The organism is Gordonia hydrophobica NBRC 16057 (assembly GCF_001592365.1).
Taxonomy (GTDB): Bacteria; Actinomycetota; Actinomycetes; order Mycobacteriales; family Mycobacteriaceae; genus Gordonia; species Gordonia hydrophobica.
In genome coordinates this window covers 1-57,671 of the sequence record NZ_BCWU01000010.1, presented here as the reverse complement: position 1 = coordinate 57,671, position 57,671 = coordinate 1, and the positions used below count along the sequence as shown (strand labels likewise).

Annotated in this window: 46 protein-coding genes and 2 riboswitches (1 of these 48 running past the window's edge); of the genes, 23 read left to right on the top strand and 23 right to left on the bottom strand. The window is 67.9% G+C overall.

Annotated features, from left to right (window positions below):
* The 5 genes from sfnG to GH2_RS22030 all read left to right on the top strand — a co-directional run.
* Positions 1-534, top strand: the 3' portion of a protein-coding gene (sfnG, locus tag GH2_RS16270) for a dimethylsulfone monooxygenase SfnG (protein WP_066170323.1). The gene continues 639 nt to the left of window position 1, outside the view; only the last 534 of its 1,173 coding nucleotides appear in the window; the start codon falls outside the window, past its left edge; its stop codon occupies positions 532-534.
* A gap of 47 nt (positions 535-581) precedes the next feature.
* Positions 582-1,820 (top strand): acyl-CoA dehydrogenase family protein, encoded by a 1,239-nt coding sequence (locus GH2_RS16265; protein ID WP_066170321.1) that lies wholly within the window; start codon positions 582-584, stop codon positions 1,818-1,820.
* A 59-nt stretch (positions 1,821-1,879) separates the two neighbouring features.
* Positions 1,880-3,091: an acyl-CoA dehydrogenase family protein gene (locus GH2_RS16260; protein ID WP_066170318.1), complete on the top strand. Its 1,212-nt coding sequence runs from the start codon at positions 1,880-1,882 to the stop codon at positions 3,089-3,091.
* A gap of 23 nt (positions 3,092-3,114) precedes the next feature.
* Positions 3,115-4,320 carry an LLM class flavin-dependent oxidoreductase gene (locus GH2_RS16255; RefSeq protein WP_066170315.1) on the top strand — a complete coding sequence of 402 codons (1,206 nt, stop codon included), beginning with the start codon at positions 3,115-3,117 and terminating at the stop codon, positions 4,318-4,320.
* Positions 4,321-4,410: 90 nt separating this feature from the next.
* Positions 4,411-5,121 (top strand): DUF3592 domain-containing protein, encoded by a 711-nt coding sequence (locus GH2_RS22030; protein ID WP_239589078.1) that lies wholly within the window; start codon positions 4,411-4,413, stop codon positions 5,119-5,121.
* 81 nt (positions 5,122-5,202) lie between these two features.
* On the opposite strand, the gene GH2_RS16245 is transcribed toward GH2_RS22030, so the two are convergent.
* Complete coding sequence (locus GH2_RS16245) at positions 5,203-5,928, bottom strand: VOC family protein (protein WP_066170313.1); 726 nt, start codon at positions 5,926-5,928, stop codon at positions 5,203-5,205.
* A 96-nt stretch (positions 5,929-6,024) separates the two neighbouring features.
* Between GH2_RS16245 and GH2_RS16240 the strand changes: the two genes are divergently transcribed.
* Together GH2_RS16240 and GH2_RS16235 are read left to right on the top strand one after the other, a co-directional pair.
* Entirely contained in the window at positions 6,025-7,719 is a 1,695-nt protein-coding gene (locus tag GH2_RS16240) for an alpha/beta hydrolase (RefSeq protein WP_066170310.1), read from the top strand.
* 72 nt (positions 7,720-7,791) lie between these two features.
* Positions 7,792-8,670: a crotonase/enoyl-CoA hydratase family protein gene (locus tag GH2_RS16235; protein WP_084247560.1), complete on the top strand. Its 879-nt coding sequence runs from the start codon at positions 7,792-7,794 to the stop codon at positions 8,668-8,670.
* A gap of 351 nt (positions 8,671-9,021) precedes the next feature.
* Here GH2_RS16235 and GH2_RS16230 read toward each other — a convergent pair whose 3' ends face one another.
* Together GH2_RS16230 and htpG are read right to left on the bottom strand one after the other, a co-directional pair.
* Positions 9,022-9,498, bottom strand: coding sequence for a nitroreductase/quinone reductase family protein (locus tag GH2_RS16230; protein ID WP_066170307.1), 477 nt, complete (start codon positions 9,496-9,498; stop codon positions 9,022-9,024).
* Between the two features lie 4 nt (positions 9,499-9,502).
* On the bottom strand, positions 9,503-11,455 hold the full coding sequence (gene htpG / locus GH2_RS16225) for a molecular chaperone HtpG (RefSeq protein ID WP_066170304.1): 1,953 nt from the start codon (positions 11,453-11,455) through the stop codon (positions 9,503-9,505).
* Between the two features lie 64 nt (positions 11,456-11,519).
* Between htpG and GH2_RS16220 the strand changes: the two genes are divergently transcribed.
* Positions 11,520-12,284, top strand: a complete 765-nt coding sequence (locus tag GH2_RS16220; RefSeq protein ID WP_157086123.1) for a PIG-L family deacetylase — start codon at positions 11,520-11,522, stop codon at positions 12,282-12,284.
* Between the two features lie 39 nt (positions 12,285-12,323).
* Here the strand turns inward: GH2_RS16220 and recD are convergent, their stop codons facing one another.
* From recD to GH2_RS16200, 4 genes are all read right to left on the bottom strand, one after another.
* A complete protein-coding gene (recD, locus tag GH2_RS16215; protein ID WP_066170301.1) occupies positions 12,324-14,198 on the bottom strand; it encodes an exodeoxyribonuclease V subunit alpha in 1,875 nt (624 codons plus the stop codon).
* A complete protein-coding gene (locus GH2_RS16210) occupies positions 14,195-17,584 on the bottom strand; it encodes a UvrD-helicase domain-containing protein (protein ID WP_066170298.1) in 3,390 nt (1,129 codons plus the stop codon). The genes recD and GH2_RS16210 overlap by 4 nt, the downstream gene beginning before the upstream one ends.
* Entirely contained in the window at positions 17,581-20,952 is a 3,372-nt protein-coding gene (gene recC, locus GH2_RS16205; RefSeq protein WP_066170295.1) for an exodeoxyribonuclease V subunit gamma, read from the bottom strand. Before recC ends, GH2_RS16210 begins: the two co-directional genes overlap by 4 nt.
* 69 nt (positions 20,953-21,021) lie before the next feature.
* Positions 21,022-21,453: an acyl-CoA thioesterase gene (locus GH2_RS16200; RefSeq protein ID WP_066170292.1), complete on the bottom strand. Its 432-nt coding sequence runs from the start codon at positions 21,451-21,453 to the stop codon at positions 21,022-21,024.
* Here GH2_RS16200 and GH2_RS16195 point away from each other — a divergent pair.
* Together GH2_RS16195 and GH2_RS16190 are read left to right on the top strand one after the other, a co-directional pair.
* On the top strand, positions 21,452-22,180 hold the full coding sequence (locus GH2_RS16195) for a GNAT family N-acetyltransferase (RefSeq protein ID WP_239589079.1): 729 nt from the start codon (positions 21,452-21,454) through the stop codon (positions 22,178-22,180). The two genes, GH2_RS16200 and GH2_RS16195, sit on opposite strands and share 2 nt — an antisense overlap.
* 146 nt (positions 22,181-22,326) lie before the next feature.
* Positions 22,327-23,754, top strand: coding sequence for an NAD(P)/FAD-dependent oxidoreductase (locus tag GH2_RS16190; protein WP_066170286.1), 1,428 nt, complete (start codon positions 22,327-22,329; stop codon positions 23,752-23,754).
* 61 nt (positions 23,755-23,815) lie between these two features.
* Here GH2_RS16190 and GH2_RS16185 read toward each other — a convergent pair whose 3' ends face one another.
* A complete protein-coding gene (locus tag GH2_RS16185) occupies positions 23,816-24,247 on the bottom strand; it encodes a PaaI family thioesterase (RefSeq protein WP_066170283.1) in 432 nt (143 codons plus the stop codon).
* A 320-nt stretch (positions 24,248-24,567) separates the two neighbouring features.
* Between GH2_RS16185 and GH2_RS16180 the strand changes: the two genes are divergently transcribed.
* From GH2_RS16180 to GH2_RS16145, 8 genes are all read left to right on the top strand, one after another.
* On the top strand, positions 24,568-24,960 hold the full coding sequence (locus GH2_RS16180) for a BlaI/MecI/CopY family transcriptional regulator (RefSeq protein WP_066170280.1): 393 nt from the start codon (positions 24,568-24,570) through the stop codon (positions 24,958-24,960).
* Positions 24,961-25,005: 45 nt separating this feature from the next.
* On the top strand, positions 25,006-25,944 hold the full coding sequence (locus GH2_RS16175) for a M56 family metallopeptidase (protein ID WP_066170278.1): 939 nt from the start codon (positions 25,006-25,008) through the stop codon (positions 25,942-25,944).
* A 44-nt stretch (positions 25,945-25,988) separates the two neighbouring features.
* Positions 25,989-27,425, top strand: a complete 1,437-nt coding sequence (gene guaB1, locus GH2_RS16170; RefSeq protein ID WP_066170275.1) for a GMP reductase — start codon at positions 25,989-25,991, stop codon at positions 27,423-27,425.
* A gap of 9 nt (positions 27,426-27,434) precedes the next feature.
* Positions 27,435-28,820, top strand: coding sequence for a hemolysin family protein (locus GH2_RS16165; protein ID WP_066170271.1), 1,386 nt, complete (start codon positions 27,435-27,437; stop codon positions 28,818-28,820).
* Positions 28,817-29,893: a hemolysin family protein gene (locus GH2_RS16160; protein WP_066170268.1), complete on the top strand. Its 1,077-nt coding sequence runs from the start codon at positions 28,817-28,819 to the stop codon at positions 29,891-29,893. Before GH2_RS16165 ends, GH2_RS16160 begins: the two co-directional genes overlap by 4 nt.
* On the top strand, positions 29,893-30,777 hold the full coding sequence (locus GH2_RS16155; RefSeq protein WP_066170262.1) for a 3-methyladenine DNA glycosylase: 885 nt from the start codon (positions 29,893-29,895) through the stop codon (positions 30,775-30,777). Before GH2_RS16160 ends, GH2_RS16155 begins: the two co-directional genes overlap by 1 nt.
* A 114-nt stretch (positions 30,778-30,891) precedes the next feature.
* Entirely contained in the window at positions 30,892-33,084 is a 2,193-nt protein-coding gene (locus GH2_RS16150) for a malate synthase G (RefSeq protein ID WP_066170258.1), read from the top strand.
* A gap of 100 nt (positions 33,085-33,184) precedes the next feature.
* A complete protein-coding gene (locus GH2_RS16145; RefSeq protein WP_066170256.1) occupies positions 33,185-34,360 on the top strand; it encodes a substrate-binding domain-containing protein in 1,176 nt (391 codons plus the stop codon).
* A gap of 43 nt (positions 34,361-34,403) precedes the next feature.
* Here the strand turns inward: GH2_RS16145 and GH2_RS16140 are convergent, their stop codons facing one another.
* Both GH2_RS16140 and GH2_RS16135 read right to left on the bottom strand, forming a co-directional pair.
* Positions 34,404-35,138 carry a lytic transglycosylase domain-containing protein gene (locus GH2_RS16140; protein WP_066170251.1) on the bottom strand — a complete coding sequence of 245 codons (735 nt, stop codon included), beginning with the start codon at positions 35,136-35,138 and terminating at the stop codon, positions 34,404-34,406.
* A 307-nt stretch (positions 35,139-35,445) separates the two neighbouring features.
* Positions 35,446-36,345, bottom strand: a complete 900-nt coding sequence (locus GH2_RS16135) for a LysR family transcriptional regulator (protein WP_066170248.1) — start codon at positions 36,343-36,345, stop codon at positions 35,446-35,448.
* A gap of 101 nt (positions 36,346-36,446) precedes the next feature.
* Between GH2_RS16135 and GH2_RS16130 the strand changes: the two genes are divergently transcribed.
* Positions 36,447-37,964 carry a malate:quinone oxidoreductase gene (locus GH2_RS16130; RefSeq protein ID WP_066170246.1) on the top strand — a complete coding sequence of 506 codons (1,518 nt, stop codon included), beginning with the start codon at positions 36,447-36,449 and terminating at the stop codon, positions 37,962-37,964.
* Positions 37,965-38,386: 422 nt separating this feature from the next.
* On the opposite strand, the gene gcvP is transcribed toward GH2_RS16130, so the two are convergent.
* The 8 genes from gcvP to secA2 all read right to left on the bottom strand — a co-directional run bounded on the left by gcvP (position 38,387) and on the right by secA2 (position 47,965).
* On the bottom strand, positions 38,387-41,260 hold the full coding sequence (gene gcvP / locus GH2_RS16125; protein ID WP_066170243.1) for an aminomethyl-transferring glycine dehydrogenase: 2,874 nt from the start codon (positions 41,258-41,260) through the stop codon (positions 38,387-38,389).
* Between the two features lie 44 nt (positions 41,261-41,304).
* Positions 41,305-41,421, bottom strand: a riboswitch (glycine riboswitch).
* Positions 41,422-41,522: riboswitch (glycine riboswitch) on the bottom strand. It abuts the riboswitch before it with no gap.
* A gap of 30 nt (positions 41,523-41,552) precedes the next feature.
* On the bottom strand, positions 41,553-42,185 hold the full coding sequence (locus GH2_RS16120; RefSeq protein WP_157086122.1) for a MerR family transcriptional regulator: 633 nt from the start codon (positions 42,183-42,185) through the stop codon (positions 41,553-41,555).
* Between the two features lie 249 nt (positions 42,186-42,434).
* Positions 42,435-42,938, bottom strand: a complete 504-nt coding sequence (locus GH2_RS16115) for a bifunctional nuclease family protein (RefSeq protein WP_066170240.1) — start codon at positions 42,936-42,938, stop codon at positions 42,435-42,437.
* Positions 42,939-42,988: 50 nt separating this feature from the next.
* Positions 42,989-43,717, bottom strand: a complete 729-nt coding sequence (ftsR, locus tag GH2_RS16110; RefSeq protein WP_439951463.1) for a transcriptional regulator FtsR — start codon at positions 43,715-43,717, stop codon at positions 42,989-42,991.
* On the bottom strand, positions 43,714-44,175 hold the full coding sequence (gene garA, locus GH2_RS16105; RefSeq protein ID WP_341264522.1) for a glycogen accumulation regulator GarA: 462 nt from the start codon (positions 44,173-44,175) through the stop codon (positions 43,714-43,716). The genes ftsR and garA overlap by 4 nt, the downstream gene beginning before the upstream one ends.
* A gap of 323 nt (positions 44,176-44,498) precedes the next feature.
* Complete coding sequence (gcvH, locus tag GH2_RS16100; RefSeq protein ID WP_066170237.1) at positions 44,499-44,903, bottom strand: glycine cleavage system protein GcvH; 405 nt, start codon at positions 44,901-44,903, stop codon at positions 44,499-44,501.
* A 138-nt stretch (positions 44,904-45,041) separates the two neighbouring features.
* Complete coding sequence (locus GH2_RS16095; protein WP_066170236.1) at positions 45,042-45,674, bottom strand: CDP-alcohol phosphatidyltransferase family protein; 633 nt, start codon at positions 45,672-45,674, stop codon at positions 45,042-45,044.
* A complete protein-coding gene (secA2, locus tag GH2_RS16090) occupies positions 45,671-47,965 on the bottom strand; it encodes an accessory Sec system translocase SecA2 (protein ID WP_066170231.1) in 2,295 nt (764 codons plus the stop codon). Before secA2 ends, GH2_RS16095 begins: the two co-directional genes overlap by 4 nt.
* 109 nt (positions 47,966-48,074) lie before the next feature.
* On the opposite strand from secA2, the gene GH2_RS16085 reads away from it, so the two are divergent.
* Positions 48,075-48,911 carry an META domain-containing protein gene (locus GH2_RS16085; protein WP_244885409.1) on the top strand — a complete coding sequence of 279 codons (837 nt, stop codon included), beginning with the start codon at positions 48,075-48,077 and terminating at the stop codon, positions 48,909-48,911.
* Positions 48,912-48,939: 28 nt separating this feature from the next.
* Here the strand turns inward: GH2_RS16085 and GH2_RS16080 are convergent, their stop codons facing one another.
* The 4 genes from GH2_RS16080 to GH2_RS16065 all read right to left on the bottom strand — a co-directional run bounded on the left by GH2_RS16080 (position 48,940) and on the right by GH2_RS16065 (position 52,578).
* The gene (locus tag GH2_RS16080; protein WP_066170226.1) at positions 48,940-49,518 is read right to left on the bottom strand and encodes an RBBP9/YdeN family alpha/beta hydrolase; all 579 of its coding nucleotides are present in this window, start codon (positions 49,516-49,518) and stop codon (positions 48,940-48,942) included.
* 17 nt (positions 49,519-49,535) lie between these two features.
* Positions 49,536-50,588: a beta-keto acid cleavage family enzyme gene (locus GH2_RS16075; RefSeq protein WP_066170223.1), complete on the bottom strand. Its 1,053-nt coding sequence runs from the start codon at positions 50,586-50,588 to the stop codon at positions 49,536-49,538.
* A 50-nt stretch (positions 50,589-50,638) separates the two neighbouring features.
* On the bottom strand, positions 50,639-51,529 hold the full coding sequence (locus tag GH2_RS16070; RefSeq protein WP_066170561.1) for a TauD/TfdA dioxygenase family protein: 891 nt from the start codon (positions 51,527-51,529) through the stop codon (positions 50,639-50,641).
* Positions 51,530-51,600: 71 nt separating this feature from the next.
* Positions 51,601-52,578 (bottom strand): quinone oxidoreductase family protein, encoded by a 978-nt coding sequence (locus tag GH2_RS16065; protein WP_066170219.1) that lies wholly within the window; start codon positions 52,576-52,578, stop codon positions 51,601-51,603.
* A gap of 172 nt (positions 52,579-52,750) precedes the next feature.
* On the opposite strand from GH2_RS16065, the gene GH2_RS16060 reads away from it, so the two are divergent.
* A complete protein-coding gene (locus tag GH2_RS16060; protein WP_066170216.1) occupies positions 52,751-53,788 on the top strand; it encodes an AraC family transcriptional regulator in 1,038 nt (345 codons plus the stop codon).
* Between the two features lie 12 nt (positions 53,789-53,800).
* Here the strand turns inward: GH2_RS16060 and GH2_RS16055 are convergent, their stop codons facing one another.
* Positions 53,801-55,099, bottom strand: coding sequence for an MFS transporter (locus GH2_RS16055; RefSeq protein WP_084247558.1), 1,299 nt, complete (start codon positions 55,097-55,099; stop codon positions 53,801-53,803).
* A gap of 310 nt (positions 55,100-55,409) precedes the next feature.
* Here GH2_RS16055 and ppk2 point away from each other — a divergent pair, with 310 nt between their 5' ends.
* Entirely contained in the window at positions 55,410-56,240 is an 831-nt protein-coding gene (gene ppk2, locus GH2_RS16050; protein WP_066170212.1) for a polyphosphate kinase 2, read from the top strand.
* 13 nt (positions 56,241-56,253) lie between these two features.
* Entirely contained in the window at positions 56,254-57,510 is a 1,257-nt protein-coding gene (locus GH2_RS16045; RefSeq protein ID WP_084247557.1) for a polysaccharide pyruvyl transferase family protein, read from the top strand.
* Positions 57,511-57,671: the final 161 nt, after the last annotated feature.

The window sequence follows — 57,671 nt, the reverse complement described above, 5'->3', positions numbered from 1 at the left end:
CGCGTCTCCGACTGGTATTTCAGCAACGGCAAGGACTTCGACGGCATCACCGAGCAGGTCAGCGATGTGCTGACCGAAGCCGCGCTGCACGACCGCACGGTGCGGTTCGGACTCAACGGATTCCTCATCGCCCGCGACACCGAGCACGAGGCGCGCGACGTGCTCCGCGAGGTGGTCGAGAAGGCCGACCGCGACGCCGTCGCAGGCTTCGGCTCCGCCGTCAAGCAGGCGGGGTCGTCGACCGCCGACGGCAAGGGCATGTGGCAGGACTCGGAGTTCGCCGACCTCGTCCAGTACAACGACGGCTTCCGCACCGGCCTCATCGGCACACCCGAGCAGATCGCCGAGCGGATCGTCGCCTACAAGACACGCGGGGTGAACCTGCTGCTCCTGGGCTTTCTGCACTACCACGAGGACGTCGCCTACTTCGGCGAGAAGATTCTGCCGATCGTCCGCGACCTGGAGAACGACCTCGCCGTCAGCGGCCGGTTGGAGTCCGAACTCGCCCGACACGGCGTTCTGACCGCCAACTGACGCATCGCACGCACCGACCCACCCACCACCTCACGAACGGACCTGACATGACCACCACCGACTCCCCGACCACTGCCTCCCCGATCACCGATACGTCCGGCACCGATGCGGACACCCAGTTCGACGCCGCGCTCCGCCGCGCCGACATCGTCGCGGCACAGTTGCGTGCGACGGCCGCCGAGCGCGACCGCGCCAACAAGGCGCCCCTGGCCGAGGTGGCGTTGCTGCGCGAGGCCGACCTCCTCCAGGTCGGCGAACCGGTCGCGTACGGCGGTTCCGGTTTGGACTACGCGCAGTCGCAACAGATCACCCGCCGCATCGCGCGCGGCGACACCTCGATCGCGCATCTGCTGGGATATCACTACGCACAGCAGCGGATCCCGCATCTGTTCGGCACCCCCGAGCAGGCCGACCAACTGTCGCGGCGGAACGCGGAGTTCAGGCCCTTCTGGGGCGGCGTGCAGAACCCGCGCGGCGCGGCGGGCCTGACGCTGACCCGCGACGGCGCGGGGTTCCGGCTGAACGGCGCGCGAACCTTCGCCTCCGGTGCCAGCATCTCCGATCAGCTGTCCGTCACCGCAGCACTCGACGGAGACCTCGTCTTCCTGTCGATCCCGACTCGCCGGGACGGCTTCACACCGCAGGGCGACTGGGACAACATCGGGCAACGCCTCACCGACTCCGGCGGCGTGGTCTTCGACAACACACCCGTCGAACGCAGCGAGGTCCTCGGCGACGATCCCCTGACCGGTCGTATTCCGAGCGCCTACCAGACGCTAGTGACTCCGCACTGGCAGTTGGCGTTCGTCAACTTCTACATCGGTACCGCCGAAGGAGCATTGGAGGAGGCCCTCGACTGGACCCGACTGAACGCCTCGCCGTGGGAGACCTCGGGGCTGGATCAGGCCACCGACGACCCGTACATCCTGGAGCTGGTCGGCCAACTGCGGTCCGAGATCAGTGCGGCGGCTCTCCTCGCCGATCGGGCGGGCGACGCCTTGCAACACGCTCTGAACATCGGTCCGGAGCTGACCGCCCACCAGCGTGCCGAAGCCGCCATCGCGATCGCCGAGGCCAAGTACGTGACCACCAAGGTCTCACTCGAGGTGACCTCGCGGCTCTTCGAGATCCAGGGGGCTCGCGCCACCACCAGCGCCTACGGCTTCGATCGGCACTGGCGGAACCTGCGCACGCACACCGTGCACGACCCGGTGGCGTACAAGGCCCGCGAGGTCGGCGATTGGACGCTGAACCGTCGTGCGCCACAGTTCTCCCTCTACAGCTGACCTCGGACGGCTAACGCACCCGCATCCCGTCCGCTCACGCTGAAAGCGATTGCCCCGCCATGACTTCCGTCCTCGATACCTCAGTCAGCGATCCAGCAGCTGGCATAGGCACGCTCACCGATCCGGCGGCCTCCGCACTGCGCGACCTGCTGCCCGTCATCGCCGCGTCGGCGTCCGACCGGGACCGCGACCGCACGCTGCCCCGCGCGGAGGTGGATGCCCTGTCGGAGGCGGGACTGCTCGCCGTCACCGTCCCCGTCGAGTACGGAGGTCGCGGCCTCGGCATCGGATCGGCGGTGGAGCTCACCGCGGCGCTCGCCACCGTCGATCCGAGCCTCGCGCAGATTCCGCAGAGCCACTTCGTCTTCCTCGACGCATTGCGTCGCGGCGGGTCTTCCGAACTCGCCGCTGAGGTATTCGGCCGAGTGCTGGGTGGGGAGCGACTGGCCAACGCGCAGACCGAGCGCGGCGGAGCCACTGTCCTCGACGACGCGACCGTGCTCGTCGATCACAGTGACGGCCTCCGACTGACCGGCCGCAAGTACTACTGCACCGGGTCGGTCCTCGCCGACTGGCTCGCCGTTCGCGCAGGCGGACCGACCGGACGGGTGCTGGTGTACGTGCAGGCAACCACCCCGGGCGTCACGATCGACGACGACTGGGACGCCGTCGGGCAGCGGACCACGGCCTCGGGCACGGTGGCATTCGACGAGGTCGTCGTCGATCCGCACCGGATCGTCGACTTCGATGCACTGTTCGCCCGGCCCAGCACCTACGGTGCGCGCGCACAGATCCTGCATGCGGCGATCGACGTCGGCATCGCGGTCGGCGCCTCGACGGTCGGGGCCGAGTTCGCGCACCATGCCCGACCGTGGTTCGAGGCGGATGTCGAACGAGGGGTCGACGATCCGCTGCTGATCTCGGCGGCCGGCGAACTGGAACTGACCGTGCGCGGCGCCCGGGCACTGCTCGACGTCGCGGTCGCCGCCATCGAGTCCGCCGAGGCCGCAGGCGAACCCGCCGACCTCGTCGCCGAGGCGTCATTGGCCACGGCGGCGGCCAAGGTCGCGGGCGGCCGTGCCGCCCGCCGGGCGGGCGAGGTCCTGTTCGATCTGGGCGGGACCCGCGCAGCGGCCGCACCGTCGAACCTGTCTCGGTACTGGCGGGATGCGCGGACGCATTCGCTGCACGACCCCGAGCGCTGGAAACTCACGCACCTGGGTCGGTGGGCGCTGACTCGGACGCCACCGCCGATCCACGGAAACATCTGACACTCACGTTCTCTAGGAGACCCATGTCCCTGCACACCACGTCGACCTCCAGCGTGGCGGCGCCGCTGGCACTGCACTGGTTCCTGCCCACGTACGGCGACTCGCGATTCATCGTCGGCGGCGGTCACGGCATCCCGGCAGGCAGTGCCCACGGTGATCGACGCGCCTCGATCGGTTACCTCTCGTCCATCGCGCGGGCAGCAGAGGAGTTCGGATTCACCGCCGCCCTGACACCCGCGGGCGCCTGGTGTGAAGACGCCTGGCTGACCACCGCGATGGTGGCGCAGGAGAGTGACCGCCTCGGCTTTCTCATCGCACTGCGTCCCGGACTCGTGAGCCCCACACTCGCCGCGCAGATGGCGTCCACGTTCAGTCGCCACGCACCAGGGCGACTCCTGCTCAACGTGGTCACCGGGGGCGAGTCGCACGAGCAGCGGGCGTACGGCGACTTCCTCGACAAGCCCGCCCGCTATGCGCGCGCCGACGAGTTCCTGTCGGTGGTGCGCGGACTGTGGCGCGGAGAGCACGTCACACTCGACGGCGAGCACATCCGGGTCGACGACGCCTCGCTGGCGACGCTGCCCTCGCCGGAGATCCCCATCTATTTCGGCGGTTCGTCACCCGAAGCGGGACCGGTCGCCGCACGGCACTCGGACGTGTACCTCACGTGGGGCGAACCACCCGCAGCCGTCGCCGCGAAGATCGCCTGGATCCGCCGGCTCGCCGATCGCGAGGGACGAACGGTCCGGTTCGGGATCCGGCTGCACGTCATCTCCCGCGACAGCGCCGACGAGGCGTGGATCGCGGCGTCCAAGCTCCTGGACGCCCTCGATGAGAGGACCGTCCGTGCCGCACAGGAAGGTCTGTCGCGCAGCGAGTCCACCGGTCAGGCCGGCATGCGTGATCTGCACGCCGAGCACCGGCGCACCGGATCCTGGCGCGATCCGCGCGCGCTGGAGGTGGCTCCGAATCTGTGGGCAGGCGTCGGCCTGGTCCGCGGCGGTGCGGGGACCGCACTGGTCGGCAGCCATCGCGAGGTCGCCGATCGCATCGCCGAGTACGCGGAGTTGGGGATCGACGAGTTCGTCTTGTCCGGCTATCCACATCTGGAGGAGCTGTACTGGTTCGGCGAGGGGGTGATCCCGCAGTTGGTGGATCGCGGTCTGTTCGCGCCGCCGAACCCCGATGGCGCCGTCGCTGGGACGCCGTTCCTGACGGCAGCGCGGTAGTCGCCTCTCGACGGGGTCGTCGTGCGCCGAACGACGGAGATGGGCGAGGATGGGCGGTGAACCTGGATCCCAAACGATGGAGTCTGTGAGATGAGCACGATCGACCCGCGGCATCGCCTGCACCGGCGACCATGGTTCCTCCCGGTGGTGCGCGGAGTCCTCTGGACACTCGCCGGCATCGGCGTCTTCGCGATCGCATTCGCCCTGACCGCGTTTCCGTTCAACGACAGTGGCATGGCACTGGGACTGGCACCCCTTCCGCTTCTGTGCGTCATCTACGCGGGCTTCACGGATGCCTACACCGAGGTGCCCGAGCGTGCCGCACGGTACTTGCTCCCCTACCTGGCGTGGATGATCGGCATCGGCGCCGCCGCGAGCGGTGCGGGAGTTCTGCTCGGCCGCGCCTGGCCCAGCCTCCGAGGCTCGACCGACGGCTACGCGATTCATCACGGTTCGCTGTTCAACGTCCTCGGTGCGGCACTGCTGCTCGGCGGGCTCGGACTGCTCGTCGTCAGTACCTGGTTGCGCACTCGTCAAGCAGCGTTGGCCGTCCGGGCTCGGAGTGTTCGGCTCACCGGCCCTCGAGTGCCCGCAGTGGTGACCGAGGTGTCCCGCTGGCACCAGAGCAACGTCGTCGAGATGTGGGACACCACCCTGCGATTCACCGACTCCCAGGGCACCGACCGGTGGCACACGGCTGTGCACCACGTCAGACTCCAGCCCGGCAGTCGCCAGTGGATCCGTTACGATCCCGAAGCACCGGGCCGGAAGTCGTCGATCTTCGTCGAGTGGACGCGATGACGGTGACGGACGCCGTCTCCGGTGTCCGACCGAGTCTTCGCTGAATCAGTCAACACTGCATCGGGCAACGGTGAATCTGCGTCACTGCTGAATCAGCAGCGTCGCGGTGCCGAGGGCTGGTTCACGGACCGTGCAGACTTCAGTCCCGGCCTTGCGACCGGTGCGGACTTCGCTCACGTTCAGGCCTGCGTCGACGAGTCGACGCTGTTCGGCGACGATGTCGCTGCAGCGCCACGCGACGCCCATCAGCCCGATGCCCTCGTCGGTGTCGGGTGCCCCGGCCACCACCTCGAGGACAGTGGAGCGGGTGCGGAAGAACAACTGCGACACGCCCTTGCCGAGGTCGCGCACCAGACGGAGGTTGACGCCCAGCCGACCGCCGAACAGGGCGATCGCGGCGTCCGCCTCGGCGACGGTGAAGACCACGTGGTCGATCATCCCGCTCGACGTCGCCCCGGGTGCTCCGCCGCCGGTCATCTCGTACCCGGTGACGCGCAGCGGCGCGTACTCGGTCAGGGCCAGGCTCTTGCCCATGCCGTCGCTCTCGCCCCTGTCGTCGAGCGCGACGCCGCGCCGACGCAGCAGGGTCGCCGCACCCGCGAGGTCCGCGACGTGCAGATCCACGGTCAACCGGCGGTCGGAGTCGGCGAGTCCGATCGACCCGTTGGACACGGCCCATCGCTCTGCCGCACGGGTGCCGAGCAGGATGTCGTACAGGCGCGCCGACGCCGCCCGGTCTGCCGTCGGCAGCGTGAGGTGGACGTCGTCGACCGACAGCGCATCAGCGATCGCATTCACGATTCCCATCCTGACACAGCATGATCGGGGCATCGTTGTGGCTGTCGCCGCTGCACTCGGGACCCACTACAGTGAGAGTTCCGTCGTCGACTGAAGGACCACGCAATGACTGTGGAGCGCAACGGCATGGACGACGACGGTGCTGGGGGCCGGCTCCGACGTGCCTGGCAGTCGTACACGGCGCAGCTTTCGTACGCGGGGTTGGTCGCCGGCACGGTGATGTTGTGGCTGTCGGCCACGCCGTCACTCCTCCCGCGCGGTCCGCTGTTTCAGGGACTGGTGAGCGCAGGGGCTGCCGCACTCGGGTATGCGCTCGGCGCGTTCGCCACGTGGTTGGCGCGCTTCCTCGTCTCCCGCCGGGATCGGTGGCGTCGCCCGCCCCGCATCTGGTGGATCGGCCTGGGAATCGTGTTCATCATCGGCACCCTCGTCATGCTGTACTGGTACCAGCGGTGGCAGAGCGAACTCCGCGATCTGATGGGCGTCGCCCATCTGCAATGGTCTGCCTACCCGACCATCGTCGTGGTGGCGGTGATCGTCTTCGCGATCCTCGTCGGTGCGGGGCAGGCGTGGGGCGCCCTGGTCCGAATCCTCGCGCGGCGGCTCAGTCGACGGGTTCCGCCGCGGATCTCCGGCCTCGCCGCGGCCACCGTCATGGTGATCGTCAGCATCCTCATCTTCAACGGCGTCGTCGCCGATTACGGGATGAACGCGCTGAACTCGTCGTTCGCCGCGATCAACGACGAGACCAATCCCGACTCCGAACCGACGACGTCGACCCTGCGGTCCGGCGGCCCCGAGTCGCTCGTCAGTTGGGCGAGCCTGGGTCGGCTCGGCCGCACGTTCGTCTCGGTGGGCCCTTCGGCCGCCGACATCAGCGAGTTCAACAGACGCCCCGCCAAGGAGCCGATCCGCGTCTACGCCGGACTGCAATCCGCGGACTCGATCCAGCAGAGCGCGGATCTCGCTGCGCGCGAACTGGTCCGCACCGGCGGCCTGCAGCGGAAGCTGATCGGGATCGCCGGATCCACCGGCACCGGCTGGGTCAATCAGGCCAACCTCGACACTCTCGAGTACATGTACAACGGCGACACCGCGATGGTGTCGATGCAGTACTCGATGCTGCCGAGTTGGTTGTCGTTCCTGGTGGACCAGGAACGAGCACGCACCGCCGGGCGTGCACTGTTCGAGGCCGTCGATCGCTTGGTCCGGAAGATCCCCGAAGCGGAGCGCCCCATGATCGTCGTGTTCGGTGAGAGTCTCGGATCGTTCAGTGTCGAGGCTCCGTTCGGGTCGGTCGCGACCATGAGTGCCCGGACCGACGGCGCCCTGCTGACCGGCCCCACCTTCAGCAATCAGATGTGGGCCGACGCCACCGGCGAGCGCGATGCGGGCTCGCCCGAAGTGCTGCCGATCGTCGACGACGGCAACCAGGTCCGGTTCATCAACACCGCCGCCGACCTCGACCGGCCGAGCCGCCAACCGTGGGACCGCGGCCGCATCGTGTACCTGCAACACGCGTCGGATCCGATCTCCTGGTGGAATCCGGAGCTGATTCTCAACAAGCCGGACTGGTTGCGGGAGAAGCGTGGGTCCGACGTCCTCGACACCGTCTCGTGGATTCCGTTCGTGACCTTTCTCCAGGTCGCCGCGGACATGGCGGTGGCCGCCGACGTGCCAGACGGCCACGGTCACCACTACCTCCGCGAGATACCGCAGGCGTGGGCGAAGATCCTGACACCGGAGGGCTGGACCGACGCGAAGACGCAGTCGCTGCTCCCCCGGTTGCGCCGCGACTGATCCCCATCACATGATCGCGCTGACTCACAAAGGGGTTACTCGTGGGTAACACCATCCGGTAGCATCGTCGCCGTGACCCAGGACAACACCGACGCCGCTTCGACCGGCGCAGACGCTCCCGCCTACCGTTCGCACCCGTACAAGGCGTTCACCGTGACCGTGGCCGACCACATCGCCGAGGTGACGCTCATCGGCCCCAGCAAAGGCAACGCGCAGGGACCCGACTTCTGGACCGAGGCGGCGCCGTTGTTCGCCGCCCTCGACACCGACCCGGACGTCCGCGCGATCGTCTTGACCGGCTCCGGCACACACTTCTCCTTCGGTCTCGATCTCCCTGCGATGATGGGCGACTTCGGCAAGGTGCTGGCCTCCGACGCCAAGGCCGGCCCGCGTACCGACTTCCACAACCTGGTCAAGAGCATGCAGGGCGCCATCAACGCCGTCGCCGACTGCCGCAAACCCGTCATCGCCGCCGTCGCCGGCTGGTGCATCGGCGGTGGCGTGGACCTGATCAGTGCTGCCGACATCCGCGTCGCCAGCGCCGACGCCAAGTTCAGCGTCCGGGAGGTCAAGGTCGCGATCGTCGCCGACATGGGTTCCCTCGCCCGCCTCCCGCTGATCATCGGCGACGGCCACACCCGCGAACTCGCGCTGACCGGTAAAGACATCGACGCCGCCCGCGCCGAGAAGATCGGTCTGGTCAGCGATGTCTACGCCGACAAGGATGCGACGCTCGAAGCGGCCCACGCGATCGCCGCCGAGATCGCGGGCAACGCGCCCCTCGTCGTGCAGGGATTCATGGACGTTCTCGACCACAGTCGCAGCGCCCGCGTCGACGACAGTCTGCGCTACGTCGCCGCCTGGAACGCCGCCTTCCTTCCCAGCAACGATCTCACCGAAGCGGTCACGGCCGTCTTCGAGAAGCGAACGCCGCAGTTCAAGGGCGAATAGATGATTGATTCCCGGTGACGGTCGCCCCCACGTGGGTCGAGTGCTGCGGCCGCCTCCATGTGGCGGGAAGCGATGGTCGTCGGCGAGGACTCGTCCGAGGCGATCCCAGCTGAGAACTGCCCGCTCAGGCGCTTCCGACGGAACATTGCCGTCGGAGGGTGCTGTGCAAGCAGTTCTCAGCAGCATGTGACAGTAGGCGGCGCGCGGCGCGGCGATATCAGATCGAACGCAGGCCTCGCGCGACGCTGCGCCAGTTCGTTTATTCACAGTCTCGATATACTGCGTGCTCGCTCCGCTCGCAGGCAGCACTCGACCAGCTTGGGACGACCGTGTTCAACGATGCACGCGACCTCAGTCGCCACGACTCGGGGTCAACCGGAACACCGGGATGGTGCGTGAGGTGCGACGCTCATAGACGGTGAAGTTCGGCCACACCCCGAGCAGCGTCCGCCACCCGGCCGCCCGGTCGGCGTCGAACAACTCGGTGGGACGCATGGTCTGCTCCACACCGTGGACCGTCACCGTCATGGTCTCCGCGGCACGGAGGTTGAAGACCCATGCAGGCATCGTCGGACCGCCGAAGAAGGAGCCTGCGACGATCCAGTCGTCACCGTCCGGTGCGGCCAGCAGGTGCGTGCTGTGCAGTTTTCCGCTCTTGCGCCCCGGGATCGTCATCGTGATGCCGGGCAGCCCCGCGATCCGCAGCAGCCCGAACCGGCCGCCGGTGAGGAAGTGCAGCAGCACGTCGATCTTCACGATGTAGGGCAGGTATCGGGGCAACCATTCGATCGCCCCGATACGCACCGCGACCGGAGTCAGCAGCCCCACGAACTCAGCCGAGGTTCTTGGCGAGCGTCTCGGCGAGCAGCTGCGCCACCTCGGCGGGATCGTCGAGATCGCCGCCCTCGGCGAGAACCGCCGACGCATAGACCAGTTTCGCCGTCGACGCCAAGTCGGCGTGATCGTCGCCCTGTCCCTCGAACGCGCCCTGCAGCGCGACGACGAGCGCGTTGTCCGGGTTCAGCTCCAGGATGCGCTTGGACTTCGGCACCGGCTGACCCGACGCGCGGTAGAGCTTCTCCAACTGCGGCGTCATCGAGAAGTCGTCGCCGACCAGGCAGGCGGCCGACTCGGTCAGTCGCGAGCTCAGCCGAACCTGCGACACCTCGTCGGTGAGGGTCTCCCCCAACCAGGTGAGCAGCGGCGCGAACTGCTCCTGCTGCTTGGTCTTGTCCTCGTCGGTCGATTCGGCGTCGTCGCCGTCCAGGTCCACGACGCCCTTCGCCACCGAGACCAGCTGCTTGTCCTCGAAGTCCAGCCCGGACGAGACCCATACCTCGTCGACCGGATCCGACAACAGGAGCACCTCGATGCCCTTGGCGCGGAATGCCTCCAGGTGCGGCGACCGCTCGATCTGGGTCCGCGACTCGCCGGTCATGTAGTAGATGACGTCCTGCTCGGGCTTGCAGCGCGAGAGGTAGTCGGTCAGCGTGGTCGGCTCGGTCTCGCTGTTGGTCGAGGCGAAGACCGACGCCTTCAGGATGGCCTTGGCGTTGTCCTGATCGTTGATCAGGCCTTCCTTGAACACGCGACCGAAGTTGCTCCAGAAGGTCTGGTAGTCCTCGGGCCGCCGATCCTGCAGCTCCTGGACCGACGAGATGACCTTCTTGACCAGGCGACGACGGATCGCGCGGATCTGCCGGTCCTGCTGCAGGATCTCCCGCGAGACGTTGAGCGAGAGGTCAGCGGCGTCGACGACGCCCTGGACGAAGCGCAGGTACTCGGGCATCAGCTCAGCGGCGTCGTCCATGATGAACACCCGCTTCACGTACAGGTGGATGCCGCTGCTGCGTTCGCGCATGAACAGATCGAACGGCGCCTGCGTCGGAATGAACAGCAGGGCCTGGTACTCGAAGGTGCCCTCGGCGTGCAGCGTGATGGTCTCCAGCGGCTCGTCCCACGCGTGCGAGACGTGTCGGTAGAACTCTGCGTACTCCTCCTTGGAGACCTCCGACGACGACTTGGCCCACAGCGCCTTCTGCGAGTTGAGGACCTCGTCGACCTCTTCGACGGTCGGCTCGGGCGTCTCGCCGTCCTCGCCCGGCTCACCCGGAACCTGCTTGACCACCAGCATGCGGATCGGCCACGAGATGAAGTCGGAGTACTTCTTCACCAGGCGACGCAGCACGGTCTGGTCGGCGTAGTCGTTGACGGCGTTGTCCTCGTCGACGGGCTTGAGGGTCAACGTGATCGCGGTGCCCTGCGGCGCGTCGGCGATCTCGTCGAGGGTGTAGGTGCCGTCGCCGGTCGACTCCCAGCGCGTGCCGACGGTCTCGCCGGCCTTCCGCGTGACGAGCTCCACCTTGTCGGCGACCATGAACACCGAATAGAAGCCGATGCCGAACTGCCCGATCAGATCGCCGGCGTCCTTCGCGTCGTTCTCGGCGAGCTTCTGCCGCAATTCGTCGGTTCCCGATTTGGCAACGGTGCCGATGAGGTCGATGACCTCGTCGCGGGTCATGCCGATGCCGTTGTCGGCGACGGTCAGGGTGCGCGCCGTCGAATCGGGGGTCAGCCGGATGTGCAGATCGGAGATGTCCGCGTCGAGATCCTTATCGCGCAGCCCTTCCAGACGCAATTTGTCCACCGCGTCGGACGCATTCGAGACCAGCTCACGCAAGAAGCTGTCCTTGTTGGAATAGATGGAGTGGACCATCAGATCCAGTAGCTGGCGGGCCTGTGCCTGGAACTCAAATACCTGCGAGGTCAACGCATGACTCCTCATTGTGAGACCGAATCGTCGGGGCTGAATTTGCGCCCACGAGTTTACCGGGCGTCCGACGCGTACTGTGAGTGACGTGTCTGGCAGCACTCGCGCGCTCTTCGTTCACGCTCACCCCGACGACGAGTCGTTGTGGACCGGCGGCACCATGGCACGCCTGGCTCGCAGCGGCGCCGAAGTCTCCCTCGTCACCTGCACCTGGGTGCGCGGCACCACGCGACACGGCGAACTGGTCGACGCGGCACGTCAACTCGAACTGGCCCGGGAGCCGATCATGCTCGGCTACGCGGACAGCTTCGTCCCCGAATCCGCCCCCGGAGCCACGTCGTTCATCCTGGCGCCGTTCGACGAACAGGTGGCCGCACTGGTCGAGCACCTGCGCTCGTTGAAGCCGCACATCGTGGTCACCTACGACGCGTACGGCATGTACGGCCATCCCGATCACATCCACGCCAATCGCTTGGCGTGCGCCGCGGCCGACGCCGCCGCGATCGCCGCCTACCACCCCGACCTCGGTGAGCCGTGGCAGGTGTCGTCGCTGTACTTCATCACCATCCCGATGACGACCGTCGCCCAGCTGCGTCCGCATCTCTCCGACGCCTCGCATCTGCCGATCGACGGCACCCACGCCGACCGGATCGACGTGGTGGTCGACGTCGACGACTGCACCGGCTGCAAGATCCGCGCCATCCAGTGTCACAAGACCGAGATGGCCCGGAGCGCGTCGATGAAGGACTTCGCCGCGCTGCCTGCCCCCGAGCAGCGACTGTTCCTCCGCACCGAGGCCTACCTGCGGCGCGACCTGGTCCCAGGCGGCGCCGAGCTGGTGTGAGCCGCTGCCTTCCTCACGGCGGTGGCCTAAGGGTGCGTGTCAGCCGTGCTCGGAAAGGGTGGTGCGCAGACCGGAGGCGCGGGCCACGCGGCGGGCCACCGCGGCGCGCAGCGCCTCGGGCGTCCCGATGATCGTGACCTCGCGTTCGGCGCGGGTGATGGCCGTGTACAGGAGTTCCCGTGTCAGCAGTTCGGCGTCCGGCGGCGGCAGCACCACCGTCACCGTGGCGAACTGGCTGCCCTGACTGCGGTGGATCGTCATCGCATACACGGGGACGGCGTCGGCCAGCTGACTCGGATGAAGCTTCTTGATCTCGTGCCCGCGTTCGAAGACTGCGGCCAGCTCCTGCCCGTCGCCCTCCGGATCCACCACGACGACGCCGGAGTCGCCGTTGTAGACGCCCTGGGCCCGATCGTTCGCGGTCACCAACAGCGGCTCACCGGCATACCAGCCCGCACCTGCGGGCGGCCCGCCGAGATCGTCGGTGATCCAGCCGATCACCGTCCGCGACCACCCGCCGACGCCGTACGGGCCGTCGCGGTGGGCGCACAGCACCCGATGCCCGCGCAGTGCGGTCACCGCGGCTCGCGCGTCACCGGACACCGCTGCCGACCGCAGCGCACCGGCCCAGCCGACGGCTTCGCCGCGTACCGCGTCGGCGTCGTCCGGGTCGATCAACCGGACCGGATGCGTGGTGTCGGGACCCTGCCCGATCAGCTCCAGCACCCGGTCGGCGTCGCCGGTGTTCACCGCTTCGGCGATCTCCCCGATCCGGTCTCCGTAACGGTGACCGCGGCGCAACGTGATGACGCCGCGCACCAGGGATGCGCGTTCGGCTGCGTCGAAGTCGGCGGTCGGCAAATCGGTGACGTCGGCGAACGCCGCGGGCAGGTCGGCGGATCCGCTCGCGGAGGGATCCCGATCGACCAAGTCGGCGAGCACCGCGCCGGCCTCAACCGACACCAGCTGGTGCGGGTCGCCGACGAGGATGAGTCGGGTGTCCGACCGCAGCGATTCGAGCAGGCGGCACATCAGGGTGACCGGCAGCATCGAGGTCTCGTCCACCACGACCACGTCGTAGGGCAGGCGATTGGCGGAGCCGCGCAGGAACGTCCCGTCGGGTCGTGATCCCAGGAGTCGGTGCACGGTGACGGCGGCGGGCTCGCTCCGCAGGGTCTGATGTTCTCGCCGATACTCACCGATCGCCGTCTGCAGCTGGGCTGCGGCGCGGCCGGTCGGTGCGCACAGTCCGATGCGGAGGTCGCCGCCGAACAACGACTCCATCACCGACAGGATCCGCGCGACGGTGTACGTCTTGCCGGTGCCCGGTCCGCCGGCGAGAACGGTGGTCCACGAGACGGCCGCGAGCGCGGCGGCGGCGCGCTGACGGTCGTACCCGCCGGTGTCGCCCGCTCCGAACGCGACGTCGAGCGCCGTCGCCAGCGTCTGGGCGTCGACGTCGGGGCGTCCCGCTGCGCGCGTGTCGAGGATGTGGCGGATGCTCTGTTCCTGCCGGAAGTACTTGCGCAGGTAGAGCAGCGGACCGTCGTCGGAGTGCGCCAACGCCAGCGGTCGCAGCGGCCCCGACGGACAGCCGAGCACCAGGTGCGACGCGGCGATCGCCTCGCGCAGCGCGGCGGGCTCGGGCCACGGGAGCGCTGCCTGATCGGCGGCCGCGGATGCGATCTCGGCGATGCTGTCGATCTCCACGCACGTCGATCCGGTTCGGACCGCACGCACGGCGAGCGCGGTGGCGAGGAGGACGTCCTCGTGCACCGGCGCGCCCGACAACGCGGCGACGCGGCGGGCCACGTGCACATCGGCGGCGTTCAGGACCCCCGCTTGGTTGAACGGAGTCAGTCGGTCGGCGCCGCGCGCCACCCGCTGCGGGTCACCGTCGTCGATCGTCGTCATCGTGCACGCTCCTCGGTGCGGCCGGCCAGAAGGCTCGACATGGCCACCACCAGCGTCGGCGGCAGCTCCCAGTGGAAGACGCCGCACCCCGGCGGGGTGGACGGCCCGGCCATGCCGCGGACGAAGTGGTACTGGACCGGGCCCAGGTGGCGCGCAGGATCGTAGTCGGCGATCCGCCACCGCAGATAGCGGTGCAGCGCCACCGAGTACAACAGCGCCTGCAGCGGATAGTGCGCCGCCATCATCTCCGCGGCCATCGCCTCACGGTGGAAGTCCTCGACGGCGAGCTCGCCCGCACGCAGCCGGTTGGTCTTGTAGTCGACGACCACGAAGCGGCCGTCGTCGCGCCGGAGAATCGAGTCGATGCTGCCGGTGAGGTAGCCGCTGAACCGATCAGACGAGACCGTCCGCACCAGGTCGGCGTATGCCGCCAGTGGATCGTCGACGGGCAGGTGCGTGGCCAGCAGATCGCCGACGGCGTCGAGCCCGAAACCGCCGTCGTCCGCCGCCAGCGGCAATTCGAAGTCCATCTCGGCGAGGCGGTCGTTCGGCTTCACGCTCCACAGGTCACCGAACCCGAGTGGCGTCGTCAGGACGCCGACGAGTGCTCGAGCCAGCACCGCGACGTCGATGTCGACGCCCGCCGCTGCCGCCCCCTGGCGGCAGCGGTCCAGGATGTGCGCGTCGATGTCCTCCGACGAGGTGTCGACGTGCTCGAGCACTTCGTGCACCAGGGTCCCGAATCCGGCGCCGTACGGCAGTCCGTTCATCAGCGACGGCAGTCCGTCGACGGCCTCCGCCGCATCGGCGGGGCCGGCGTCCGCCGCGGGGCCCGCGTCGTCGGGCTCGTCCGGGCGGTGGACGTCGTCGGGTTCGCTGCCGCTCTCCACGACCGAGACCGGTCCCGGAGCCTGTGCGTGGACGGCGGCGTGCGCGGCGGCCACGATCGCCGAGTACGACGTCCGCCGCCATTGCCGGTCGATGGTGCGACCGAAGCGGGCGACGTCGAGTACCGGCGCAGGCTGATCGTCTCCGGGCGGACGCCAGTCGACGGTCGCCGAACCGCTCGCGGGCTCCAGTCGGATCGCCGGACTGCACGAGGCGATCGCTTTGAGCACACTGACGCAGTCGCCGTCGTCGGGCAGGATCGGCACGGTCTCCGGTATCGGCGAGACGGCGCCCGAGCGTGCCGCGGCTCGTCGGTCGCCGACTGTGAACAGCAGCCGATGGAGCGCCCCGCGCGGGGTGGTGGTGCTCGGTGTCCACCACAGCACCACCTGGCTGCGGGCGCGGGTGGCCGCGACGTACAGCAGCCGAAGGTCTTCGCCCGAGCCCTCGGTGCGCGAGCGGCGGTCGCGCCGGGCGTACCCGCGCGCCTGTTTGCCCCCGACGTCGAGGTACCGCGCGTCGTCGTCCTCGTGGTACAGGAAGGTCTGCGGGTTGGGATGGCTGGCCCCGTCCCAACCGAACGGGACGTACACGATCGGGAACTCGAGTCCCTTGCTCGCATGCACCGTCATGATCTGGACGGCCTCGGTGTCGCGGTCGAGCCGTCGGGTCGCGTCGCGCTGCTGTCCCCACCCGGCGCTGTCGTCGATCTGTCTCCCGAGCCACTCGACCAGCGAGGTGACGCCGCCGGAGGTGTCGACCGCGCGGCGGTTGCACAGCTCGGACAGCTGGACGATGTCGGTCATCAGCCGTTCGCCGCCGTCGAGGCGCAGCAGTCGTTCGGCCGTCCCGAACTCGGCGAACAGTCGTGCGGCCATCGGAGCGAATCCGCCGTCGACGAAGATGCGGCCGAGTTCGGCGAGTCGTCCGGACAGGGTGCCGACGCCGGTGTCGCCCTGCCGTTCGAGGGTCTGCGCCGTGAGTCCGATGAGCGGGGTCAATGCGGCCAGGCGCACACGCGGCTGCCGGGACGGACTCTCGATCGCCGAGAGGACGTACCACCAGTAGCGGGCCGCCGGGGTGTCGAAGATCGAGGTGCCCGACGTGACGACCGACGCCACCCCGCGCGCGGCGAGCGCCCGTTGGAGCGGTGCGACCGTCTTGTTGGCGCGCAACAGGATCGCGATGTCACCGGGTTCAACCGCTCGGCGGTCGTCGCCGTCGTCGTCGATCAGGGTGCCGCTGCCCAGGACGGCGGCGATGTCGTTCGCGACGTCGTCGGTGACCCTCTCGCGCACCGGACCCACCAGGGGCGTGGTGCCGTCTTGCGTGGTGACACTGAAGTCGTTGCGGAGGAACGCACGGATCCGGACCGCGGGCGCACCGTGGATGCGCGATCCGGTGTGGCGGGCTCGGACCGGGTGGTACGCGATCTTCTCGTGCCCCATGGTGGCGCCCTCGAAGAGCACGCCCAGACCGTCGACGACGGCCTCGTCCGACCGCCAGTTGACCGCCAGCCGCCGCTGCTCGCTCGCGGACTCGACCGCGTTCAGGTAGCTCAGCACCTCGGCGCCGCGGAATGCATAGATGGACTGTTTCGGGTCGCCGACCAGGATCAACGGCAACTGCTCGTGGAAGCAGAGCCGCACGATCGCCCACTGCTGCGGATCGGTGTCCTGAAACTCGTCGATGAGGACGACCGAGAACTGATCACGGATCCGGCGGCATGCCTGCTCGCCGATGTCCGGGTCGGTGACGATCTCGAACAGGGCCTGCTGCAGGTCGTCGTAGGTGCGCAGGCGGGCCAGACGTTTACGGACCGCCGTGTGCTTGCGGGCCTGCTGGGCGATCCACACGCGGATGTCGGAGTCGTCTGTGCGCTCGTCCTCCCGGTTCGGCGCCAGCGCGGCTGCCGGGTCACGCACGGCAGCGATCGCGATCTGCTCGGCGTCCTCGTACGACGGCGCCGTGTCCGGATCGCCTGCGAACCGGGCGAGGTAGGCGTCGCGGGCGAGTTCGGCGACCATCTCGTCGACGTTCTCCACGATCGGGTACTGCTGCTGTCTGCCGCCGAGGAAGCCGAGCGCAGCCAGCATCCGATTGCAGAACGTGTGAGTGGTGGCGACGGTCGCCGCATCGAAGTCCGACAATGCATCGCTCAACCGTTCACGACGCAGGCGCAGCAGTTCCGGACCGGCGTCGGCGAGGTGTGCGACGAGTTCGTCGTCGGACCCGCGCGCGGTGTCCGGATCGCCGAGTGCGGCCACGCATTCGGCGAGTCGGGCGTGGGTCCGATCGCGGAGCTCGGCCGAGGCCGCGTTCGAGAAGGTGGCCATCAACAGGTCCGACACGCCGACGCCCTCGGCGATGTACCGGACGGCGAGCGCAACGATGGCGTACGTCTTGCCGGTTCCGGCGCTCGCCTCCAGGACCAGTGTCTGCTGCGGGAGCGGCCCGGTCAGGTCGAAAGCATCGGCCCCGCGAACGGCGGCGGTCATCGGTCCTCCTCGTTCTGCAACAGGGGCCCGAACAGGCCTGCGGCGAGCCGGACGTACATGTCCGTGGCCTCGTCGCCGGGCAGCCATCCGGCGGCGGCCGCCATCGTGTCGATGGCGGGCACCGCGGCGGCGAGGGTCTCGAACTCGACCGCTGCGTCGGGGTCGCCGTGGAAGACCAGGCTCGCGTAGCGATTCGGGTCGGAGTACGACTTCCGGTAGGTCCACATCGCCCGAGTGCGCGCCCGCTCCGCACGGCCCGACCGGACGAACTCCGAGGCAGCCGCGCTCGCCGCGTCGAGCGTCAGTCCCACCGGCGCGGACAGACCCGCGTCTCGGATGGCGACGAGCACGTTCAGCAGGTCCGCGGGATTCGACGGGACATGCAGTCGGCTCACCTTGGCCGACGGGAACCGGCCCGACGCACTGCCGATCACGATCGCCTCGGACACCTCCCGGTCCGATCCGGCGGCGATCGCAAGGAGCCGGATCCAGGCGGCGAGTCGATGTTTGGGCGCGAGGCGCGAATAGCTCACCGGTACCAGGCGGCCCGCGAACACCTCGCCGACCGTCCCCGTCAGCCGACGACCGTCCGGCAGCCGGACGCGCACATCGATCGCATCGGCGGCGTCGCCGCGGTATCCGTGCGCCGCCGTCGCGACGGCTTGCGCCTTGTCGCGGATCGGCGAGAACTCTCGAGCGCCGAAGGCGAACGGCGGCAGCGATCCACGACGGAACTCCGCGCCCTGTGCGGCGGCCGGGTCGTCGCCTGCGAGGAGCGCCGCCAGAAATCGGTTGCCGACCCCCCACCGTTCCAGCCCGTCGAGTGAGACGGCCAGCTCGTCGGAGTGGTCGTCGGCGTCGTCGGGCAGTCCGACGCCTAGCCGCTGGCGCGCATACCCCTCGACCGGTGCGCTGAGGAACCCGATGAGGTCGTCCAGGTCGACGTCCGCCGACCGATCGGCGGGCGGCAGCGTCTCGTCGGCGATCACCGGCAGGCGCGGCCCCCGCGTGTGCGAACGAGTCAGGGCGCTCAATGCCCGGGCCGCGGGCAGCAGGCCGGTGTCGTAGCTGAACGGGCCGCCCGACGTGCGAACGAAGTTGGCCTCGTCGAAGGCGTGGAGGGTGTGCCGATGCAGGATCGGGACGGGATCGCCGGTGGCGATGCCGAGGACCCCGCGCGCCGCGTCGAGGAGTTCGCTGACGACCACCGCGGGCGGAGTCTGCGTTCCGGTCAGCGCGTTGGCTCCGGTGTAGAAGACCAACAGATTGTCGGTAGCCGCACCGACCGCGTCCAGGAACACCTGGCGGTCCTCGTCACGCACGTTGCGTTCACCGACCATCGGTGTCACCTGCAGAATGTCGTCTCCGTCGACGGCGCCGGCTCGCGGATACGCGCCGCTGTCCATGCCGAGCACCGCGATCACCCGATGCGGAACCGAACGCATCGGCACCATGGAACAGACCGTCAGTTCTCCGGTGCAGAAGTTCGTGCGGGTCGGCCGCGCGCGGAGCAGGGTCGTCATCAGATCACGCAGATCGGCCAGCTCGAGCTCGGACTCCGCAGTCCCGTCGGGCACCGCGAGCGCCTCGGTCAGCATGCCGACGGCCTGGCTTCGCTGCCACTGCGTGTCGCCGTCGGTCTGGGTGAGCAGATCGATCATCCGGAGCAACAGCGCCGACCACGCACCGGTCAGATGCCGCTGCGACACGTCCTCGAGAAGATCGGCGAGCCGCCCGGCGAACTCGGCGAACCGTCCGGCGAGATCGGTGTCGGTCGAGTCGATGCCCGACAGCGGCAACGCCGTGGCGAGCCATTCGTTCTCGGACTCCTCGGCGACCACGCCGAGCAGGATGCGGTCGAGACCGGTGTGAACGGTCCCCTGCGGAAACCCGCCGAGCCCGAACCGCCGGCGCTGAGCGTCGTCGACGCCCCAGCGCACGCCGGCGCGCTGCACCCAGCCGGTCAGTGCATCGACGTCGTCGTCGCTGAAGCCGAATCGACGGCGAACGGGTTCGGCGCCGACCAGATCGAGGAGGTCGCCCGCACGGACGCGCCCGGCGGCCAGGTCGAGAACGCGCGCCACGACGTCGAGCACGGCGTTCTGCGTCCGGATGCCACGGTCCGCCAACCGGACCCGCAGGGTGAATGCGGGGTGGTCGCCGCTCATCCCGGACTGTCCGAAGGCGCCACCGATCAGCGGGGCGAAGGCGTCCACATCCGGGCACATGATGAGCACATCGCGCGGCTCCAATGACGGATCGGCGTCGAACAGGTGCAACAGCCGATCGCGCAGCACCTCGACTTGGCGAGCCGGTCCGTGGCAGGCATGCACTTCCAGACTTCCATCGGCCCGGGCGCCGTCGACCCGGACCAGGGCGTCGTCGCGGATGCCGTTCTGGAGGGCGCGCAGCAGAGTGCAGGTCGGCGCGGACGGCGACGGGTGATGCACCGAGGCGCCGATCGCGGGCGCCAACACCTCGTGCAGTTCCTGGACATCGCGGGAGAGTGCGGCCAGCAGCGGATGACTCGGCCGCAGCGGCACTCGACCGGCGCGGGGCTGCATCGGCGCAGCGGAGGTGGCGGCGTCCACGCGATCCCACAGCGCGGGCGAAGGATGCGGCAGATACAGGGCGACGTCGCGTTGCTGCGCCAGCGCGTCCAGAACCACGCGCAGGGTCTGCGGGATCCGCGTGGCGCCGAACAGTGCGAACCGGTTCGGCACGTCGACTGCTCCGGGATCGTCTCGCAGCCGCTCGAGAACCCCTCCGAGATCTTCCGCGAGATGCGCGTGCCCGATCTCGGCTCTGACCAGTCGCCAGAGCCACGGCTGCCAGCGCAGGTGATCGGCCAAGAGCGTCCCGGTGCCATCGGTGTCGTCGCCGGCCGCCCATTCGGCGATCATGGTCGGCCGCTGCCACCCGTACGCGCTGAACAGGCCGGCGATCGTCGACGCCGTCGACAGCCTCCGGCCGCGTTGGGCGCCCCCGGCTTCCCCCAACCCCAGGTGCGTGGCGAGCACCGCCAGGTGCGGGTCGGCGAGGTGGGCGTCGATGACCCGGAGCACCGGCCAGCGCAGGCGGTCCGCGAACCAGCTCTCCGCGGCGTCCGGGTCGGTCGCCACGCCGTCGATGACCTGGCGCAGCAACGACCGCGGTGAGTCGAACGCGATGTTGGCGGCGATCCCGTCCGTGCCGGACGATCCGGTTCCGAGCCGAAGGGACAGTTGCTGTCGCAGCCATCGCTCCACCCCTCGTTCGGGGACCGCGACGATCTCGGTCTGCATGGGATCGGCCAATGGCGTCGCGAGCGTCTGCGCCAGTACGTCCACCAACTGCTGCGCGGACTCGGCGCGGTGCACGGTCAACACGCTTGACTCTCCCCTCTCCTCACCACGAACGTGCTGTCACGCTCCTGTGACACCGCATGCGTCGGCCGGTCATCGCCTGCGACGCAACTCGACTTCGCCGCCGAGATGCGCACGCAGGACCGCGTCGAGCTCGTCGGTGATCGCTGCCGGTCGACCGGTCTCGCGGTCGACCGTCGTGCATGTGGTCTCGCCCAGCGCGGACAGCTCACCGGAGGCGGTCCGGAGCCGATACCCGTAGTCGAACGACTTCCCGCCGATCCGCGAGATCCAGATCTCGACGGTCACCGGCTCGGGCGTGTACAGCAGCGGCGTGACGTATTCGATCTCCTGCCGCGCGATCAGGAACGCGAACGGCCGGGTGCGCCCGGAGAACCACTCGTGCATGGCGCGCACCCGGGCTTCTTCGAGGATGCGCGCGAACTGCACGTTGTTGATGTGATTGAGCGGATCCATGTCGCCCCATCGCAAGTGGATCTCGATCATCGAGGAGTTCTCCGACATGGCTGCACCTTATCGCTGGGCCCCGACAGCGGCCCGCGCCGGGATGGGCGCGGCGCACCGCGCCGAGTCGCCGGTTTTTGTCGTCCGTCGCCGATACACTCGCCGGGTGGACATCGGCACGCGACGACTTCGACTGCGCCCCGTGGCGCCCGTCGACGCCGGGCTGCTGAACGCTCTCGACGCCGATCCCGAGGTGATGCGGTTCGTCTCCGGCGGCGAGCCGACGCCCACCGCGGTGATCACCGACTGGGTGATCCCGCGGTCGCAGGCTCAGTTCCGCGATCACGGCACCGGTCTGTGGCTGGCGTTCGACAGGCGCACACAGGCCATGGCCGGCTGGGTGTGGCTGCGACTCCCCCGTCACTCCGCGGTGCCGGAGTTGGAGCTCAGTTATCGGTTGGCGCGCGAATCCTGGCATCGGGGCCTGGCGACCGAGGCGTCTCGGGCACTGGTCGACGTCGCCTTCACCACCACCGCGACCGAACGCGTCTTCGCGGGCACGCATCCGGACAACGTCCGCTCCCAACGGGTGATGCAGAAACTCGGCATGCGACTGGCCACCGAGAATCTGCAGCGCGAGCACTTCGACGACGGCTTCACCGGTCAGGACGTGGAGTACGAGGTCCTGCGTCGCGACTGGTTGCGCAACCACCGCCCGGCGACGACTGCCGCGCCCGGGCGACATCATCGCCCCCGCGGTCCGGCCGCCGAAGACCTGCCCGCGTAGCGCGACCGTCCGGATGCCTGCTCCGGCAGGTCGGACTACCGTAAGCAGTCGAGTGTTCCAGCATGGGAGGAGACGGACATCCTCGTCGCCGCACTGGCTGCCGACCACGCATTTTCGTCACGAGAACAGAATTCAGGAGTTACGCAATGACCAGCAGCCCTGCCACGAACCCGCGGCGCCGCCGTCAGGTCGTCATCATCGGCTCGGGGTTCGGTGGCCTGTTCGCCGCGCAGCGACTCAAAAAGGCCGATGTCGACGTCACGCTGATCGCGAAGACCACCCACCACCTCTTCCAGCCGATGCTGTACCAGGTCGCCACGGGCATCATCGCCGAAGGCGAGATCGCCCCCGCGACGCGCGTCATCCTACGCGATCAGAAGAACGCCAGCGTCCTGCTCGGTGAGGTGTTCGACATCGATCTGAAGAATCAGACCGTCCGGTCGCAGTTGCTGGAACGGGTCACCGAGACGGCGTACGACGACCTCATCGTGGCGGCGGGCGCCGACCAGTCGTACTTCGGCAACGATCACTTCGCCGAATACGCGCCCGGCATGAAAACGATCGACCATGCGCTCGAACTCCGCGGTCGCATCCTCGGCGCCTTCGAGCAGGCCGAGTTGTCCGACGATCCCGCCGAGCAGGAGAAGCTGCTGACCTTCGTGGTCGTCGGCGCAGGCCCCACCGGTGTGGAGATGGCCGGCCAGATCGCCGAGATGAGCGACATCACGCTCAAGGGCGCGTTCCGGAACATCGACCCGACACAGTCGCGGGTGATCCTGCTCGACGCAGCCCCCGCGGTCCTGGGCCCGTTCGGTGCGAAGCTCGGGCAGAAGGCCAAGAAACGGCTGGAGAAGCTCGGCGTCGACGTCCGCCTCGGTGCCATGGTCACCGATCTGGACTACGACGGTCTGTCCGTGAAGTACCAGGACGGCACCGTCGAGCGGATCGAGAGTCAGTGCAAGGTCTGGTCGGCGGGTGTGCAGGCCAGCTCACTCGGCAAGGTCCTCGCCGAGCAGTCCGACACCGAACTCGACCGCGCAGGCCGCGTCAAGGTGGGCCCGGACCTCACGATCCCCGGGCACTCCAACGTCTACGTGGTCGGCGACATGATGGCCGTCGACGGTGTGCCCGGTGTGGCACAGGGCGCGATCCAGGGCGGCCGCTATGCGGCGGACGCCATTCTCGCCGAGATGCGCAAGGGCCAGACCCCGGAGCAGCGCAAGCCGTTCAGCTACTGGGACAAGGGGTCCATGGCGACGGTGTCGCGCTTCAGTGCCGTGATGCAGGTGCCGCTGCCGTTCACCAAGCGCAAGTTCGAGACCGAGGGCTACCTGGCATGGCTCGGCTGGCTGGCCCTGCACCTGGTGTACATGGTCGGCTTCCGCAACCGACTCAACACCTTCATCAACTGGTTCTTCGCGTTCTCCACGCGCGGCCGGACCCAGCTCGCCGTGACCGAGCAGCAGGTCTATGCCCGCTCGGCGCTCACCGAGCTGTCGTATCTGGAACGCCTGCGAGTCGCCGACGCCGCCAAGGCCGAGGCCGAGGGCAAGAAGGACGAGCAAGCAGGCTGATCCCCCACCGAACCCGGATCGCCCCGAGACCATCGGTCTCGGGGCGATCCTGTGGGCGATGTCAGGCTCCGGGGAGCGTGGGCATCTCGATGTTCTGCAGCCGGACACGCGACTGCGCGACGAGGCGGCCTTCATCGTCGACCATGTCGATCTGCCACAACTGCTGCCTGCGGCCCCGATGCAAGGGCGTGGTCGACACCGAGATCACGCCGCTGCGGACCGACCGGAGGAAGTCGGTCGAGTTGTTGACGCCGACCGCGGAACCGCCGATACCCGATTCCTGAAGCCAGCAGAAGGCACTCACGCTGGCCGCACTCTCGGCGAGGGCGCAGTAGACGCCGCCGTGAGTGATCCCGAACGGTTGGTGGTGGTGTTCGTCGACGTCGAGGGTGCCGATCACGGTCTCCCCGGTCGCCTCCGTGATGGTGAAGCCGAGGAGTTTGTCGAAGCCGCGGGCCTCGGTCGTATCGATCGACTCTGCAAGATTTTCCATGTCTGAAGATTGCCACCCTTTCGCCTGAGCAAGCCAATGGCCCCCGCGCTCAACAGCGAGCGGCGGGGGCCATTGCCACGGATCGGGGGTCTCTGCAGCCCTCAGGACTCTCACGCGATCCTTGATACTGAATGTAGGCTAACCTTAGTCACGTGTCAACCTGTTGCGGGAACACGCGGCGAGCCTCGTTCGTTGCACTGACACGAGCGGCGACCGACGAGGTCGACGCGAACGCCGTCCGCAACACTGATGCGAGCACTGACGGTCCCTGGACACGGGATCGCCGACCCGAAGCCGAGAAACCTGGGAGTCGACGTAGAATGAAGAAGATGAACGGATTGGGCGACCTCGAGCGTGCAGTGATGGACACGCTATGGGCTTCGGCGACACCGCAGACGGTGCGTCAAGTCCATGCCGAGTTGTCTAATACTCGGAACCTGGCCTACACGACGGTGATGACCGTCCTGCAGCGCCTCACCAAGAAGGGGCTCGTCAATCAGATCCGCGACGACCGCGCGCATCAGTACGCTGCCGCGTCGCCCCGCGAAGATCTGGTCGCGAAACTGATGGTCGATGCGCTGAGTTCGGCCGACGCCCCCGGGTCGCGCCACGCCGCGCTCGTGTCGTTCGTCGGACGAGTCGGCGCCGATGAGGCCGCCGCACTCCGCGAGGCGCTCGACGAACTCGAAGCGACACGCCCGACCCACCGTTGACTGCCCCGACCCGCGACTGACGTCCCGAGACACTGAGGAAGGCCGATGACCGCACTGCTGTTCGGCATCCTCACCATTGCTTTGGTCGGGCCGATTCCCGAAGTCCTCTCGCGGGCCTCCTGGCCGCTCCACGCTCCGCGGGCCGCCATGGCGTTGTGGCAGTCGATCGCCCTCGCCGCGGTCCTGTCCGCGTTCAGCACCGGACTCGCGATCGCGGCGAACCTGCTCGCGCCGGGCCCCGACGGCACCCCGACCAACAATCCCGTCGAGGAGATCCATCGGCTGGGATGGTTCCTCTGGACCGTCTACGTGACCGTCTTCGTCCTCACCCTGGTGATCGGTGCGCGACTGATGTACACGGTTCTGCGGGTGGGGATCCGAACGCGCGCACGCCGGAACGCCCATCGCACCCTCATCGATCTCGTCGACAATGTGGGACGCAGTCGTGAGGTCGGCCGCGACGTCCGCATCCTCGACGTCGCCGATCCCCTCGCCTACTGCCTTCCCGGTCTGCGCAGCCGCGTCGTCCTCAGCGAGGGCGTGCTCACCCGGCTGGATGATCGCGAGCTCGCCGCGGTGATCGAACATGAGCGCGCACACCTGCGAGCGCGACACGACCTGGTCCTCGAGGTGTTCATCGCGCTCCACGAGGCGTTCCCGCGGTTCGTCCGCTCCCACTCGGCGCTCGGCTCGGTGGAACTCCTAGCCGAAGCGCTCGCCGACGACCAGGCCGCTCGCGCCACCAGCCCCACCACCGTGGGCCGGGCGCTCGTCGCCTGCGCCGACGCGACGGCGCCCCGCGGAGCCATGGCTGTCGGCGGTCCGACGACCCTGGTCCGCGTCCGTCGCCTCGGGTATCTGACGCCGACGTGGCAGATGTCGGCGACCGCGTACACCCTGGCCGCCGCGATCCTCGTGGTACCGACCCTCGCCGTCGCGATTCCCTGGCTCACCGAACTCACCCGGTTGATCTCCCACCACTGATCACCGACGCCACGTCCTGTTCATCGACGAGAAAGGGTTCGCCTGTGCGATTCCTCGACGGGCACGCACCCGGCCACGACCTCACCTACGACGACGTCTTCATCGTCCCCAACCGCTCGGCGGTGACCTCCCGCTTCGACGTCGACATGTCGACCGCCGACGGCACCGGAACCACCATCCCGCTCGTCGTCGCAAACATGACGGCGATCGCGGGAAAGCGGATGGCGGAGACCGTCGCCCGACGAGGTGGCCTCGTCGTGCTCCCGCAGGATGTGCCGATCGACGCCGCCGCGCACACCATCACCTACGTCAAGAGCCGTCACCTGATCGCCGAGACCCCGGTCATCCTGAACGCCGACGACGTGATGGCGCACGCGCAGGCCCTGATCCCGAAGCGGTCGCACGGATACGCCGTCGTCCTCGACAAGAACCGTCCGGTCGGACTGATCCCCCGGGCGCTGCCCGGCCACGAGATCGATCTGTTCACCGACGTCGGATCCGCTGCCGACCCGATTCCCGTGGCACTGCCCGCCGACACCGATCCGCGTGCGGTGTTCGACGCACTGGTCGACGCCAACGCCGATCTCGCTGTGCTCACCGACGAGTCCGGCGGGCTCGCCGGCGTCCTGACCAGACTCGGCGCCCTGCGCGCAGGCATTTACCAGCCGAACGTCGACGCCCGCGGCAACCTCCGGATCGCCGCGGCCGTCGGCATCAACGGCGATGTGGTGGCTCGCGCCACGGCGCTGGTCGAGGCGGGTGCCGATCTGCTCGTCGTCGACACCGCGCACGGGCATCAGGAGAAGATGATCACCGCACTGGGTGCGATCGCCGCCGCCGATCTCGGTGTTCCGCTCGCCGCAGGCAATGTGGTCTCCGCGCAGGGCACGCTCGATCTGGTGAACGCGGGCGCGAACATCATCAAGGTGGGCGTCGGTCCCGGTGCCATGTGCACCACGCGGATGATGACCGGGGTGGGCCGCCCGCAGTTCTCCGCCGTCGCCGAGTGCGCGGCGGTGGCCCGCGAACACGGCGCCTCGGTGTGGGCCGACGGCGGTATCCGCCACCCGCGCGATGTCGCACTCGCGATCGCCGCCGGAGCCGCCAACGCGATGGTCGGCTCGTGGTTCGCAGGCACCTACGAGTCGCCCGGCGATCTGCACACCGACCCGCACGGCGAGTACAAGGTCAGTTTCGGCATGGCGTCGAAGCGCGCGGTCGCCGCCCGTTCGTCCGGCGACTCCGCCTACGACCGCGCGCGAAAGGCCTTGTTCGAAGAGGGGATCTCGTCGTCGCGCATCCGCATCGACCCGGAACGCCCCGGTGTCGAGGACTTGATCGACCACATCTGCTCGGGAGTTCGGAGCACCGCGACCTACACCGGGGCCGCCACGCTCGAGGAGTTGCACGACAAGGTGGTTCTGGGCGTGCAGTCCGCCGCAGGCTTCGCGGAAGGTCGCCCGCTCCCGGGCGGATGGTGACCTGCGACGGTGGACATCCTCATCATCGTGCTCAGCCTGGTCGGCTTCGTCGCGCTGACGCTGGGGACGGCGCTGTTCGTCGCCGGTGAGTTCTCCCTGACGGCGTTGGAACGCTCGACCATCGCGGGCGACGTCGCTCGCCGCGGCGACCGGCGCGCCCGCGCGGTGGAGAAAGCGCACAAGACCCTCTCGTTCCAACTCTCCGGTGCTCAGCTGGGCATCACCATCACCACGCTGGTCACCGGTTACATCGCCGAGCCGGTGCTGGCACGGATCTTCGATCCGGTGCTGACCGCGATCGGCATTCCCGACGGCGCCGTGGGCGGCGTCTCGCTGGCCTTGGCATTGATCATCGCGACATCGCTGTCGATGGTCCTCGGCGAGTTGATGCCGAAGAACCTGGCCATCGCCAAACCGCTCGGCGTGGCACGGGCGACGGCGACCCCGCTCTCACTCTTCTCGACATTCTTCAAGTTCGCGATCAACGGCCTCAACGGCACCGCCAACGCGCTGGTCCGCCGGCTGGGCATCGAGCCGACCGAAGAGCTCGGGTCGGCGCGGTCGGCCGCCGAACTCGCCGCCCTCGTCCGCAATTCGGCACTGCGCGGCTCACTCGACGCCGACACCGCCACCCTCGTCGACCGCTCACTGCGGTTCGGCGATCTGACGGCCGAAGACCTGATGACCCCGCGCGTGCGCATCGAGTCCCTGGAGCCGGGCGATTCGGTCCGCGACCTGATCGCTGCGGCGTCGCGGACCGGGCACTCCCGGTTTCTGGTCGCCGAGGCAGGCGACCTCGACAATCTCGTCGGCGTGGTCCACATCAAGCAGGCGTTCACCCTGCCGCCGCAGAGCCTGGCCACCACCTCCCTGCGCTCGCTGGCCCGGCCCGTGACCCGGGTGCCGGACAGCCTCGACAGCGATTCACTGATGGACCGCATCTCGTCCAACGGTCTGGAGGTGTGCGTCGTGATCGACGAATACGGCGGCACCGCGGGCCTGGTGACCTCGGAGGACATCGTCGAGGAGATCCTCGGCGACGTCACCGACGAGCACGACCTCGAGGAATCCGACGTGACCCCGGTCGGCAACGGCTTCCGTTGCTCCGGGCTGCTGCGGCTCGACGAAGTGCAGACCGCCATCGGCTACCGAGCACCCGAGGGCTCGTACGAGACGCTGGGCGGCCTGATCATGTTCAGCCTCGGCCGCATCCCCCGAACGGGAGACATCATCGATCTGCCGCTACACGAGTCCGCGAACGACGCTCCCCTGGAGAGCCCGGAGCCGCGCTGGCAGGCGACCGTGGTGCAGATGGATCAGCGTCGCGTCGACAAGGTCTGGATGACGATCGTCGACGGCGTCCCGGCGACCGACCCGGACGGGGACCGCTCATGAACGACTGGTGGGGACTGATCCTCGCAGTCGTGCTCCTGGCTGCCAACGCCTTCTTCGTCGCCGCCGAGTTCTCGCTGATCGCGGCCCGCCGCGACCGGCTCGTCGCCCTGGAAGAGAGCGGCAAGAAGCGAGCACGCACCGTCATCGAAGCCTCCGAGCACCTCTCGCTCATGCTCGCGGGATCCCAGCTCGGCATCACCATCTGCTCGATCCTGCTCGGCCGAGTGGCCGAGCCCGCCATCGCGCATCTGATCTCGGCACCGCTGGAATGGGCCCACGTGCCCCACGAGCTGCTGCATCCGATCGCGTTCGCCGTCGGCCTGGCGATCGTCGTGATCCTGCACATCCTGCTCGGCGAGATGGTCCCGAAGAACATCGCGCTCGCCGGCCCCGAAACCGTCGCCATGTTGGTGGTCCCCCCGCACCTGCTGTTCATGCGCCTCGCCAATCCGCTGATCTGGTTCTACAACGCGCTCGCCAACCTCAGTCTCCGGATGTTCGGGGTGGAGCCGAAGGACGAGCTCGCGACCACGGTGAACGAGAGCGAGTTGGCCGACATGATCAGTGAGTCGCGCGAGACCGGCCTGCTGGATGCGGACGAGCACGAACGACTCACGCGCGCCCTCGAGACGGTCGAACGGACCGCCGCCGAGCTGATGATCCCGCTCGACGAGGTCCGCAGTGTCCGCGTGCAGCTCGACGCGGCGACCGGAGGTCTGGGCCCGCGACTGGGATCGGTGGAACGTGCGGTCCGGGAGACCGGCTACTCCCGCTTCCCCGTCCGCGGACTCGACGGCTCGTTCATCGGCTACCTGCACATCAAGGACGTCCTCGACGACATCCTCGACGAGGCCATCGGCCCGGACACGATCATCGGCATCGATCAGATCCGGCCGCTGCCGAAGATCGACCAGACCACGCCGCTCGACGAAGCGAGCGTCGCGCTGCGTCGTACCAGTGCGCACCTCGGTGCGGTGGTCAACAATGCGGGAACCATGCTCGGTGTCTTGGCCCTGGCCGATCTCGCGGAAGCCTTCATCGGCGACGTGCGCGACTCCACGCACCGGATCTGATGGTCGACGAGATCGTCCTTCCCCGCGCCGACTGGCAACTGCGAGCCGATCGCCATCGCGCGCGGATCGAGACTCTGATCGAGCCGTACACGCAGGCGCACCGGCGCGGTGAGAAGCATCCGGTCATCGACTTCCTGTTCACCTACTATTCGGCGCGGCCGGGGCAGGTGACCAAGTGGCATCCGGGGTTCGGCGTCGCCTTGAGTCGGGCGCACCGCTACGGCGGGCTGCGCGGCTACCACGTCACCGACGACGGCACCGCCCGCGTGACCGACGAACACCTCGCGTCCCGGCTCCACCTGGTCCGCTGGATCCTGGCCATGGAGCAGGCCACCGCGCGACGGACGCCTCGGCTGAGCTGCTTCGGTCTGCACGAGTGGGCCATGGTCTACCGCACCGACGCCAAACGTCACCGCATCCCGCTGCGCCTCGGCGGCGCGGGCACCGACGCCGTCGTCGAGGCCCATCCGATCCGGTGCACCCACTTCGACGCCTTCCGCTTCTTCACCGCGGACGCCGAGCCGCTCAACGCCACGGCGCTGACCCGGGCCGATGCCATCGAGAACGAGCAACCGGGATGCCTGCACGCGACCATGGACCTGTACCGGTACTGTTTGAAGCTGACCCCGTTAGTCGGCGGCGACCTCCTCGCCGACTGCTTCGAGCTGGCGCTGACCGCGCGCGTGCTCGACATGCGGGCCAGTCCTTACGACCTCACGGACTACGGCTACCAGGCGGTGCCCATCGAGACCGCCGACGGCCGTGCGCAGTATGTGCGCGAACAGACGGCGATCGCCCGCCGCGGAGCCGAACTCCGTGAGGCGCTCGTCACAACCTGCGAAGACTTGCTCGTGGCCGCCGGATCGACCCCGGACCTGCCATGACGACTCGCCAGTATGCCCAGATAAGATGGGTGCTCGGGGAAGACGCGGCCGGAGAGAGGTGGTCCCGGCGCGTCAGGGTTCCCCGATGAACGCACTCGCAAAGGAAAGGTTGCCATGACCGCACGCGTCAACGTCAACGGATTGCAGGTCGCCGAAGTTCTGTACAACTTCGTCAACAACGAAGCCCTTCCCGGCACCGGCGTAGACGCCGATCAGTTCTGGACGGGCGCCGCCGCCGTGTTCGGCGACCTCGCCCCGCGCAACCGCGAACTGCTCGACGTTCGCCAGGACCTGCAGGACAAGATCGACGCCTGGCACCGCGATCATCAGGACGTCGACTTCGACGAGTACAAGGCCTTCCTGACGGAGATCGGCTACCTGGTCCCGGTTCCCGAGGACTTCCAGATCACCACCTCCGGCGTCGACGCGGAGATCGCCGACATCCCCGGCCCGCAGCTCGTGGTCCCGATCCTCAACGCCCGGTTCGCGCTCAACGCGTCGAACGCACGGTGGGGCTCGCTGTACGACGCCCTGTACGGCACGGACGCGATTCCCGAGACCGACGGCGCCGAGAAGGGCTCGTCGTACAACAAGGTCCGCGGCGACAAGGTGATCGCCTTCGCGAAGGCGTTCCTCGACAAGGCCGCTCCGCTGGAGCAGTGCAGCCACGCCGACGTGACCTCGTACACCGTCGCCGACGGCGCCGTCGTCGCCGCGTTCGGTGACGGCCAGCGCACCACGTTCGCCGATCCGACCGCCTTCGCGGGCTTCACCGGCGAGGCGTCGGCGCCGACCGGCATCCTGGTGCGCCACCACGGACTGCACCTGGAGATCCAGATCGACCCGGCATCGCCGATCGGAGCCACCGACCCCGCGGGCGTCAAGGACGTCCTCGTCGAGTCGGCCGTCACCACGATCATGGACTTCGAGGACTCGGTCGCCGCGGTCGACGCCGACGACAAGGTCCTCGGCTACCACAACTGGCTCGGCCTCAACAAGGGCGACCTGGCCGAAGAGGTCAGCAAGGGCGGCAAGACCTTCACCCGCACGCTGAACCCGAACCGCACCTACACCGCGCCCGATGGCGCTGGCGAGGTGGAACTCCACGGTCGCAGCCTGCTGTTCGTCCGCAACGTCGGACATCTGATGACCAACCCGGCCATTCTGGACGCCGACGGCAACGAGGTGCCCGAAGGCATCTTGGACGCGCTGATCACCTCGCTCATCGGCATCCACGGCATGAGCGACCGCGCAACGACCGGGTCCACGGAACCGCGTCTGTACAACTCGCGCACCGGCTCGATCTACATCGTGAAGCCGAAGATGCACGGACCGGACGAGGTCGCCTTCACCAGTGAGCTCTTCGGTCGCGTCGAGGACGTCCTCGGTCTGCCGCGCAACACCATCAAGGTCGGCATCATGGACGAGGAGCGTCGCACCTCGGTCAACCTGAAGGCGTCGATCCTCGCCGCGTCCGAGCGCGTGGTGTTCATCAACACCGGCTTCCTGGACCGGACCGGCGACGAGATCCACACCTCGATGGAGGCTGGACCGTTCGTCCGGAAGGCCGAGATCAAGGGACAGACCTGGTTCGACGCGTACGAGGACTCCAACGTCGACAACGGTCTGCACGCAGGGTTGCAGCACAAGGCGCAGATCGGCAAGGGCATGTGGGCCATGCCCGACTTGATGGCCGACATGCTCGTCCAGAAGATCGGTCACCCGACGGCCGGTGCGAACACCGCGTGGGTCCCGTCGCCGACCGCGGCAACGCTGCATGCGCTGCACTACCACGAGGTCGACGTCTTCGAGCGGCAGGACGAGATCGCCAAGCGGGACCCCGCGTCGGTCGACGACATCCTCACGATCCCACTCGCGACGACGCCGAACTGGACCGACGAGGAGAAGCAGCAGGAGCTCGACAACAACTGCCAGTCGATTCTGGGCTATGTGGTCCGCTGGATCGACCAGGGCGTCGGCTGCTCCAAGGTGCCGGACATCCACGACGTAGCGCTGATGGAGGACCGCGCCACGCTGCGCATCTCCAGCCAGCACCTCGCGAACTGGATCCGTCACGGCGTCGTGACCGAGTCCGACGTCGTCGCCGCACTCGAGCGCATGGCACCGGTCGTCGACCGCCAGAACGCCGACGATGCGAGCTACCGTCCGTTGGCGCCGAACTTCGACGGCAACATCGCGTTCCAGGCGGCGAAGGACCTGATCCTCAAGGGCACCGTGCAGCCCAGCGGTTACACCGAACCGATCCTGCACGCCGCGCGCCGCGAGTACAAGGCCGCCAACGCCTGATATACACGAGTAGGTGGAACCACCGAGCCCGGACCGGATCTCGGTCCGGGCTCGGTGGCTTTCCGGCCGATCATGACACGAACCGCTGGAGGAGGAATCGGTGGCAAGGCACAACAGCGGCGAACGCAGCAGAAACTTCGTCAGCCGACCACTGATCGCCGTGGCACTCGTCCTCATTCTGATCGCAGGCGCCGTCACCGCGTGGCGGCAGCTGGGCGACGAGATCGACGACCAGCCGGCGACCGCGAACCCGTGTCTGGAAGGGCAGGCGACGGTGTCGGTCCTCGCCGATCCGGCGGTCGCGCCGGGCCTGCAGAAGATCGCGGAGAACTTCAACAAGACCAGTCCCACCGTGCGCGATCACTGCATCACCGTCGTGGTGCGGCCGGCAGACGCGCGCGCCACGCTGGAGGGGCTGACGGCGAAGACCTGGGATGACCAGACCTATGGCGCCTTCCCCGCCGCCTGGGTGCCACAGTCATCGGTGTGGGCCGCATCGTTGCAGGTGAGCAATGCCGCCGTGTTGCAGGGAAACCCGGAGTCGCTGGTGTCGTCGCCGGTTCGGTTGGCCATGGAACCCGAGCTCGCGAAGGCCGTCGACGGCGACCTGTCGTGGTCCGATCTGCCCGCTCAGACGCGTCCGAACTCACTCGCCGCGTTCGGCGAACGGTCGTGGGGATCGATGCGCATCGCCATGCCCGACGGTCCGCAGTCCGATGCGACGGCGCTCATGACGCAGGCGGTGGCGGCAGCGACCGTTCCGACGGAGAAGTCACTGACCACGCGGCAGGTCCAGTCGGACTCGGTCGTGTCCGCGATCGACGAACTCCTGTCTGCGCCGCCGAAGGTCGGCAACGGCTCCATCGATGCCGTCGTCCGCGCGATCGCCGAGACCACCGATCCCGCTGATGCACCAGTCCGCGCCGTCGCGGTCACCGAACAGCAGTTGTACGCGCTCACCAAGGACGACGCGAAAGCACGCGTGGCCGACGTGACGCCGAAGGGCCGCACACCGATCGCCGACTACCCGGTGATCCGGCTGGCCGGGCCGGCCGTGCCGGCCCACACCAGCGACGCGGTCGCCGAGTTCTTCACCTTCGCCCGGAAGCCTGCACAGATGGAGATCCTCACCATGTCGGGCTTCCACGGCAGCGGGAAGCTGCCCGACTCGACTCCGACCGTCACCTTCGGCGAGGTGACCGACCCGCTGCCGCTGCCCGAGCCCGCAGCGTCGGTCGCGATCAGCAAGAAGGTGTTCCCGGCCGCCGCCGGGTGATCGGTTCGGGCCAGTAGGCGTCGGGATCGCGCGTGATCAGCGGTCAGTAGCCGCGGGCGAATCCCAGGACGTTGGAGACGTACTCCATCGAGTTGTTGTACCGCAGGACCGCGTCCGTGCGTCCCGCGTCGGTGCGCAGGTCGAGGTTGTCGTCGCACAGGTACTTGGCGGTGGTGAGGGCCGCGTCGAACAGGTTCTGCGGATCCGACTTGCCGTCGCCGTTCCCATCGCCCGCATAGTGGTTCCAGGTGGACGGCAGGAACTGCATGGGGCCGACGGCGCGGTCGTAGACCGGGTCACCGTCGAGCTTACCGCCATCGGTGTCATTGATGACGCGGTTGCCCGCGAGGGTGCCGTTCAGGGTGGGGCCGTAGATCGGGGTGCGCAGCTCGCCCTTCTTGTCGGCGTCGCCGAAGTTCGCGTGATGCGACTCCACCTTGCCGATGCCCGCGATCAGGCGCCAGTCGATGCCGCAGCGCGGCTGCTTCTTTGCCATGGTGTCGGCGGCCGCCTGGTAGGCCTCGAAGTTGATCTTCGGCACGGCGCCGGACTTCACCGACGCGGGCGTGGCCTGGAAGGTCGCGACGACCGGCTTCACCTGGTCGGGGGCGGGCTTCGGTGCCGACCTCGGAATCTCGTAAGCGACGTTGTCGACGTGCGCCGGAGCCGGATCGGCCAGATTGCTGGGCGACGATGCTCCCGCGAGCACAGCTGCCGCGGGGATCAGGCCCGCAGCGACGAGCGCGGCAGACTTCAGCCGGGTGCGATGGGGATGCATGCGAAACAGACCTCGGGTTGGGAAAGGACAAAACTTCCACTCGAGATTCCGCTCCGCGCCGTGGCGCAGCGGGCGGCAAACGCCCTGGTCGGCGTCGCATCCCTCGGTGGGCCGACAACGAACGTACATGAGTTCGTCGCCTTACCGTTATCTTGTCGTTATCAACAGGCCTTTGGCAAACTTCTGGCAGACGCCAGCAAATTCACGCCTCGGCAGCCGCGCAGGTCAGCGGCAAATCGCGTCCGAGGTGTGAGGCTGCGCACGAAACACCGAGGTCGGACCCGCGGTGCCGACTTCGACGGCGAGATCACCGCGTGGTCGGCGAGTTCAGATTCGTGAGCAGGAACTCGGCAAAGAGGTCCACCGCGGGCGTCGTCACGTCTGTCGGCCACACGAGAGACGCCGTCCGACGCAAGGCCGCTGAGGCCACCGGTACCTCGGCGACGCCGACGACGGCCGTCGTCCCGCGCGGCAGCAGGGCGACGCCGAGGCCGCGCTCGACGAGTTCCCGGATCGTGGTGAACTCGGTGATCTCGAGGGCGATGTCGGGATCGAACCCGGCCTCCCTGCACCAGGTCTCCGTCAGCTGTCGCAGGTTGTACGACCGCGGATTCGCGATGAACACCTCGTCGACCAACTCACCCAGGTCCACCGACGCCCGCCTGGCGAGGCGGTGACGTTCCGGCACCACGACCACGATCTCCTGCCTGCCGATCACCCGATGACGCAGATGTTCCGCCGGCGGAATCGTGATTGCCAGATCCAAGAAGCCTGCCTCGAGATCGGCCACCAGCTCCGCACCGTGCGCCTGCTTCAACTCCAGGTGGATGCGCGGATGCCGATGATGGAATGCCGCGAGCAGTTCCGGCACGTCGCCCGACCCCATCGTGAGCGGGAAGCCGAACCGCACGGTCCCCGACTCCGGATCGGCCGCGGCCGTCGCCCGCGCGACGGCTCGTTCCAGCGCGGCGAGCGGTCCGGCACAGTCGACAACGAGGGCCTCCGCCTGCGCTGTGAGACGGACGTTGCGTCCATCACGGATCAACAGCGGGACCCCGAGGTCGGACTCCAGCGCGTGCAGCCGACGACTGACCGAAGACTGCGAAACGCTCAGTGCCTCGGCCGCGGCCGTCATCGACCCACCTCGCGCCGCCAGCTCGGTCAGTACTGTCAGTTGCGGAGACAGCTCTGCCATCCACCTATCCATTAGCGGATAATACCTTGCCGAAATCACATTGGACGGATAGGTCCCACCCTCACGACGATGGGATATGTATCGAAGAGCAGCGATCGAAGGGAACGATCATCATGCGAATCCGTCACGCGAACAGACTCCACGACCTCGGCGAGGTCGACGTCGTCCTGATCGGCGGAGGAATCATGTCGGCGACATTGGCGTCGATGCTCGGCGAGCTCGCGCCCGACCGACCGGTCGTGGTGCTGGAACAGGCCGATCGAATCGCCACCGAGAGCAGCGCCCCGTGGAACAACGCGGGCACCGGCCATTCCGGCTTCTGCGAACTGAACTACATGCCCGACCCGGACGATGCGAGCAAGCCCGCCGAGATGGCCCGCCAATTTCTCCTGACCAGGCAGTGGTGGGCACATCTCGCCGAGCGCGGCGCCGTCGAGCCCGACGGTTTCGTCCACACCGCGCCACACCTGTCCGTGGTGTTCGGAGACGAGGGACGAGACCACCTCCGCCGACGTCACCAGGCCATGACCCGCTCCCCGCTCTTTCAGGACCTCGAGTACTCCGAGGACCCCGCGGTGATCGCGGACTGGGCGCCACTGGTCATGGCCGGGCGCACCGACGAGGAACCCGTCACCGCGACGCAGCACCGCGCGGGCACTGACGTCGACTTCGGTGCGCTCACCGACTCCCTCCTCGCCGCGTCGGGCGCGCGGGTGCTCACCGGTCACCGCGTCGCACGACTCTCTCGGCGTCCTGGCGGTGTCGTCGTCGCGGGTCGGTGCGGACGCGGTGAGTTCCAGATCCGTGCCCGGCACGTCTTCATCGGCGCGGGTGGTCAGGCGTTACGGCTCATGCAGCGGGCCGGGGTCGACGAGGTCCGCGGCTACGGTGTCTTGCCGGTCGGCGCCGCGTTCCTCCGATGCAGCGATCCCGAGGTCGTGGCGCAGCACGCGGGCAAGGTGTACGGCGAGGCGCCGATCGGCACGCCGCCCATGTCGGTCCCGCACTTGGATCGTCGGACGGTCGACGGCGCCGACCATCTCATGTTCGGTCCGTACGCCACGTTCAGCACCAAGCTGCTCAAGCACGGTCATTTGACGGACTTCTTCGCGACCCTGCGGCCGACGAATCTCTGGACCGTGGCCTCCGCCGGAGCGACGAACCTCGATCTGGTCCGCTATCTGATCTCCGAACTGCTGGCGAGCCCGCAGCGCCGCTTCCGGCAGTTGCAGCGCTACTACCCCACCGCGCGTCGGGCGGACTGGGAGCTGATCGGCGCCGGTCAGCGCGCCCAACTGGTGAAGCCCGGCGACGGTGCGGCGGGCGTCCTCCACCAGGGCACCGAACTCGTGACGAGCGCGGACCGCGCCGTCTCCGGACTGCTCGGAGCCTCTCCCGGCGCCTCGACCGCGGTGCCGATCATGCTCGATCTGCTCCGACGGGTGTTCCCCGAGGAGTGGGCGTCCGGGTGGGAGTCGGAGCTGACGGCCGCAATCAATGGTCTGGCCGTCGACCGGTGGACCGACCAAGTCGTCTCCGCAGCGACCGCGTCGACCGCTCAGTCGTTGCGGCTTGCGCCCGGAGCGGAGGCCTCGTCGGTCGGGGTCGTGAGCACCGAGACCGCCGGGTAGCTCGAGGCGTACCGGCAGCACCCCGGACCTGATGTCGTACTGCTGGTCGTCGTCGATCTCGTGAATCCGGTCGTCGACGGCGGTCTCACAGATCGACTGACAGATGCTCCTGTGCCGTCCGTGCTCCGCAGGAAGGTGAAGCGGCCGCAGTACAGGCTCCGCTCTGCGTCGTCCGGGCAGCGTAGTTTCCCAGTCCACCTGTCCTGGACGTTCTCCGCCTGTGCGAACACGTCGGTGTCACCGATCGGCGGGGTGACAGGGATCCGTCTGGCCTGCCCGCGTTCCCGATCGGTGCCCGGAGCGGCCACCGACAAGAGGGTCGGCAGTCAACGGGCCAACCTAGGACGCAGAACTTCGGCGACATCGACCACCCCTGCGGGTGTCGATGTCGCCAACGTTCAGACTCTGCCGGTCGCGCCGTCCTACTCCGCGAAGGCGTCGATCGGCGGGCAGCTGCACACCAGGTTCCGGTCGCCGAACGCTCCGTCGATCCGGCGCACCGCAGGCCACACCTTGGCTCGCGCGCCTGCCGACGGCAGGCCGTTCGGATAGACGGCCGTCATCCGGTCGTAGCCGTGGTCCCACTCGCCCACCAGCGACTCCGCGGTGTGCGGGGCGCCGGCGAGCGGGTTGTCATCGACGGTCCAGGTGCCGTCGGCGACCTTCTCGATCTCCCCACGGATCGCGATCATCGCGTCGATGAACGCGTCGAGCTCAGCGAGATTCTCGCTCTCGGTGGGCTCCACCATCAACGTCCCGGCAACGGGGAAGCTCATGGTCGGCGCATGGAAGCCGTAGTCTGCCAACCGCTTGGCGACGTCGTCGATCGAGACGCCGGTGTCCTTCGAGAGCTCCCGCAGATCGAGGATGCACTCGTGAGCCACCCAGCCGCCCTCACCGGTGTACAGCACCGGGTAGTAGTCGTGCAGTCGGCGCGCGATGTAGTTGGCCGAGGCGATGGCAGTGAGCGTCGCGGTGCGCAGCCCCTCGGCACCCATCATCGCGATGTAGGCGTAGGTGATCGGCAGGATAGACGCGGAACCGTATGGCGCCGCCGAGATCGTGACCCCGGTCTGCGGAAGCTCGGTCGCGAGGGGGCTGCTCGGCAAGAACTCGGCGAGGTGCTCGCGGACCGCGACCGGGCCGACGCCCGGACCGCCGCCACCGTGCGGAATGCAGAAGGTCTTGTGCAGGTTCAGATGCGAGACGTCGCCGCCGAATCGGCCCGGACGTGCGAGGCCGACGAGAGCGTTCAGGTTGGCGCCGTCGACATACACCTGTCCGCCGGCCTCGTGGACCGCATCGCAGATGTCGGTGACCTCGTGCTCGAACACACCGTGCGTGGACGGGTAGGTGATCATGATGGCCGCGAGCTCGTCGCGGTGCTTCTCGATCTTCGCCCGCAGATCGTCGATGTCGACGTCGCCGGTGTCCCGGCTGGCGACGACCACGACGCGCAGGCCCGCCATGACCGCCGACGCCGCGTTGGTGCCGTGTGCGCTGGACGGAATCAGGCAGACGTCGCGGGCGTCGTCGCCCCGCGACAGGTGGTAGCGCCGGATGGCGAGGAGCCCCGCGTACTCGCCCTGCGAACCGGCATTGGGCTGCAGGCTGACGCGATCGTACCCGGTCACCGCCACCAGCCAGCTCTCCAACTGCCCGATGAGATCGCGGATGCCCTCCGAGTCGGACGGCGGCGCGAACGGATGCAGCCCGCCGATCTCCGGCCAGGTGATCGGCTCCATCTCGGTGGTCGCGTTGAGCTTCATGGTGCACGAACCCAGCGGGATCATGCTGCGGTCCAGCGCGATGTCCTTGTCGGAGAGCATCCGGAGGTAACGCAGCATGGCGGTCTCGGTGCGGTGCAGGTGGAACGCCGGATGCGTCAGGTACTCGCTGGTGCGGTTCTCGATGTCCGCGGCGAACTCGGCTGGTGCCGCGTCCGCAGCGTCGAAGGCGTCGAGCACTCCTGCGATGTCGTCGGCGGTCGTCGTCTCGTCGCAGGCGATGCCGACGCGATTCTCGTCGACCAGTCGGAGGTTGATGGTGTGCCGAGACTTGGCGGCGTCGACGACCGCTCGTGCGCGACCGTCGACCCGGACGGTGAGGGTGCCGAAGAAGGCGGCGTGCTCCACTGTGATGCCCGCGCCGGTGAGCGCGTTCGCGAGGTCGGCGGCGTGTCCGTGCACCCGCTGTGCGATCGCCTTCAGGCCGGCCGGACCGTGGTATGACGCGTACATGGCGGCCATGATCGCCAGCAGCACCTGAGCGGTGCAGATGTTGCTGGTCGCCTTCTCCCGACGGATGTGCTGCTCGCGGGTCTGCAGCGCCAGGCGGTACGCGACGTTGCCGTCCGCGTCTTTCGACACGCCGACCAGACGGCCGGGCAGCTGCCGGGTGCGCTTGGTGGCGACGGCGAGGTACCCGGCGTGCGGACCACCGAAGCCCATCGGCACGCCGAACCGCTGCGTGGTGCCGAAGCAGGCGTCGGCGCCGAGCTCTCCGGGCGGAGTGATCAGGGTGGCGGCGAGCAGGTCGACGCCCGCTGCGATCAATGCGCCGCGGGCGTGTGTCGCCTCGATGATCGGGCCGAGGTCGGCCAGCCGTCCGGAAGCGCCCGGAGTCTGGACGATGACGCCGAAGAAGTCTCCCTCGGGCAGGCCTGCGTCGGCAGCGGCCCCGTCGAGGGTCGCTTCGACCACCTCGATGCCGAGCGGCTGAGCCCGGGTCTCGATCACGGCACGGGTCTGCGGGAACAGGTCCACGTCGACGACGATTCGGTTGGACTTCGCCTTGCCCGCGCGTCGCAGCAGCGTCATGGCCTCGGCCGCGGCGGTCGCCTCGTCGAGCATCGACGCGTTGGCGACCTCCATGCCCGTCAGGTCCGAGACCATGGTCTGGAAGTTCAGCAGCGCCTCGAGACGCCCCTGGCTGATCTCCGGCTGGTACGGCGTGTACGCGGTGTACCACGCTGGATTCTCGAGGATGTTGCGCTTGATGACGCCCGGGGTGTGCGTGTCGTAATACCCGAGACCGATCATCGAGCGGGCGACCACGTTGCGGTCGGCGAGCGCGCGGATCGCGGCGATCGCCTGCGGCTCGGTCAACGGCGCGGGCAACGCATCGAGTCCGGGAGCGAGACCGTCGTCCGCGACACCGTCGGCGATCGACGCGGGCACGACCTTGGCCGCGATCTCGTCGAGCGACGCGACGCCGAGGACGTCGAGGATGGTGTCGAGTTCGGAGTCGATCGGGCCGAGGTGACGCGTAGCGAACTCGGAGGTTGGAATCGTCAAGAGGGCACCTTGATCTTGTCGGTCCGGACGTGTTCCGGGCTGGGCCCTCCCCCTCTGTCATGCCGCCTGGCCGCGGCGCCTGAGAGATTCGGCAGCGGCGCGCCGCTGCCTTTCACCGTGGGCGGGCAGAAGCGAGCTTCTACCTCTTTCCAGAGACGCCGTCAGCAGCCACGGTCCCGGGTGCCTGAGAGTTTGACGGAGAGGTGTTGCTCCTTCGGCGGCCGTCCGATTTCAGCGAACGACGCTCTCCCGCGGCGTAGCGGCGCAGGGTCAGGATAGCAAGGGATCGTGGCTAACCGGTCTGACGGCTGCGGTTCTTGCGCCGCGCGGCGAGCTCGTCCTCGGGTGCGGTCTCGCTGACGCCGCCGTCGGCGCGTTCGCCGGGGAAGTCGGCGATGGTTCCGGTGAGCTCACGCATCGCACCGGAGACGGCGATGCCGAACACTCCTTGGCCGCCCTGCAGGAGGTCGACCACCTCTTCGGCCGAGGTGCACTCGTAAACGGTGGTGCCGTCGGAGAAGAGCGTGATGCGCGCCAGGTCCTCGACGCCGCGCTGGCGGAGGTGATCGACGGCCACCCGGATGTTCTGCAACGAGATGCCGGTGTCGAGCAGTCGCTTGACGATCTTCAGAACCAGGACGTCCTTGAAGGAGTACAGGCGCTGACTGCCCGATCCGGCGGCGGTGCGGATCGACGGGACCACCAGTGAGGTGCGAGCCCAGTAGTCGAGCTGCCGGTAGGTGATGCCCGCGATCTGGCAGGCGCTCGGACCGCGGTAGCCGACCAGCGAGTCCGGGACCGTCCCGTTCGGGAACAGACCCGGGGCGAAATCGTCGAATCCTCCCTGCACCGGCACGGCACTGACCGGCGCAGCATCGCCCGACACGATGTCCCCGGACTGCGGATCTGACGGATGATCGCCCACGGTAGCTCCCTTACACAAGACTCGGGCCGGTGCTTCCCTCGTACTGAGGGTACTCCCGACCGCTGACAAAGTGTCTGTCCTCGCTTGTCGCGATGACGCTGGGATAGAAGTTATGGACTCGGAGGCAGGCAATCAACGCGACTCGCGGTAAACCTCAACCTAAAGTTCAGGTGTAGACAAACGGTGACTGGGCAGAGACGCGATCGTTACCGTCCGCTCCGGCGCGTCGCGCACGCCGCTCGGCGCGCCTCAGCTCTCCGGACCGAGGAAATCCTCCGGCGACACCTGATCGAGGAACTCGCGGAAGGCCTCCACCTCATCGTCGCTGGCCCCTTCAGCGGCCGACTCGCCGCCGTCCTCGTCGGGCATGATCATTCCCGCCCCGTCGAGGACTTCGTCGACCGCGACGATCGATGCATCGCACCGCATGGCGATGGCGATGGCGTCGGACGGACGGGCCTCGACGACCACGTCGCCGTCGAACACCATCTCGGCGTAGAAGGTGCCCTCCTGCATGTCGACGATGCGCACCTGTTGCAGTGTGCGTCCGAACGCTTCGCACAGATTCACGACGAGATCGTGCGTCAAGGGACGCGGAGGCTCCACGCCGCGCTGCTGCAACGCGATGGACGCGGCCTCGCTCTGCCCGATCCAGATCGGGAGATAGCGAGCGCCGCTGACCTCGCGGAGCAGGAGTACCGGTTGATTCTGCGGAGGTTCGACTCGAATACCCACCACACGCATCTCACCCATGGTCTCGCCTCCTGAAACGACTAGAAGTACAGGTTACGCCGCATGGGCGGTCAGTCGAGGGCGCCGCGAACGGCGGCCTTGACCAACTGCGTATGCAGCGTCACCGAGAGCGCCGCCATCTCGCGGATCAACTCTTCGGCACGGTCACGTGCCCCGGTCCCCTTGCCCTTGGCGATGGGGCCGGCGATCTGTGCGACGAGACCGGCTTCGCGGTCGGCACTGATCTTGAATGCGCGCAGATGTCGCGATTCGAGTCCGAAGTTGGCCAGCGCCGCAGCCGCCTCGACCAGACGCACCGCGTCCTCGTCGAAGAATCCGCCGGGTCCCGCGGACAGCAGTCCGTTGCGCACCAGCTCCGAGATGAACGCCGAGTCGACACCCGTGCGTTCGATGAGTGTCTCGCGGTCGACGCGTCCGCCGCGAGAGGAGAAATCGGTGGCCGGAGCCACCGCGCTGCGCGCGGACGACAGCAGGCGCGGCCCCGAGCCGCCGCCCGCCGCCTCGGCGTCGATCTCGTCGAGCTGCTCGCGAATCACCTTCAGCGGCAGATACCGATCTCGCTGAGCGGTGAGCACGAAGCGCAGGCGCTCGCAGTCACCGTCACTGAACCGGCGATAACCCGACGGTGCACGATCCGGAGTCACCAGTCCCTCGGCTTCGAGGAACCGGATCTTCGAGATCGTGACGTCGGGGAACTCGTCGCGCAGGACCGCGAGAACGGCACCGATCGACATCGTGCGGTCGCCGCCGGCGGCCGCGCGCGCAGCTGACGACGTCACGACAGCGCGGCGCCTGACTCCCCGGCACGCGGGCCGGACAGGAAGACGAGGCGGAACTTGCCGATCTGCACCTCGTCACCGCTGGTGAGAGTGGCGGTGTCGACCGGTTCGCGGTTCACGTAGGTGCCGTTGAGGCTGCCGACATCGACCACCTGGAAGTCCTCGCCGTTGCGACGGAACTCGGCATGCCGACGGCTCACGGTCACATCGTCCAAGAAGATGTCACTGTCGGGGTGCCGACCGGCCGACGTCGTCGGCTGGTCCAGCAGGAATCGCGATCCTGCGTTGGGTCCCCGCTTCACTACCAGCAGCGCCGTTCCCGGCGACAGTCGTTCGACACCGGTATCGGCCGGCTCGTTCGACGTCGCAGGCGCGTCTACTTCCTTGATGAAGTCCTCGCGGAAGACCGAAGTCGTCTCCACGGGCGCTTCAAAGCCGTTGTCGTTACCGCTCACCACATCTCCTTCATCGTCAACGCACCCCGCCGTGACTCGAGACTGCACAGTCCCCGGGTGGGGCCTGCGGTACGTCAGTCGAGGTACCTGCGCGAACTCGAAATGCCCGGTGTTGCCGCGCATTTGAATTCACTCGCTATTACACACACGCTGTCATCTCAGCATTGAGATGGGCGTCTGCGAGGCAGGATCCTCATATCTGAACCTACCGTTTTTGTCCTGGCGCCGCCCAGTGTCGGCGACGTTCGGCGTACAAGAAATCATATCGACACCCGTCCGCGAGCGGACACGTGTCACCGGCGATCCACCGTTCCGCCGGATGCAGGTCAGTTGCTGATGACCGCGCGGTAACCCTCAGCGTCCAACAGTCCGTCGAGCAGTTCGTCGAGATCGACATCGGCGCCGACCACGATCTCGACCAGCCAGCCGTCGCCGTACGGTGCCGAGTTGACCAGTTCGGGCGCGTCGTCGAGCGCCTCGTTGATCGCGCCGACCTTGCCGGTCAGCGGACCGAAGATGTCCGAAACACTCTTGGTCGACTCGACTTCTGCGAACGATTCCCCGGCCTCGACCTCGTCGTCTGCCTCGGGCAGCTGGACAAAGACCACGTCACCGAGTGCGTCCTGAGCGAAGTCGGTGATGCCGACCCGGACGGTGGTGTCGCTGACCTTGAGAATCCACTCGTGCTCCTCGGTGTAACGAAGCTCTTCGGGGATCTGGGTGTCGCTCACGATTCGGCCTTTCTCAGGTCTGTCGAACACTGATGCTTACGCTCTCGCCGACGCGCCGTTGCGGCGGCGAATGCCCACTGACTGTAACGTGCCCGACCCATCGATCGCGCAGCAACCCGGCAGCCGCCCGGAGTGAGATCAACCGGCGACGGTCGCGGGCGGCATCTGTCGAATCACGCTGACCGTCTGGATCCAGTACAGGACCAGCGACCACAGGTACAGGCCGACGCCCCACAGCAGGAACGCCCAGCCGATCGGGAAGGTGATGTCGCCGACGAGGCCGTCGATCTGCCCTGCCAGCAGCCACGGGAACGCGCTCATCAACGCGAACGTGGCCGCCTTGCCGACGTACAGGGTCGGCAGTGCGGTGACGCCGCGTGATCGGAGGAGCGGCGCCGTCGCGAACAGCAGTACGTCGCGACCGATGATCAGGCCGATCAGCCACCAGGGAACGAACTCCCGGATGCCGAAGCAGATCGGGATGATGATCACATACAGGCGATCAGCAGCCGGATCGAGCAGCGCCCCCAGTTTGGACGACTGCCCCAGCCATCGCGCGAGCTTGCCGTCGAGCCAGTCGGTGACCCCCGACACGAACAAGACCACGAACGCCCAGCCCGCTGACTCCTCCACCAGCAGCAGCCAGATGAACACCGGGATCAGCAGCAGCCGCAGCAGACTCAGCGCGTTGGGGACCGTCCAGATCGCATCGCTGCGCTCCGGCGACTGCGGCGTCGCGACGGCGGGATCGCCCGGCGCGGGATCGGTCATCGGAAGATGCCGACGATGCCCTGCACGGCCTGCGCCCCCGCCGAGGCGAAGTGGTTCTCGTGAACCAGGTACGTCCACGTCATCGTCGAGCGGTGCAGACCCTCCAGACCCAGATCCACTCCGTCGGCGGTGATCTCAGCGTTCAGAAAGGTGTCCCGGGCGGCGGTCATCGCTTCCTCCGCCAACTTCGCGAACTCCGCGAAGATCAACTTGTGGAACTCCTCCAGCGGGCTCTGCTGTCCCAGCGCCCGGAGGTGAATGCTGGCCTGGACGTCGGCGATGTAGGCCAGGTGGTCGGCCCACGCCCGGTCCAGGTGATACAGCACGATCTGCCGGGCGGCCTCGGTCAGCACGTCCTCGTCGACGTCCTCGACCAGGCTCTCGTACCGCTCCGGCTCCGCTTCCGCGAGATCGAGGCGGGCACGGTCGGTGGTGAGGATGTCCATCCGCCGCCGCACGATGGAGTTGCGCTGCTCGTTGACCTGCTTGTTGTACTCCCAGGTGTTGCTGTGCAGCTGCAGCATCGCGCCTTCGGCGATCTTCTGCGCATTCTGGACCGCTTCGACGCCCTTCGCGCCCATGGAGCCGTCGGACGACACCGCCTGCTGTTCGCGCTGGTGCGTCAGATTCTTGGTGACGAGCGGATCCTCGAGGCTGGAGAAGAACACCGACCGGCCCGGATCCCCCTGGCGACCGGCGCGGCCGCGGAGCTGACTGTCGAGGCGTTCGGTGTCGTACCGTCCGGTTCCGATGACACACAGACCACCGAGCTCGACGACCTCGTCGCGCGCGTCGTCGTCACCCGCGGAGCCGCCGAGGCGGATGTCGGTGCCGCGACCGGCCATCTGCGTCGAGACGGTGACGGCGCCCTTGCGCCCCGCTTCGGCGATGATCGCGGCCTCTTCGGCGTCGTTCTTCGCATTGAGGACCACCGACGGGATGTCGGCCCGGTCCAGGAAGTACGCCAGTTCCTCCGACTGCGCCACGTCGTGGGTGCCGATCAGGATCGGCTGTCCCTTCTCGTGGATCTCGGCGACCAGCTCGACGACGGCCTCCACCTTGTGCGCCTTGTTGTCGTAGACCCGGTCGGCCTCGTCCTCGCGGATGTTCGGACGGTTCGGCGGGATCTGCGACACCTGGAGGTCGTAGAACTGGCGGAACTGCTCACCGGCGGCGATCGCCGTGCCGGTCATGCCCGCGACGCGCGGATACCGACCGATCAGCGCCTGCACGGTGATCGTGTCGATGACCTCGCCCGCCTGAGTGGGGTTGAGGCCCTCCTTGTACTCGACCGCCGCCTGCACACCGTCGGGCCACCGCTGCAGTCGTGCGACGCGTCCGCGCGAGGCGTTGATGAGGTGGATGCCGCCGTCGCGCACGATGTAGTCGACGTCGCGCTCGAGAAGGTAGTAGGCGTAGAGCGCGACGTTGATGTGGACCAGCGTGCTGGAGACGTGCTGCTCGTCGTACAGGTTGATGCCGCCGAGCGTCCGTTCGACGAACTGCGCGCCCTCCTCGGTGAGCGAGACGTTCTTGCCGTCCTGATCGAGCTCGTAGTGGCGGGTCTTGAGGTGGGCGACGACCTCGTGGATGGCGCTGTTCGGGATCTCGGCGTCGGTGGATCCGGCGAGGATCAGCGGCACCAACGCCTCGTCGACGAGCACCGAGTCGGCCTCGTCCACAATCACGACGTCGGGTTCGGGCGAGACGAGGTCGTCGGCGTGCAGCGCGAGGTGGTCGCGCAGGAGGTCGAAGCCGATCTCGTTGACCGAGGCGTAGGTGACATCGGCGTCGTACGCCCGCTGACGTTCTTCTCGCGACGAGTGCTCGCTGATCGAGGCGACGGAGATCGCGAACAGGTCGTACAGCGGCTTCATCCAGTCGGCGTCGCGCGCGGCGAGGTAGTCGTTCACCGAGACGACGTGGACTTGATGTCCGTCGAGTGCGTAACCGATCGCCGAGATCGCGCCGGCGAGGGTCTTGCCCTCACCCGTCGCCATCTCGACGACGTCACCTTCCAGCATGCGGAGCGCGCCCTGCAGCTGGACGTCGAACGGCTTCATGTCCAGTGCGCGATCGCCGCCTTCACGAACCAGCGCGAGGAACTTGGCGCGGTCGGCGATCAACGACAGGTCGAGCTCCGCGGCTTCGCTCGCGAAATCATCGTCTGACAGGCCCGAAGCCCACTCGTCGTGCTCGGCCGATTCCTTGATCATCGACACCGACTGCGACTGGTTGCGAGAGGTCTGCGCGCCCAGCATGCGCCACATCGCGTTGGTGAGTCTTCCCACGTGCTCCCTGTTCCTCGAACTCGGCGGACTGCTGAAGACCTCGGCACGCGACGCGCGCACGGGGCCGATCGTGCTCTACCGTACGCGGCTATGCATTAGCGTGGCGCAGGTGAGCGTGCGACACCGCATCCATCTGGACCTCCGACGACGCCGACCGCGTCGACGCGCTGCGGTCGGTGGCGTCGCCGCGGCGGTGCTCCTGGCCGCGACCGTGCTGACCGGATGCTCCGACGCCGATGCCGACGTGTCGTCGGACCCGGCCGATCTGGTGGGCAAGACCTTTCTGTCGACGGACGGCACCACCCCCGCCGTCCCGGGTGGCGGGCCGCTGGTGCTGGCCTTCACACCCGGACATCTGAGCGCGAACGCCGGCTGCAACGGGCACGGCGGCACCGTCGTCTTCGACGGCGACACGATGACCGCGGGCAGGTTGATGGGCACCATGATGGCGTGTCCGCCGCCGCGCGACGGCGCCGACCGGTGGGTGTCCGACCTCTTCGGCGCGCCCTTGACCTGGCGTCTGGACGGAGCCGAACTTCACCTGTCCCGCGGCGACCGGGCGGTGGTGCTGACCGAGCGGGTGAACCGCCCGATCGTCGGCACCCACTGGCGAGTCACCGCGCTGGTGAAGCACGAGGCGGTGTCGAGTTCGGCCGTGTTGGACGAGCGGAAGCCGTTCTTCCAGATCGCCACCGACGGCACACTCTCCGGCAACACCGGGTGCAACGCGATGACGGGATCGGCGACGGTCGACGACGACACCATCGACTTCGCGCCGATCGCCACCACCCGGAAGGCGTGTGCTGCGGAGATCACCGAGATCGAACGGACCGTGCTCGCCGCTCTGCGCGGTGAGACCACCGTCAAGGTCGACGGCGACTCGCTGGCACTGACGAATGTCGCCGACGGCAACCTCGGTCTGAGGCTGACTGCCGTCGGCGACTGATTCGGTCCGGTGGAACGACGCCGGTGGATTACACCGCCGCGCTCAGGCCCGCGACCTCGCGCAGCTCAGCAAGCAACTCCGTGGCCTGCGGCCAGGGTCCGTACCCGGCGGTCGGATTCAAGTGACCCACCGCGCCGGCGTCGACCAGGCGACTCCCCCATGCCTCGGCGAATCCGGTGACTGCCTCCACCGATGCCAGCGGATCGTCAGTGCTGGCGACGACGATGCTCGGCCACGGCAGCGGCGTCATCGGGACCTCGCCCCAGCCGCCGTCGGCGAGCTGTTCCGGGCTGGGATGCGGAGCCGCCATCGGGCGACGGAGATCGGGCGGGGTGGCCAGCAGCGCACCCGCCACCGACTGCGTGGTCTGCTGCGCCCAGTAGACGACAGTCGGAACGCCCGCGCTGTGCGCGACGAGGATCACCGGTCCGGTGGCCGCGGCCACCGTGCTCTCCAGTGCGGAGAGGCGTGCGGTGAGGTCGATCGGATTCTCCTCGAGCGGCGGGACGATGAGCGCGTCGGGCAGTTCACCGGCGAGCAGTGTCTGCCAGTGCTCTTCGACGTGGCCGCGCAGGCCGGGAACGATGACGTACGTGGGTGCGGTCATGAGTGTCTCCTGGCCGATCAGGCGTGGTGGGTGAAGCCGACCTGGCCGGGCTGCCGATTGGGTGCGAAACCGAGCTTGGCCAGCGTCTCATCCGCATCGGCGTAAGTCTCACCGATCTTGTAGATGTCCCGCGCCTCCTTCCCCGTCGCGACCTCCCGACCCAACTCCTCCGACAACCGCACCAACTGCTTGATCTGCGCCACCGAGCCCATCTTCTCGCCCTTGGCACCCCAAATGGTGTCCTCATTACCGCACCGACTGTGCAACCCCAACGCAATCGCCAACGCATTCACCGGCGCCACCGACCGCATCAACGTCTCCAACGTCAAGCACGCACCATCGGGAACCCGCTGAATGAAGTTCATGATGTTGTACGGATTCGGGCCATCGAACCCGCCACCGATCCCCACCCACGTCAGATTCAACGGACCGGTGTACACCCCCCGACGAATCAACCGCTCCACCGTCTCCAACTGCGGGATACTCGACAGCTGGAAATGCGGCTGGATCCCCGCCGCCTGCAGGCGGCGCAGATGCTCCTCCACCCACTCCGGGCCCGCAGGCACCGTCATCTCCCGATAGGTGTCCGACAGCTCCGGACGCGCCAACGACGTGCCGGCGATATCGTCCGCGGTCATCAACTCCATGATGTTCATCTGGCTGGTGTTGATCGCGATCGTCACCTGATCGGGTTTGGGATCGAGCTCCGCCAACATGTGCCGCGTATCGTCCGAGAGCCACTTGGCATCAGCGCCATCGCCCTCCGGGGCGAACGAGATCGACCCGCCGACCTGCAGGATCATCTCCGGCACCGCCTCCCGCAGCCCGGCCAGCAGCTCGTTGAACTTCGACAGCCGCTTCGAGCCGTGACCGTCCTCCTCGCGCACATGAATGTGCAGCACCGTCGCCCCGGCCTCATAGCAGTCCACCGCCTTCTGGACATGCTCGTCCATCGTCAGCGGCAGATCCTCACGGAAATCGTCGAGCTCCCACTCCGGCCCGTACGGGGCCGCCGTGATGACCAACTTGTCCTGCAACTCGGGGAACAGCGCGTCGTCGTGAAAATGCATGATGAACTCCTTGTTCGAATGTGGTGTGGGTGGTTCGGGTTGTGATCGGGTCAGAACGGGCGGTCGCCGACGATGCCTGCGCGTTCCATCTTGCGAACGGCGGGCCAGTAGTCCTGGACGGCGTAGTGCTGGGTGCACCGGTTGTCCCAGATGGCGATGCTGTTCTCGCTCCAGCGCCAGCGGACCTGGTACTCGGGGATGGCGGCCTGGCTCTGCAGGTAGCGGAGCAGGTCGCCGGCGCCGGGTGCGTAGTCGAAGCCGCAGCGGATGTTGTCGTCGTTGTGGAAGTTGGTGAAGTGCGTGGTGAAGCTGTTGACGAACAGGCACTTCGCGCCGGTCTCGGGATGCGTCCGCACCACCGGGTGCTCGGCGTCGGGGAACTTCTCCTTGAGCACCAGTCGCTGCTCGATCGGCAGCCGCGCGCCGAACGACGCCTCGATGCTGTGCCGGGCACGCAGACCCGAGATCTGGGCCTTGACGTGCTCGGGCAGGCGGTCGTAGGCGAGCTCCATGTTCACCCACATGGTGTCGCCGCCGACCTCGGGCGCCTCGACGCAGCGCAGAACCGACCCCATCGGCGGGTTCTGGCGCCAGGTCGCATCGCAGTGGTACGCGTTCTCGTACGCCTCGCGCGGACTGTCGAGGTCCTTGTAGATCCGCACCAGTCCCGGGTTCTCCGGGTCGCTGCCGAGGACCGGGTGGTCCTCCAGCGAGCCGAAGCGCTCGGCGAGTTGCACGTGCTCGGCGCGCGACAGGGTCTGGTTCCGGAAGAACAGCACCTTGTGGTCGAGCAGGTGTGACTTCAGCTCGGCGAACAGCTCGTCGTCGTGGGCCACCTCGGCGAGGTCGACGTCGTGCAACTCCGCGCCGATGCTGCAGGTGAGTCGTTCGACGTTCATCGTCGTGGTCGGTCGTGGCGCGACGGTGGTCGTTGCGGACATGTCATCCTCCTTGAGGGGATCGGGTGAGTGTGGTCTGGGTGCGGCGAGCAGCTCGGCCACAGTCGTTCGGCTCAGAAGGTGAAGACCGAGGAGCCGACACTCGCGCCGGTCTCGAGGTCCTTGTGGGCCTGCTGTGCTTCTTCGAGCGCATAGTGCTGATTGATCTCGACCTTGATGCGGCCGGCGGCGACGTGTCCGAAGAGCTCGCCTGCGAGTTCCGCGCGCTCGGCGGGGTCGGCGATGTAATCGGCGAGCGCCGGGCGGGTCACGTACAGGGACCCCTTCATCGCCAGCTGCAAGGCGTCGATGGGCGGGATCGGGCCCGATGCGGTGCCGAAGCCGACCAGCAGACCGCGACGTGACAGGCAGTCGAGCGACTTGCCGAAGGTGGTGGCGCCGATGCTGTCGAAGACCACCGGAACGCCCTTGCCGTCGGTGAGTTCGCGGACGCGGGCGACCAGGTCCTCTTCGCGGTAGTTGATCATGTGCGTGGCGCCGTGCGCCTTCGCGACCTCGGCCTTCTCCGCGGTGGAGGTGGTGCCGATGACGGTGATGCCGAGTTCCCGCGCCCACTGGCAGAAGAGGAGTCCGACGCCGCCTGCGGCCGCATGCAGGAGAACGGTGTCGCCGGCCTTCAGTCCGGGGGCGATCCGGCGCAGTAGGTACGACGTGGTGAGTCCGCGCATGGTCATGGCGGCCGCCGTCTCGAACGGGATCTCGTCGGGCAGGTGGATCAGGCTGTCGGTCGGCATCACGCGCTCGGTGCTGTACGCGCCGAGGGGACTGCCGGTGTAGGTGACGCGATCGCCTTCGGCGAAGTCCTCGACGCCCGGTCCGACGGCCTCGATGACGCCTGCGGCCTCGACGCCCATGCCCGCGGGCAGCGGCGCGGGGTACATTCCGGTGCGGAAGTACGTGTCGGCGAAGTTCAGGCCGACCGCCTCGTGACGGACGCGGACCTCGCCTGCTCCGGGATCGCCGACCTCGACGGTCTCCCACTTGAGGACCTCGGGTCCGCCGGTCTCGTAGAAACGAATCGCGTTCGCCATCGGATGGGCTCCTTCGTGCTGGTATTTCCGGTGTGATTCACCTGACACGAAGATATGGGGGTTACACTCGTCATACTTACCTCTGCGTGACATAGTTCTTTCCATATCGGGACACCGTGTGAGGTGGATCAACTCGTGGATCGGCGCGGGGTCGAGACAAAGGGGTACCGCGATGTCGAAGCCGTTGGCGCGCTACGCCGCGCTGTCCGGATACGTCGACGTCAGCCGCAAACTGAAGATCGATCCGATCCACCTGATGCGCGCAGCGCAGCTGGATCCGAACAGCCTCGACCTCCAGGACCGCTGGATTCCGGCCGCTTCCATCGCCCAGTTGCTCGAGATGTCGGCGGCCACGTCCGGGCACCCCGACTTCGCGTTGCGTCTCGCCGAGCATCGCCTGCTTTCCGCACTCGGCCCGTTGAGCATGAGTTTTCGAGAGCAACCCGATGCACGGACCGCGCTGATGATGCTGATCCGGCTCCAGCACATGTACAACGAGGCGCTGTACATGAAGGTGACCGAGAGCGCGGGCCTGTCGACCATCCGGGTCGACGTCGACACCGGCGACGCGGCTCCGGTCCGACAGTCGGTGGAGCTGGCCGTCGCCGTCGTTCGCCAACTGCTGACGAGCATCCTCGGCGATCGATGGCGCCCGGTCTCGGTGACGATGACACACCCGAAACCGCTCGACGACACCACGCACCGCCGAGTCTTCGACGCTCCGCTGAAGTTCTCCGGCGACTACAACGGCATCGTCGTCTACACCGCCGACTTGGATCAGCCGAACAGGTTCGCCGATCCGGGACTGGTCTCGTACGCGGAGAAGCTGCTCACGTCACAGGTGAGCCACACCCAGCCGACGACGCAGGTGCGCGTCCAGGAGCTGGTGGAGATGCTGTTGCCGACCGGTCGCTGCTCGATCGATCAGGTGGCACGCAGCCTCGGCGTGGACCGGCGGACCGTGCACCGCAGACTCGCCAAGGCGGGCTTGACCTTCACCGACGTGCTGGACTCGACGCGCGCCGACCTCGCCGGACGCCTGGTCGCGGGCGATCGCCACACGTTCACGGAGGTGTCGGAGATGCTGGCGTTCTCGAACCCGAGCAGCTTCTCGCGCTGGTTCAGCAAAGAGTTCGGCATGAGTCCGCGGCAGTGGCGCAGACAGAAGCGTCCGGTCGACCCCGAGTATCGGGGCCGACCGGACGTTTGAGGATTGGTGCGGTCAAGCAGGCTGCTGAGCGTACCGGGCGCTCTGCGCGGCCAGCTTGCGCAACCCGTGGGGGTACACCCGGTAGCCGAGCAGCAGTGCGACGATCGCACCGACGTAGAACACCGGCGCCAGTGCCAGCGAGTCCATCAGGCCCATCGAGTCGGCCAGCACGCCGATTACGTACGGCCCCAGCGCCAGCCCCAGAATGTTGTTGGCGACAGTCAGCGTGCCGAGTGCCGACGAGCGGACGGATTCGTGGGTCAGACCGGCGACCATCGCGGCGGTCGGACCGGACGTGCCCGCCGAGAAGAACGCGCCGATGGCCAGCAGGGTGAGCTGAAGGCCACCCGTCTCGATGCGGAACGCCATGCCCAGGCAGACCAGAGCGATGGCGCAGAACGCCACGGCGGAGAGCCACTTGTTCGACGGATTGTTCCGGCTGGCACGGTCGGTGATGACACCGCAGACCACCATGCCGGTGCCGACGAGAAGAACGAAGAGCGCGGCGACACCGGCAGCACTGGCGGGCTCGAGTCCGTAGTAGCGGTTGAAGAAGCTCGGCGTCCACGACAGCAGCACGGCCGCGGTGAACATCTGCAGGCCGCCGGCGATGTACGCGCACCACACGGCGGAGTTGGTGAACAGCGTGGAGATGGGAACCCGGATCTTCGCCACGTTGGCCGCTGCGGCGACCGCGGACGACTCGTCGCGCACCGCGTACCGATCGAGACGCTTCTCGGTCACGACGGCGCGGAACAGCGCGGCCAGGATCAGACCGAGGACGGCCATGGCGGTGAACGACCAGCGCCAGCCGAGGTGGACGGCGATGACGCCGCCGAGGGCCACGCCGACGACCGAACCGAACGAACCGCCGGCCATGAAGGCGCCACTGAGCGAGGAGTGCAGGCGTGGCGAGAAGACGCTGAGGACGACGGCGATGCCGACACTGCCGTACGCCGCTTCACCGACGCCGACGAAGAAGCGAGCGATCAGCATGTGCTCGTAGCTGGCGGCGAGCGCACACATCAGCGTCGCGACGCTCCAGACCACGGCCATGATGACCAGCGACCGGACGCGGCCGAAACGGTCGGCGATCACCGAGAGCGGGAAGGTCAGCAGACCGACCATCAGGGCGACGATGCTCGTCAGCGACGCGAGTTGCGAATCCGACAGGTCCCATTCGCCCTTGAGCATCGGGAAGACCGCGGAGAGTACCTGACGGGACATGTAGTCGGACAGCAGCAGCGCGAAGGCGAGGGCGGCGACCACCCACGGATAGATGCGGCGCTGTGGCGGCGGACTGACGGGCATGGAATCGGTATTCTCCGCCTTTGCAGCGCCGATGGCGGGAGAATCCGCAGCACTGCTTGTATTGGTCATGGGGTGTCTCCTCGAAACGTTCTGGACTGACGGTCGATGCGACGCCCGGGCTGTACGTCGGCTCTCGTCCGCACCCTCGGTGAGTTGCACTACAGCAATCACGTGGTGAGGTGTAGATCACGGTAAGTCGCCCCGCGAGACCAAACTTGCCTGACGGGGACACCGTTCTGTCCATGTCGGGACAGCGACACGGTCGCGGACAACGGTCTTCCCCGTCGAGTCGGTCACTTACACTTGCCTGATGGGGAAGAAGAGTGCGAAGTCGCCGAAACTGTCGAAGGACGTGTACGAAGCCGAGCTGTTCCGTCTGCAGACCGAACTGGTGAACCTGCAGGAGTGGGTCCGCGCCACCGGGGCGCGCGTCGTCGTCCTGTTCGAGGGGCGCGACGCGGCAGGCAAGGGCGGCGCCATCAAACGGATCACCGAGTACCTGAGCCCGCGGATCTGTCGGGTGGCCGCGCTGCCCGCGCCCACCGACAGGGAGAAGGGCCAGTGGTACTACCAGCGATACGTCGCGCATCTGCCCGCGCCCGGCGAGATCGTCCTGTTCGACCGGTCCTGGTACAACCGCGCAGGCGTCGAGAAAGTGATGGGGTTCTGCACACCGGAGGAGCACACCCGGTTCCTGCGTCAGACGCCGATCTTCGAGCAGATGTTGATCGACGACGGCATCATCGTGCGCAAGTACTGGTTCTCGGTCTCGAACGACGAGCAGTTGCGGCGGTTCCGCGCCCGGCGCGACGACCCCGTGCGGCAGTGGAAGCTGAGCCCGATGGATCTGGAGTCGGTGTACCGGTGGGAGGACTACTCCCGCGCCAAGGACGAGATGATGGTCCACACCGACACCGGCATCAGCCCGTGGTACGTCGTGGAGTCCGATCACAAGCGTCACGCCCGACTGAACATGATCTCCCACCTGTTGTCGTCGATCGAGTACGAGAAGACCGATCGTGCGGAGGTCAAACTGCCGAAGAAGCCGATCGAGTCCGGCAACTACCATCGCCCGCCGCGGTCGCTCTCGAAGTTCGTGCCGGACCACGTCGCGAGTCTGCTCGGCGACTCCGAGACGTAGGAACCTCACTGTTGTGAAGACTGCTCTGCCCTCGCGTTCAGACCTGTTCTCGCTCTCTCGTCGAGCACGCCGCGCGCTCGACGGGCGCGAGGTGATCTACCTGGTGACGTCCGCGGGATTCCCCAATTTCGGCGACGAACTCATCGTCGAGGCGTGGTTGCGTCACCTCGCCCTTCGACGACCGTTCGCGCGCGTCGTGGTCGACTCCCCGCGCCCCGGGCAGGCATCGCTGCTACTGCGCCACGCCAACCGGAACGCCGTCTTCGTCGACACGATCTGGAGTCTGTCGCTGTTCGCCTCCAGCGACGAGGCGGGTCCCGATGTCGATCGCGCCGCACCGTGGGTGTGGGTCGCCGACGTGACCTCGCGGCTCGGCGGCGCACCGCGTGACGCCGAAGGCGTGGAACTCCTTCTTCGGGCGGGCACCGTTCACATCGTCGGCGGCGGGTACCTCAACAACGTGTGGTCGCACCATGTCTCGCTGGTCGCTGCGGTGGCCGCGGTGTCTCGAGCCACCGGAGCCCGGGCGATCGCGACGGGGGCGGGCCTCACCCCCGGCTTCACCGGGCCCGCGCTGGATCGGTTCCGCGCCGATGCCGCGCAGTTCGAGGTCTTCGACGTCCGGGACCGCGCGAGCGGCGACGTCCTCGGCGATGCTCCCCGGACCTCGTTCACCGGCGACGACGCCTGGCTCTCGCCGCGGTTGACGATCGACGCGCCCGGGGCGCGAACCCCGAACGATCGTGTCGTCCTCTGTGCGCAGAGCGACCTCACCGACGACTTCGCGTGGGGCGGCGACACCGGCACCGCCGCGCTCACCGCGTTCCTCACGGCGACACTCGACGCGTGGGAGGTCTCCGGTTCGGACATCACCGTCGTCGAATGCATACCCGGCCACGACAACACGATTCCCCACCTGATGGGTGATCGTCTCGACGGCGCAGCCCGCATTCCGTTCCTGTCGGCGTGGCGGTCGGGCATTCCGTTCGGTACGGGGGCCGCCTGGCTGACGACGCGATTCCACCCCCACCTGCTCGCTGCGGCGGCCGGCGACTCGGGAGTCGCCGTGATCGCCAAACCCGACTACTACGCGACCAAACACCGCTCTCTCACCGAGTCGGGTTCGGCGTGGACCGTCGTCGCCGGTGACGATCCGATCCCCGCGCGGCCGACTTCGCGAGGCTTCTCCCCCGCCGATGCGAAGCAGAACCGTGCGCGCAAGCGCGTGCTCGCGGCCGGCCTCTACCCGCGGCGCGTCGGCTTGCGCTGACGCGGCGAGACAGCGTGTCGCCTCCACGCTGCGTCGGCTTGCGCTGACGCGTCGAGACGGCGCTCGCCCCCACGCTGCGTCGGCTTGCGCTGACGCGGCGAGACGGCGCTCGCCCCCACGCTGGTCGAGTGCCGCCGGCGAGCGGAGCGAGTCGGCGGTGT

What these genes read in the sequence shown, in the direction of transcription:
- GH2_RS16265 (WP_066170321.1), top strand. Translation starts at nt 582, where the DNA reads ATGACCACCACCGACTCCCCGACCACTGCCTCCCCGATCACCGATACG.
- GH2_RS16260 (WP_066170318.1), top strand. Translation starts at nt 1,880, where the DNA reads ATGACTTCCGTCCTCGATACCTCAGTCAGCGATCCAGCAGCTGGCATA.
- GH2_RS16255 (WP_066170315.1), top strand. Translation starts at nt 3,115, where the DNA reads ATGTCCCTGCACACCACGTCGACCTCCAGCGTGGCGGCGCCGCTGGCA.
- GH2_RS22030 (WP_239589078.1), top strand. Translation starts at nt 4,411, where the DNA reads ATGAGCACGATCGACCCGCGGCATCGCCTGCACCGGCGACCATGGTTC.
- GH2_RS16245 (WP_066170313.1), bottom strand. Translation starts at nt 5,928, where the DNA reads ATGGGAATCGTGAATGCGATCGCTGATGCGCTGTCGGTCGACGACGTC.
- GH2_RS16240 (WP_066170310.1), top strand. Translation starts at nt 6,025, where the DNA reads ATGACTGTGGAGCGCAACGGCATGGACGACGACGGTGCTGGGGGCCGG.
- htpG (WP_066170304.1), bottom strand. Translation starts at nt 11,455, where the DNA reads ATGAGGAGTCATGCGTTGACCTCGCAGGTATTTGAGTTCCAGGCACAG.
- recD (WP_066170301.1), bottom strand. Translation starts at nt 14,198, where the DNA reads ATGACGACGATCGACGACGGTGACCCGCAGCGGGTGGCGCGCGGCGCC.
- GH2_RS16210 (WP_066170298.1), bottom strand. Translation starts at nt 17,584, where the DNA reads ATGACCGCCGCCGTTCGCGGGGCCGATGCTTTCGACCTGACCGGGCCG.
- GH2_RS16195 (WP_239589079.1), top strand. Translation starts at nt 21,452, where the DNA reads ATGGCTGCACCTTATCGCTGGGCCCCGACAGCGGCCCGCGCCGGGATG.
- GH2_RS16200 (WP_066170292.1), bottom strand. Translation starts at nt 21,453, where the DNA reads ATGTCGGAGAACTCCTCGATGATCGAGATCCACTTGCGATGGGGCGAC.
- GH2_RS16190 (WP_066170286.1), top strand. Translation starts at nt 22,327, where the DNA reads ATGACCAGCAGCCCTGCCACGAACCCGCGGCGCCGCCGTCAGGTCGTC.
- GH2_RS16185 (WP_066170283.1), bottom strand. Translation starts at nt 24,247, where the DNA reads ATGGAAAATCTTGCAGAGTCGATCGATACGACCGAGGCCCGCGGCTTC.
- GH2_RS16180 (WP_066170280.1), top strand. Translation starts at nt 24,568, where the DNA reads ATGAAGAAGATGAACGGATTGGGCGACCTCGAGCGTGCAGTGATGGAC.
- GH2_RS16175 (WP_066170278.1), top strand. Translation starts at nt 25,006, where the DNA reads ATGACCGCACTGCTGTTCGGCATCCTCACCATTGCTTTGGTCGGGCCG.
- GH2_RS16160 (WP_066170268.1), top strand. Translation starts at nt 28,817, where the DNA reads ATGAACGACTGGTGGGGACTGATCCTCGCAGTCGTGCTCCTGGCTGCC.
- GH2_RS16155 (WP_066170262.1), top strand. Translation starts at nt 29,893, where the DNA reads ATGGTCGACGAGATCGTCCTTCCCCGCGCCGACTGGCAACTGCGAGCC.
- GH2_RS16150 (WP_066170258.1), top strand. Translation starts at nt 30,892, where the DNA reads ATGACCGCACGCGTCAACGTCAACGGATTGCAGGTCGCCGAAGTTCTG.
- GH2_RS16140 (WP_066170251.1), bottom strand. Translation starts at nt 35,138, where the DNA reads ATGCATCCCCATCGCACCCGGCTGAAGTCTGCCGCGCTCGTCGCTGCG.
- GH2_RS16135 (WP_066170248.1), bottom strand. Translation starts at nt 36,345, where the DNA reads ATGGATAGGTGGATGGCAGAGCTGTCTCCGCAACTGACAGTACTGACC.
- GH2_RS16130 (WP_066170246.1), top strand. Translation starts at nt 36,447, where the DNA reads ATGCGAATCCGTCACGCGAACAGACTCCACGACCTCGGCGAGGTCGAC.
- GH2_RS16115 (WP_066170240.1), bottom strand. Translation starts at nt 42,938, where the DNA reads ATGGGTGAGATGCGTGTGGTGGGTATTCGAGTCGAACCTCCGCAGAAT.
- GH2_RS16095 (WP_066170236.1), bottom strand. Translation starts at nt 45,674, where the DNA reads ATGACCGATCCCGCGCCGGGCGATCCCGCCGTCGCGACGCCGCAGTCG.
- GH2_RS16080 (WP_066170226.1), bottom strand. Translation starts at nt 49,518, where the DNA reads ATGACCGCACCCACGTACGTCATCGTTCCCGGCCTGCGCGGCCACGTC.
- GH2_RS16075 (WP_066170223.1), bottom strand. Translation starts at nt 50,588, where the DNA reads ATGCATTTTCACGACGACGCGCTGTTCCCCGAGTTGCAGGACAAGTTG.
- GH2_RS16070 (WP_066170561.1), bottom strand. Translation starts at nt 51,529, where the DNA reads ATGTCCGCAACGACCACCGTCGCGCCACGACCGACCACGACGATGAAC.
- GH2_RS16065 (WP_066170219.1), bottom strand. Translation starts at nt 52,578, where the DNA reads ATGGCGAACGCGATTCGTTTCTACGAGACCGGCGGACCCGAGGTCCTC.
- GH2_RS16060 (WP_066170216.1), top strand. Translation starts at nt 52,751, where the DNA reads ATGTCGAAGCCGTTGGCGCGCTACGCCGCGCTGTCCGGATACGTCGAC.
- GH2_RS16055 (WP_084247558.1), bottom strand. Translation starts at nt 55,099, where the DNA reads ATGCCCGTCAGTCCGCCGCCACAGCGCCGCATCTATCCGTGGGTGGTC.
- ppk2 (WP_066170212.1), top strand. Translation starts at nt 55,410, where the DNA reads ATGGGGAAGAAGAGTGCGAAGTCGCCGAAACTGTCGAAGGACGTGTAC.